Raw genomic sequence first — 56,812 nt, 5'->3', positions numbered from 1 at the left:
ACCTCGGAGGGGCGATCATGCGGATCACGAAACGGACAAATATTGCAGTGCGGCTGTTGATGTATTGTGCAGCCCATGCGGACCGCCTGGTTACCAAATCCGAAATTGCCGCGCGCTGCAATATCTCGGAGAACCATTTGGCGCAGGTGATCAACCAGTTGGCGCAGCTGGGCTATCTGCATACGCAGCGCGGGCGTAACGGGGGCATGTCGCTGGGCAGGCCCGCGGCGGAAATCGGCATTGGCGATGTCTTTCGCGCGGTCGAGGGCACGGTGCCGATGGTTGAGTGTTTTGCCGATGCCGACAATACCTGCCCGCTGGTTTCGGCCTGTCGGCTGCGGATTGCCCTTGCCGATGCGGCGCAGGCCTTCTACCGGTCGCTGGACGGGATCACCCTGGAGGCGCTGGTCTGCGACAATGATGCGCTGTTTGCCCTGTTCCAATCGCCGGTTTCGACCGGCTGCGCGCGCTACGCCAGCTGAGATGCTCTGGCGCCCGCCCGCCGTGGCTGACGTCGTGGCTGGTGTTGTGGCTGCGGCCCCGCAAGCGCGGCCCCAGAGGCCGCGGTGTGGCCTAGTCGCGGGCCCGCAGGATCCGGGCCGGGCGCACCTGAAGGGGCCGCCAGGCAAAGGCCAGCCCGGCCAGCAGCGTGGTCAGGATGCCGCCGCTGATGATCGCCAGCGCATTGCTCCAGATCACCTGATAATCGCTTTCGAACACATAGGTGTTGATGGCCCAGGCCCCGGTCATTCCGGCCGTCAGCGCGACCAGGCCGGCCCCGGCGCCCAGAAACACCGATCTGAGCGCAAAGCTGATCAGGATCTGCCGTCGCGGCGCGCCCAGCGTCTTGAGGACAGCCGCCTCGTAGCGGCGGGCAGGTTCGCCGGCGGCGGCGGTGCCAATCAGCACCATGAAACCGGTCAGCAGCGTTGCCGCGGCACCATAGGCGGTGGCAGATGCGAGCTGTCGCAACAGGTCCGACACCCGGTCCAGCGCATCGCGGACCCGGATCGCGGTGATGTTCGGCATCGCCTTGGCGAGATCGCGCAGGATCTGGGCTTCGGCCTCCTGTTCGGCATAGACCGTGGCGATATAGCTGTGCGGGGCCCCTGCAAGCGCGCTTTCGTTCAGCACCATGACAAAGCCCATGCCCGCCGTGGAAAAATCGACCTCGCGCAGGCTGGTGATGGTGGCGGTAATGTCGCGGCCCAGCACGTTGAGCGTCAGCGTGTCGCCAAGGTTGAGACCCAGCTCCTCGGCCTCTTCGCGGGCAAAGCTGACCTGCGGCGCGCCGGTGTACTCTTCGGGCCACCACGCGCCCGCGACGATCTGGGTGGTGTCTGGCTGTTTGGCGGCATAGGTGATGCCGCGATCGCCCCGGACGACCCAGTGATCGCCTGCCACCTCGGTTGCGGGCTGGCCGTTGATGGTGGTGAGGATGCCGCGCAGCATCGGTGCGCTCTGCACGCGCTCAACCGCCGGGTCCTGCTCCACGCGGGCGAGGAAATCCGGCATCTGATCGCGCTGGATATCAACGAAGAAATAGGAGGGCGCCACATCGGGCAGGTTGCCTTCGATGGCGCGGCGCATATTGCCGTCGACCTGACCAATCGCGGCCAGAACGGTCAGCCCCAGCCCCAGGGCCAGCACGGTCGGCACGGCGCCATCGCGGGAGGTGCCAATCGCCGAAAGCGCCCATCGAAGCGCCGGATATCCACGGGTCAGCGGCGCGGCGCGGCGGGCGATCCAGCCCAGCACCAGCGCGGCCAGCAGCAGCACCGCCAGCGCGCCGATCAGCCCCGCAGCGGTCCAAAGCGTCAGCTCAATCGCGCCGCTGAACAGCGCGGCAGAACCAATCAGCGCCGCCACCGAGACAGCCGTGGCGACGATATAGCGGGGGGCAGGCCAGCGGCTGCGGCTGTCCAGCGCGTCACGAAACAGCGCCGCAGCGCGGATCCGCTCGGCGCGGGCCAGCGGCCAGAGCGCAAAGACAAAGGCCGTCAGCAGCCCGTAAAGCGCCGCTTCGCTCAACGCCGGGACCGAGATGCCAAAGACCGCAGGAAACGGCAGCTGCGCCGCAATCAGCGGCCCCAGCAGCACCGGGGCCAGCCCGCCGATCACGAGGCCAATCGCAACACCAAGCAGCGCCAGCGCCCCGATTTGCAGAAAATAGGTCAGAAAGATCGTCCGGCGGTCCGCGCCCAGCGTGCGCAGGGTGGCGATGGTCGCGGTCTTGCCCGCCAGATAGGCGCGCACGGCGGCTGAGACGCCGATGCCGCCCACAGCCAGCCCGGAGAGGCCAACCAGCACCAGAAACCCGGCCAGCCGCTCGACAAAGGTGGCGATGCCCGGTGCGCCGTTACGGGCGTCGGTCCAGCGCATACCGCTGTTGTCCAGCTCGGCTTCGGCGCGGGATTTCAGCTGCTCCAGATCGGTGCCTTCGGGCAGGGTCAGCCGGTATTTGCTGGAAAACAGCGTGCCGGGCTGCAACAGGCCGGATCGGGCCAGGTCAGCGCTGCGCACGATGGTGCGTGGCCCCAGCGTGAAGCCCGCGCTGGCGGCATCCGGTTCATTCTCCAGCAGTGCGGTCAGAACAAAGCCTTGGGTGCCAAGGGCAAAGCGGTCACCAACAGAGAGGCCCAGCCGATCCGCAAGCACCCGCTGCATCACGCCACCGGGCAGGTCCCCGGCACCATCCAGCGCCTGTGGCAGCGGCAGATCCGGCGAGAGCCGCACCGTGCCAACCAGTGGATAGGCGCTGTCTACCGCCTTCACCTGCGTCAGGGCGCGTTCCTCACCGACAGCTGCCATCGACCGGAAGTCGATCACCTCGGAGCGGCGCAGGGCAGTGGCCTGCATCCAGGCCTGTTCCTCTGGGCTGGCGCGCCGATAGGTAAAGCCCAGTTCGGCATCCCCGCCCAGCAAGACCGCGCCTTCCTCGCTCAGCCCGGTTTCAATCGCCGAGCGCAGCGAGCCGATCCCGGCAATCACCGCCACCCCCAGCGCCAGACAGATCAGGAAAACGCGAAACCCATGCAGCCCGCCGCGCAGCTCCCGCATGGCAAAGCGTGTCGCCAGCGACAAGGTGTTCATTCAGCGGCCTCGCGCGCGGCGGCAAGGTCGAGACGGCCATCGCGCAGCCGGATCACCCGGTCACAGCGCGCCGCCAGTTCCGGCGCATGGGTGACCATGATCAGCGTCGCGCCATAGCGGTCGCGCAGGTCAAACAGCAGGTCCATGATCGCATCGCCGTTGGTGGCGTCCAGATTGCCCGTCGGCTCATCCGCCAGCAGGATCCGCGGGCGGGTCACCAGGGCGCGTGCCAGTGCCACACGCTGTTGTTCCCCACCTGACATCTGCGCCGGGAAGTGACCGGCACGATGGCCGAGCCCCACGGCCTCCAGTTCGGCCTGCGCGCGGTCAAAGGCATCCCTGTGCCCGGCCAGTTCCAGCGGGGTGGCGACATTTTCGAGCGCCGTCATGGTGGGGATCAGGTGAAAGCTCTGGAACACGACACCCATATTGTCGCGGCGAAACCGCGCCAGCGCATCCTCATCCATCGCGGTCAGGTCCTGCCCCAGCGCCGAGACGGTGCCGCCGGTTGCCTGTTCCAGTCCGCCCATCACCATCAGCAGCGAGGATTTGCCCGACCCGGAGGGACCAATCAGGCCCAGCGTCTCGCCGCTTTCGACCGCAAGCGAGATGTCATGCAGGATTTCGACAGGTCCGGTATTGCCAACCAGCGACAAAGACGCATGCTGGAGGTTCAGGATAGGGTCGGACTGGGGGATCGTGCTGGACTGCATGTGACGTCGCGCCTGTTTTGGGATCACTCTCGATATGGAGCCTTTCTACCAATGCGCAAGATAATGGCCGGATTGATTTTTATATTAACTGCCGCAGTTGCGCAGGCCGATCCGGTTCGGGTGGCGGCTTTGGGGGACAGTCTGGTGCAGGGCTACGGGCTGCCGCAGGGGCAGGGCTGGGTGCCGCAGCTACAGCGCTGGCTGGGGGAACAGGGGGCTGAGGTGCGCCTGATCAATGCCGGTGTCTCCGGCGATACCACGGCGGGTGGCGCGGCGCGGATCGACTGGACGCTGGCCGACGGGCCGGATGCGCTGATCGTCGCATTGGGCGGCAATGACCTGCTGCGCGGGATCGCCCCGGCTGAGAGCCGCGCCAATCTCGCCCGTATTCTGGAGGTCGCCAAGGCCAATGCGGTGCCGGTGCTGTTGGTTGGTATCGCGGCGCCGGGCAACTATGGCGCCGACTTCAAGGCAGAATTCGACGCAATCTTCCCCGAGCTGGCGCGCGACTATGGCGCGCTGCTGCATGACGACAGCCTTGCCGGGATCCGCGCGGCAACCGGCAATGATCCGCAGGCGGCGGGGCCGTATCTACAGGAGGACGGCATTCATCCCAACGCAAAAGGCGTGGCGCTGAATGTGGCGGCCATCGGCCCGAAGGTGCTGGATCTGGTGGCCAAGGTGGACCGCTGACGCGGGGCCGCCACGGGATGACCGCAGAGGTGCTGCGGCAGATGACTGGGCACCACAACAAAAGACGGCCCCGAAAGGGGGCCGACAGCTGATCTTCTTCGGGTAGGCGGGTTAGGCCAGCTCGATATTCACCGCAGACTCGCGGCCGTCACGGCCCGGTTGCAGCTCATAGGTCACTTTCTGGTTGTCCGCGAGGCCGGTCAGCCCCGACCGCTCAACGGCGGAAATATGTACGAACACATCGCTGCCACCCGCATCGGGTGCAATGAAACCGTAACCTTTGGTGGTGTTGAACCATTTGACGGTGCCTGTGGCCATCGTCTTCTTCTCCCAGTCTTACTCTAAATCCCTGTCCGCGACATGCGACAGCCCGGCAATGTCATTGCGTATTCATGACCGAGCCTCCTAGGACAGCGATGAGTTCTGCGTAACCTTGCGGGAACGATCTTGTCGCCAATGTCCTCTCGGTGCAAGTGTTATAGCGGGGGGTGCCTGTCAGTTTGGCGCTGCCAGAGGCGCTGTGGATGGCCATCGGCGGGGCTTGGCACCCGGACAGGCAAGCTGGCGCCGATGCGCCGCCAGATCACGCGCTGCCACCTTGGTCTGGTCCTGATCAGAGCACCGTCACCACGGTTCCCAAGGGCACCCGTTCGTAGAGGTCGACGATATGCTCGTTCGTCATGCGGATGCAGCCGTTGGAGACGGAATGGCCGATCGTTTGCGGCTGATTGGTGCCGTGAATACGGAAATAGGTGTCGATGCCGTTCTGAAACAGGTAGAGCGCGCGCGCGCCCAGCGGGTTATCAGTGCCACCGGGCTGGATGTATTTATTATCGACAAAGCGGGCATAGCTGCGCGGATCGCGTTCGATCATCTCGTCCGTCGGGCGCCAGGTTGGCCATTCTTTCTTGGCCTGGATGACGGCGGTGCCGGTGAATTCAAGACCGGCCCGCCCGACGCCAACGCCATAGCGGCGCGCCCGGCGCGGCTCTGTCACGTAATAAAGGTAATAGGATCGCGGCAGCACCAGAATTTGCCCGGGGGCGAATTGCTTCTTGATGCGGACCTCCTGCGGAGTGGGGTCAAAGGCAGTTTCGGCTGACCCGATCTGAGGCCAGAGAGAGGCGGCGGCGGAGCTGGCCAGAAAGGCGCGGCGTGACAACATGCGTGGCTCTTTCGGTTTTGGAACAGATGCCATCAGTCTGCGGTGCGCGAACAATCCGGTCAATAGCGGCGCCCGCACGGCCGCCGTTGCGGGCAGACGGCGCGACGTTGGTGCAACAGCGCGATGCCCTGATGGGCCATAGGACATTGGCAAATCAGGCTTCGTGATATCACGAAGCTGTGATATCCTGTGATCGGATCGCGTTTCTGATCCACCGTCATTTCCGGCGGGTTTCTCGTTTGAGGGCGTCATGTCGGCACGGCTGCGGGGGCAGCTCTGCCGGAGATCTCAGGCCCGGACAGGGGCTATTTCTCGGCTTCTGCGTTTCAGGTCTGCGATCCCGTCCGAAACCGGCCGGTGGCTGTTTACAGCCCGTCTGGCGGTTTGTCGGGGGTATACTGGAGTAACCATTGTGACTGTTTCATTTGGGGGGCGCGCGGCAGTGACCGCGCTGATTATGGCTGTCGGCCTCGCGGCTGCGGATCGGGTTGAGGCTCAGGAAGATGCGGGGTTTCTCGCCACCTCACTGCGTTATTCAGAACGGATGCTGGACCGTCAGGAAGATGTGACCAACAAGGTCGCCATTGCCCTGCGCGCGCGGCAATCGGGGCAGCTCGGGGTCAATCGGATCACCTTTGGCGGGCGCTTCTTAGGCACGGTGATCTATGAGAATACCAATACGCCCGGCAAATTTCCGATCCTGTCGCGGCTGCCGCCGACCCACACCAGCGGCACCACCGATACCTATGGTGTGATCAATGATATCTCGCTGATCGCGACCGCCACCACCCCGCTGCTGACAGCGGTTGTGCAGGGCGAATATACCGAGGTCGAATATCCCGGCCAGAACGACATCCAGCTGCGCAAGGCCTGGCTGGCGGTTGGTGATCTGGACCGGTCGCCCTTTTATCTGGCGGTTGGGCGCAAGACGGTGAATTTCGGCAATTTTGCCAGCTATGCGCCCTTCACCCATACCCATAACAGCCATTACTTCTGGGCCCAGACCAAGGATCCGCTGATCGAGATCGGTTATATCACCGAGCGTACCGAACTGGCGCTGTCGATCATTCGCAACCACCGGGGGAACCGGGTGATCAGCAGCCCGAAGAACGATGATCACTACACCAATTACGCGCTGAACGCCTCCCATCGCATTCCGCTGGCCAATGGTATGGGGCTGAAACTGGGGGCCGGTTTTCTGCGCGGCACGATCTACGACAGCACCATTGCCCATCATCCCCCCGGAAGCGGCATCGACCGGGGCTGGAACGGCGCTTGGGATATTCACGCCACCCTCAGCGCAGAGCGCTTCGACGTCATGGCCGAGTTCACCCAGACCACCGACCGCTGGCCTGCCACCGATCACAAGGTCAGCGCGCTGACGCTGCAGGGGCGCTACCGGGGGGAGGTGCTGGGACGTCCGGCGGTCTATTCACTCTCCGCCAGCCACGGGCGGCAAGGCGCCTCCGGCACCGAATGGGAGTCGATGTCGCAGATCATCCTCGGGATGGAGGTTGCGCTGGCCCCGAATGTCACGCTGGGGGCGGAATACCTGTTCAACGATGGCTTTGTGCCGCTGATCCTGCCCCGGCGCACAGGCGATGCCAGCGTGCGCTCGCATAGCGTCATTCTGGGCGCCAAGCTCACCTTCTAGCGGGTGGGCACCAGCGCGGGCAGGGCTTGTCCTGCCGCCTCTGGCCAGTATATCTGGCCTGAATACAGGCGCCACGCCGCCCCGGCGGTCAGTGATGCGAAGGAGAGATTGCCCCATGGGTGCCAAGACCCTGACCTGCCTCAGCTGTGCCCAGCTGAACCGCGTGCCCGAGGACCGTCTGGCCGCCGGCCCCAAATGCGGCACCTGCGGGGCTGCGCTGATCCCCTCGACGCCCGTCGATGTCGACCCGGCGACCCTGCAAAAGGCCGCCGCGCAGGATGACCTGCCGCTGGTGGTGGATTTCTGGGCGCCCTGGTGTGGTCCTTGCAAGATGATGGCCCCGGATTATGCCAAGGCGGCAAAAACGCTGCAGGGGCAGGTGCGGCTGGTCAAGCTGAACACCCAGACCCATCAGTCCACCGGCGCACGCTATCGGATCAAGGGGATCCCGACACTTGTCCGCTTTGTGCGCGGCAAGGAACAGAAACGGCAGGCAGGCGCCCTGCGCGCAGGCCAGATCGTGAGCTGGGCGAAGGGATGAGCCGGAGGCTCGGCTGATATCGAAACGCGGATAAGGGGGTTTGGCCCTGCGGTTGGCTCAGGTCCTGCGGTCGGCTCAGGCCATGCGGTGGGTTTCATCCCCGTCCGGCGGCATCATCGGGCGCAGACCCGGCGGCAGATGCAGCATTGCAAGCATGGTCACAATGGCGGCGGTTGTGCCAACGGTAGGGTAGAGCAGCAAACTATACCAAAGTGGCAGCGCATAGAGGGTATAGGCGGCGACCGCAGAGAAAATCCCTGCAAAAGTACCGACAATGATCCCGATCCATGCCATGTTTATACCTCTTAGGTTGAGTCGCATTTAATCTACAATTTTTCAGGCAGAGTGCAACTCTCTGTGTTCGAGCAAGATAGCTCAAATTGTCTTTAAATTTGGTTAACATCGGGGGTGGCGCAGGTGATGGGATCTGCTGAATTATGTGTAATGCTGTGATTTCAATTGGAAATATCAGATGGATGCGCGATCTTCGCTGCGCGTGTGGAAGGTGTCAAATTGATGTATCCTGCGAATTTTGCTCTGGGCGTCTGCGCGGGAAGCCGCCGCTTTTCAGGACCAGCGCCACGGTGAGGCCGACGCCAAGCAGGCTGCTGATGCCACTATAGAGCAGAAGAAGCCCCCAGATGGGCAGGTTGTACGCCACATAGTATATCACCGTGACCATCATGGTCACACCGGTACTCGTCAACATCGCCAACCAAGCCATATCACCCTCACTCAACTGAGGGGAAATTGCCCTGAAACAGGCGATGCAATCAATATGTCTTACGGTCAGATGGCGAGTATATTGGTATGTGTTGCAGCTTATTCTGGCATTATGGCCGCGACGGGCTGTTTTGGTGCGCATATCGCACGTATTTGACCCGTGGAGTGGTCGGCTGCGGCGGATATCAGGCCCGCGCGGGTTTCGCCGACAGCCCCTGATGTGCTCCGTGCGCCCGCTTGTCCCCGGCCTTGTCCGCCAGCGCATCGCGGGCGGCCTTTTGCGTCCACAGCAGCAGGATCGCCAGCATCGCCGAGGGCACTCCGAACAGCGGATAGAGCAGCAGGCTCATGCCGAAGGACAGGCCGATCAGCGTATAGCCCAATACGGCCGCATTCAGCCCGCCAATGACGCCTACCAAGATCCCGATTCCTGCCATGCTCTCACCCTTCTGTGGTTCGCCGACGGGCACAGGCCCCGGCAAATCTCAGAATAGGGTTAATTTTGTTCAAATTATGCCGGGGTCATGGCGGCTGTGGGAACGGGTTGGTTCCGACAAAGGGAACACGACGACCTGGAAAGCCGGATGAGAGGGGACGCCGGCCTCTATTAAGAGGACGACGCCGAATAAGCCTTTTGGGAAGGAGTGATTTGAAGACTTCAGGGGGTGAGCTGGTATCGCATCACCCCCTGAAGCTCACTTATCGCACGAACTTCTTGTGCTTCAGACGCTTGGGCTCCAGCGCGTCGGGGCCCAGGCGGCGTTTCTTGTCTTCTTCGTAGTCCTCGAAGTTGCCCTCGAACCACTCCACATGGGCGTCGCCCTCAAAGGCCAGAATATGCGTACAGATCCGGTCGAGGAAGAAACGGTCGTGCGAGATGACCACGGCGCAGCCGGCGAAATCGACCAGTGCGTCTTCCAGCGCGCGCAGGGTTTCGACGTCCAGATCGTTGGTCGGTTCGTCAAGCAGCAGCACGTTGCCGCCCTCTTTCAGCAGCCGCGCCATATGGACCCGGTTGCGCTCGCCGCCCGACAGCAGCGACAGTTTCTTCTGCTGGTCGCCGCCCTTGAAGTTGAACGACGAGCAATAGGCGCGGGAGTTGACCTGCGCGTCGCCCAGCTCGATGATCTCGGCGCCGCCGGAGATGGCTTCCCAGACGGTGTCATTGTCGTTCAGATCGTCGCGTGACTGGTCGACATAGGACAGTTTCACGGTATCGCCATAGCTGACGCTGCCCTCATCGGGCTGTTCCTGTCCGGTCAGCATCCGGAACAGGGTCGATTTACCCGCACCGTTGGGACCGATCACGCCGACGATGCCGCCGGGGGGCAGGTCAAAGGACAGGTTCTCCACCAGCTGCTTGTCGCCGTAATGTTTGGAGATGCCCGAGACCTCGATCACCTTGGACCCCAGACGCGGGCCGTTGGGGATGACGATCTGGGCGCGGGTCAGTTTCTCGCGCTCGGACTGGCTGGCCAGATCGTTATAGGCGTTGATCCGGGCCTTGGATTTGGCCTGACGCGCCTTGGCGCCCTGACGCATCCATTCCAGTTCGCGCTCCAGCGTCTTCTGCTTGGATTTGTCTTCGCGCGCTTCCTGCTCCAGACGTTTGGCCTTCTGTTCCAGCCAGCTGGAATAATTGCCCTCGTAGGGGATGCCGCGGCCCCGGTCCAGCTCGAGGATCCAGCCGGTGATGTCATCCAGGAAATAACGGTCGTGGGTGACGCAGAGGATAGTGCCCTTGTAGTCGATGAGATGCTGTTGCAGCCAGGCGATGGTTTCCGCATCAAGGTGGTTGGTCGGTTCGTCAAGGAGCAGCATGTCGGGGGCTTCAAGCAGCAGCTTGCAGAGGGCCACGCGACGGCGCTCACCACCAGACAGGTTGGCGATTTCGGCATCATCCGGCGGGCAGCGCAGCGCCTCCATCGAGACGTCGATCTGGCTGTCCAGATCCCAGAGGTTCTCGGCGTCGATCTTGTCCTGCAGCTCGGCCATTTCCTCGGCGGTCTCGTCCGAGTAGTTCATCGCCAGCTCATTGTAGCGATCAAGAATGGCCTTTTTCCCGGCGACGCCCAGCATGACGTTTTCACGCACGGTCAGGCTTTCGTCCAGCTTCGGCTCCTGCGGTAGATAGCCAACCTTGGCGCCCTCGGCGGCCCAGGCCTCACCGGTGAAATCGGTATCGAGCCCGGCCATGATCTTCATCAGCGTTGATTTACCGGCGCCGTTGACGCCGACAACACCGATTTTCACACCGGGGAGAAAGGACAGGTGGATGTTTTCAAAGCATTTCTTGCCACCGGGGTAGGTCTTGGAGACCCCCTGCATGTGGTAGACGTATTGATAGGCAGCCATGAGACAGCTCCGTGTAAGGGGGGAATTTGCTGGCTGGTGTGATAGCGGATGGGAAAGGCGGGGGCAATGCGGGATGCAGGGGCGCGGGCGCGGGGCGTGCACGCCTGCCGCCATGATCGCAAAGACTGGCGGGGCGGCTTTCACAGTTTCGCAACCAGAGCCTGCAACAGCTGATTGATCTCTCTTGCAACTATGTGCATCAAGGCAGGCATGATGCACCGCTTGCCCCATATTCCGCCCGGTACCACTGTTGGCCTTCTGGGCGGGTCCTTTGATCCGCCGCATCAGGGGCATCGTGCCATCTCGCTGGCAGCGCTCAAACGCTTTGGGCTGGATCAGCTGGTCTGGCTGGTGTCGCCCGGCAATCCGCTTAAGGCGCACCCGCCAGCGCCGCTTGACCGCCGGATTGCCGCCGCGCGGGCGCTGATGGACCATCCGCGTGTGCAGATCAGCGGGATCGAGGCCGATGTCGGCACCTGCTACACGGCCGAGACGCTGCGCCTGCTGCGGCAGCGCCATCCCGGCGTGCGCTTTGTCTGGTTGATGGGGGCGGATAATCTGGCCGATTTCCACCGCTGGAAAGACTGGCGGCAGATTCTGGACACCGTACCCGTTGGGGTGCTGGCGCGACCGGGTGAGCGGATCTCGGCGCGGCTGTCGCCTGCCGCGCGGCTTTATGCACCGTATCGGCTGAAAGGTGGGCAGAGCCGTCTGCTGGCCCATGCCGAGGCCCCGGCCTGGTGTTTTGTGAACGTGCCGATGGTCAATATCAGCTCTAGCGCGATCCGGGCGCGTGGCGATTGGTCAGCGACGCAGCCGCGCTGAGACCAGACCGGCGCTGATGACCACACACAGACCGGCCCAGGTCAGCACATCAGGCCATTGATCAAAGACCAGCCAGCCGAGCGAGACGGCGGCGATCAGCTGGAAATAGACCAGCGGTGCCAGCCGTGACGCGGGTGCCTGCGCATAGGCAAAGAGCAGCAGCAGATTGCCCAGCATCGAAAACCCCGCACTGCCAAAGGTCAGCGCCGCAGTCGCCAGTCCGGGCGCGGGCAGGGCGGTCAGCCCCAGCGGCAGCGTCAGCAGCGCGCTGATCGACAGCTGGGTCAGGCTCAGCTGCAGCGGCGTGCCAAGATGCGACAGCCAGCGCGAGGTGGTGAGAAATCCGCCATAGAACACCCCCGCCAGAACCGCCCAGATCAGATTGACCGAGCCCCCCAGCCCGGGCCGCACCACCAGCAGCACGCCGCAGAATCCCAGCGCCATCAGCAGGCTGCGCGCCAGCGTCGCAGGTTCGCGCAGCAGCAGGACGGAGAGCACATAGCTAACCATCGGCCCGACAAAAAAGGCGGCAAACACATTTGCCAGCGGTTCGGTCTTCAATGCGATCTGGATCGACAGGATACCGCCGCTCAGCAGCGCCGCGCGCAGCCACAGCCGCCAGTCGGCCAGCAGCGGATAGGCACTGCGCAAGGCAAACGGCGCCACCATCGCTGTGCCGATTGCAAATCGAGACCAGGCCACGAATCCCGGTGTCGCCAGACCGCCCGATGTGAGCAGTTTCCCGCAAAGGTCCCCGGCAGGGATCATTGACATGGCGACAAACATGATCATCACTGCCCGTACCATCGCGTCAGCGGTAGCAGGCGGCTCGGCCAAAGAAAAGCCGCCAGTTTGCGGTCGGGGGGCTGTCGGACTGCGGCATAATAACCTGCCGCATGTTTGCAGAATTGTAGGGGTTTTGAGTAGACTATTGCTGATATGATTTCGCGACGATTTTTTCTGACCTCTGGCCTTGCCTCCGTGGCGGCGCAGACAGCCCTGGCCAATGCGCCGGCTGTTTCTCTGCGCCCGGTGGCACGGGATCCTGCCAGCCTGATCAGCGCCGGCGGCGGGCTGAAGGGGCTCCTGGCGCGCGCGGGCCTCTCTGGGCAGATTGCCTGCGCCGTGGCGGACGTCAAAAGCGGACTGCGGCTTGAGGCTGAGGGCGCCGCGTCGGCCCTGCCGCCGGCCAGCGTCGCCAAGGCGCTGACCGCTCTTTATGCGCTCGATGCGCTGGGGCCGGACCATCGCTTTACCACGCAGATTGTGGCCACCGGCGGGATCAGCGGCGGCGTGGTCGGCGGCGATCTGGTGCTGGTGGGCGGCGGCGACCCGATGCTCAACACCGACAATCTCGCGCGGCTGGCGCAGGCGCTGAAGGCGGCCGGCGTCCGCGAGGTGCGTGGTGCCTTCCGGATCTGGGAGGGGGCGCTGCCGCAGATCGCCTCGATCGACCCGGGTCAGCCCGATCACGTCGGCTACAGCCCGGCCATTTCTGGCCTCGCGCTCAATTACAACCGGGTGCATTTCGAATGGAAACGCGCAGGGCAGGGCTGGGCGGTGACCATGGATGCCCGCACCGAGAAATATCGCCCAGAAGTCTCCGTTGCCACGATGAAGATCGCGCAGCGCAGCCTGCCGGTATACAGCTATTCCGAACGCAACGACACCGATCACTGGACCGTCGCCAGCCAGGCTCTGGGCAAAGGCGGCGCGCGCTGGCTGCCGGTGCGTCATCCGGGCGCCTATGCCGCCGATGTGTTCCGCACCATGGCGCGCGCCAACGGGATCAAGCTGGGCGCGCCGAAACCGGCCAACGCGCCGCCCTCGGGGCAGGTGGTGGCCCATCACAACAGCCCACCGCTTGATCTGATGCTGAAGGCGACGCTGAAATATTCCAACAATCTGATGGCCGAGATGATCGGCCTGGCGGCAACGCAGGCGCGTGGTGGCCGGCCGCGCGCGCTGAAGGATTCGGCGGCGGCGATGAACAGCTGGGCTGCGGCAACCTATGGCATGACCAATACCCGGCTGGTGGATCATTCCGGTCTGGGCGAGGCATCGCGGATCACACCGGATGACATGGTCAGCGCGCTGGTGGCCTCCTATCGGGACGGGCGGCTGAAACCGCTGCTCAAATCCTTCCCGATGCGCGACAGCAAGGGGCGCGTGCTGAAAGCGCATCCGATCAAGGTCACCGCCAAGACCGGTACGCTCAATTTCGTATCGGGTCTGGGCGGCTTCATGACCGCGACCGACGGCACCGTGCTGGCCTTTGCCATATTCAGCGCCGACCAGCAGGCCCGCGCACGCATACCCCGCGCCGAACGCGAGCGCCCCAAAGGCGCGCAAAGCTGGAATCGCCGCGCCAAAAAGCTGCAACAGAGCCTGATCGAACGCTGGGGCCGCGTCTACGGCAGCTGAGCCGTGGAGATGCAAATGGGGCGTGGGCGTATCAGGCGTGGCCCGTTACCTGGTTTGCGGCTCTGCCACGGCTCCGGCCGATCAGCTTTAACCGCCGGTCAAGTCCTGTGCGAGCATCAGCGCGTTGCCGTCGGGGTCGTAGAAGGTCGCGGTTTTGACCATGCCTTCGACCACATCCGTTTCGCCATCAAATTTGACGTTGGCCTGTTCCAGTTTCTGCCGGGCCGACTCCAGATCAGCGCAGCCAAAGACAGGGACGCAGTTTCCCGGCGCGGGCTTCGTGTGCTCGCCAAGGCCGATTGCGACTCCGGGCGTGTTGGTTTGAACCTCGGACCAGCCTGCCTCGTCAGCATGATAGAGCAACTCAAAGCCCAACATGGTTTCGTACCATTTGGCGCTGGCGTGGCGATCCTTGACCGACATTGCGATGGTGATGGTTTGATCTACTGAAACGAGTGACATGGGCTTTCCTTATGATCTAAAATATACTAACTATACTTTATGGACATAATGACGCTTGTCAACATCACATCCAGGGCCTGGGCAATGCCCATTCTGTCGAGCCTCAGTTCCGGTATCGCCGGGCGGCAGGCGCCGTTGCTGGCTGCGACCGGTGCCAGCCGGACCGCCTTTGCGCAAAGTATGGATCATTTGATTGACCTTGGCCTGATTGAGCGCAATCCGGGCTACGGTCATCCGCTACGCCCCGAATTTCGGCTCACTCAATCAGGCGCGGCAGCCGCAGCCATCGCCTGCAAGATCCACGATGTCGCGTGCGAGGACGACCGGCCCCTGCTGCGCCGGTCATGGACATTGCCGGTACTGACAACGCTTCACAGACCAAGTCATTTCAGCGACATCAAGCGAAACCTGCCGACAGTAACGGATCGGGCCCTGTCGCAGTCATTGAAATCAATGGAAGCAAAAAGCTGGGTGTGCCGCAGCGTGGATGGTGCGGCCCGCCCGCCCCGGTCTATCTATCACGCGGTGAACACCGGTGGTCTGATAAGCCAGGTCATGGCCCCAGAATTCACCGGCATCTAGACAACAGGCGATTTAGCGACATTTGGCTGAGATCGGGGAAGCCCCCCGCCTCGCGGCCCCTTGAGTGCGTGAGTGTTCGCGGCCGTTCTCTGGCCCCGGCAGCGGATCTTCTGTGGCGTTCGCGCCCGGTGCTGCCGTGGTGCCTGCCTCAGACCATATGGCGGGCGCGGGCGCCGCGCTCGATGGCGGCGGCGTGCAGCCGGTCGATGTTCAGCTCATAGCGGATTTCTTCCAGCAGCCGCAGCTCCGACTCGGCAAGGCTGCCATCGGCCGCGGCCACATCGCAGGCCAGTGCATAGGCGGTCTCAAACAGCCGCTCGGGCAGATCCTCGCGGATCAGGCCGAACAGCGCATCCAGCCCGTCCTCCTGCTCAAAAAGGTCAAACACCGTCTGCGAGGTGCGGTTCATCCGGTCGATGTCGTAATCGGCAAAGACCGGCAGCATGTTGACGGCGGATTGGATTTTCACCAGCTCGGCGGTGCGGATATTCTCATCCGAGGCCGAGACCGCCACCATCAGCGCAACGAGGCAATCCTGCGGGGTAAAGGGGTGGGCGGTCTGGGTGTTCATTGTGGGATTCCAGTAAATTGGCACGGGTTCGTGAACAAGAATAGGCATCCCCCCCGGCCCAATCAACGGGTCAATGCGTCACCGGGTGAAATCCGCTGCCGCCTCCCGCTCTTCACCGGTGCGGCGAGGGGCGCGCAGCAGGCAGGGCGGGGCGAGGGGCCAGCAGAATGCAGGCCGCTGCGGGATCGCCCGCCGGGACCGCGCAAATCGCGCGACATTGGGGCCGTTTGGGCGCTGTTGGGGCGCTATTCTGGTGCTGAAACACTGCGGTTTCTTGACACGTATCGCCGCTCACCATAGGTGAGGCCGACCGGGTGCATGGGGCGCCCGGCAGTGGTGAGCCGCCCGCAGTCACCGGCGCCCGAGACAGCGCCGCAGACGGGGGGCTAGCAGTCCGACCGGAGCCACCTCCGGTTGCCGATGGAGAACATGATGTCTGATCTGCGCGAAGAAGCTCTGAAGAGCAAAGCCTGGCCGTTTGAAGAAGCCCGCCGGGTTCTCAAACGTTATGCCAAGGGCGCGCCGGAAAAGGGCTATGTCCTGTTCGAAACCGGCTATGGCCCCTCCGGCCTGCCGCATATCGGCACCTTTGGCGAGGTGGCCCGCACCACGATGATCAAGAAAGCCTTCGAGGTGATCTCGGATATTCCGACGAAGCTGATCTGCTTTTCGGATGATCTCGACGGGATGCGCAAGATCCCCGGCAACGTGCCAAATGCCGACAGCCTGCAGGACCACCTGCAAAAGCCGCTGACCTCGGTGCCGGATCCATTTGGCGAATACGAGAGCTTTGGCCATCATAACAACGCCATGCTGCGCCGGTTCCTTGATACCTTCGGCTTCGAGTACGAGTTCTATTCTGCCACCGAATTCTACGGCTCCGGTCAGTTCGACGAGATCCTGAAGCGCGCCGTCGACAAATACGACGACATCATGGCGATCATGCTGAAGTCCCTGCGCGAAGAGCGCCGTCAGACCTATTCGATCTTCCTGCCGATCCACCCGGACACCGGCCGCGTGCTCTATGTGCCGATGAAGAAGGTCTGCGCCGAGACCTATACCATCACCTTTGATGACGAGGACGGCAAGGAATGGACCCTGCCGGTGACCGGCGGCAACGTGAAACTTCAGTGGAAGCCCGACTTCGGCGCCCGCTGGGCGGCACTTGGCGTTGATTTCGAGATGTACGGCAAGGATCACTCCACCAATACGCCGATTTATGATGGCATCTGCCGGGTGCTGGGCGTCCCGGCGCCGGAGCATTTCACCTATGAGCTGTTCCTCGATGCCAACGGTCAGAAGATCTCCAAGACCTCGGGCAACGGGATTTCCATTGATGAATGGCTGACCTATGCCTCGACCGAGAGCCTGGCCTATTTCATGTATCTGAAGCCCAAGACGGCGAAGCGGATGCACTTCGATGTGATCCCCAAGGCGGTGGACGAATACCACCAGCAGCTGCGCGCCTATCACACCCAGGATTTGAAGGGACAGCTGAACAACCCGGTCTGGCACATCCACGCAGGCGATGTGCCGCAGTCGGATATGGTGGTGCCATTCTCGATGCTGTTGAACCTTGCTTCGGCCTCCAGCGCCGAGGACAAGGCAACCATGTGGGGCTTCATCAACAAATACGCCCCCGACGCGACGCCAGAGAGCAATCCGACCATGGATCAGGCGGCGGGCTTTGCGGTGGCCTATTTCAACGATTTCGTGAAACCGGCAAAGACCTATCGCCTGCCCACCGATCAGGAGCGTGCGGCGCTTCAGGATCTGGCGGATGCGCTGAAATCGCCCGAAGCCGCGCTGGCCGCGATTGCCAAGAAGAACGAAATCGCAGGCAGCACCGACCCGCTGCCCGAGGCCGATTTCGCGGATGAGGAATTCCTGCAATCCGTTGTCTTTGCCATCGGCAAGATCCACGGGTTCGAGCCGCTGCGCGCCTGGTTCTCGGCCATCTACGAGGTGCTGCTGGGCGCCACGCAGGGGCCGCGTTTCGGCGGGTTCATCGCCCTTTACGGGGTCGAGGACACCATCACGCTGATTGATCAGGCGCTGGCGGGTGAGCTGGTCTGACCCCGCAGCCATATGTCAACGGAAGGGCGCCTGTAACGGGCGCCCTTTTTGTTTCGCGCAGGGCGCAGCGGCGCGGCAAAACAGGCAGCGGTGATTGACCGCGCCCGCGCCGGGGCTAGCTGACAGGGGCATCAGAGGAGATCTGCCATGCGCAAGTTTTTGTTGATGAGTGTTTCTGTCGCCCTGTTGTCGCTGCCGGTTCCGGGTGCCGCCGAGGGGCGCGATAGCGCGATAACCGGCGTGATTGCAGATCAGATCGCCGCCTTTCTCAGGCGTGATTCCGAGGCCGCCTTTGCCCATGCGTCGCCGATGATTCAGGGGCTGTTCGGCAATTCCGAGCGTTTTGCACAGATGGTGCAGTCGGGCTACCCGATGGTCTGGCAACCGGATGAGGTGCGCTATCTGGGGCTGCGCACCGTGGCCGGTGGCCTGTGGCAGCGGGTGATGATCACCGATCCAGAGGGGCGGGTACATCTTCTGGATTATCAGATGGTTGAGACCCCGGCCGGCTGGAAGATCAACGCCGTTCAGCTGCTGACGGAGGATGCGCCCGCGACCTGATCCATCGCCTGATTCTCCCCCCGGTGCATACCCTGCGAACGCCCCTCTGAGGGCGCGTTAAACCCCGTCCTTTACAACCCTTTCCCTGAGTGAACCGGGCTGCGGCCTGATCAGCCGGAAACGGCGGTATTAGAAAGGGTGACTGATGAACATAGCGATCACTGACGGCGTAGAGCTGATGCCCCCGGCCTTTGCCGAGGGGCTCAACAACTGGTCCAGCGGCAATGGCACACCGGGGTCGGACACCTATCAGGGCGCAGCCAATGCGGCCTTTGTCGCGGCAGACGCCGATTTTGGCGGCTGTCTGGAACTGCAAAAGACCGCTTCGGTGCAGAAACTGCGCAATATGACCCGCACCATGCTGACGCCGGGCTGCTATTTGCAGGTCACCGCGCGGGTAAAGGCGGTCAGCGGTGCCCTGCCAACCGTTCGCATCGCGGCCTGGGCCGGGCAGTCGGGCGGCGGTCATCTGGGCGGCGTGGTCGAGACCGGGGCGGGCACCAGCCTGTCGACCTACGGAAAAGTGGTTGAGGTATCGGCCATTATCGGCACCGGCAGCCGCAATGGCGTCGATATGGCCTGGGGGCTTGAGGGGCGCTTTGCCCATGTGGGGCTGGATCTGATCGGGCCAAATGGCGGCGTGGTGCGGGTCGATGATATCGAGGTACGCGATGTCACCGGAGTCTTCCTGCGCAATATGATCAGCCTGGTGGATGTGACCGACTATGGCGCAATCGGTGATGGCAGCACCGACAATACCTCCGCCTTTGAGGCGGCTGATGCCGCGGCCGCCGGCCGTCGTGTGCTGGTCCCTGCGGGGGAATTCTACCTCGGCAGCACCGTGTCGATGAACCATGAGGTCCAGTTTGAAGGCACCGTCCGCATGCCCACCAGCCGGATGCTGCTGCTGACCCGCAATTTCGATTTCCCCAGCTATGCCGCGGCTTTCGGGGATGAGGAACTGGGCTTCAAGAAGGCGTTTCAGGCGCTGTTGAACAATGCCGATCATGAATCGCTGGATCTGTGCGGGCGCAAGGTCACCCTGCGCGGACCCGTCGATATGCAGGCGGCGGTCCCCAACAAGACCAGCTACGCGACCCGCCGGGTGATCCGCAACGGCCAGCTGGAGGCTGCCGCCAATGCCGCCTGGGACACCGATACCATCACCGCTCAGGCAACCTATAGCACCAGCGCATCCCGCAAGCTGACAAATGTCGCCAATATCGCCAATATTCCCGTTGGCGCGCTTGTCGAAGGCAGCGGCGTCGGGCGCGAAATCTACGTCCGGGACAAGAACGTGGGCGCGGGCGAACTGACCCTGACCGCGCCGCTTTATGATGCGGTGGGCACCCAGCAATACACCTTTCGCGACTTCAAATACATGTTGGATTTCAGCGGCTTCAGCGCGCTCAGTAAATTCGGCATGACCGAGGTCGAGATTCAGTGCGACGGGCGCTGTAGCGGCATTCGTCTGGCCCCGGCCGGCACCGTGTTCAGCCTGGACCACTGCTTTATCTCGCGGCCACGAAACCGCGGCATCACCTCCATCGGATCCGGCTGTCAGGGTATCCTGATCGACAATTGCCAGTTCCTGTCCGATGAAGAGCCGCTGAATGTCGGCGCCCGGCAATCCATCGCGCTGAACGTCAACGCCAATGATGCCAAGCTGCGCAACAATCGCGCCACCAAGTTCCGCCATTTCGCATTGCTGGGTGGCCAGAACCAGACGGTGACCGGCAACCACTTCTTTCAGGGCGATACCGTTGCCGATGGCAGCCGCACCGCCGGTCTAATCCTGACCAGCACCAATTGCGCCTCGACCGTGTCGGACAATTACATCGACAATTGTTTTGTCGAATGGACCAATGAACGCGATGCCCGCCCCGATTTCACCAGCGGCTTCTCCTTCAGCGCCCTGTCGATCACCGACAATGTGTTCCTGTCCGGCGATGTCGCCCCCTGGTTCAGCTACATCGTGGTAAAGCCTTATGGCAGCGGCCATTTTCTGAACGGGATGACCGTGTCGGGGAATAAATTTCGCTCCATCAACGGCACCATCGACCGGGCAGAGCGGGTCGATACCAGCTTCTCCGACCTCGATTTCAGCCGCACCAGGGATATCTTCTACGAGGGCAACACCTATCACAACGTCTCAACCGCGGTGGCCAACCCGCTCAGGATTGAACATGTGCAGGGCAGCGCGGCCACGACCTGGACCGTCGACACCCAGGATGCGCTGCCATTTCGCGGTCAGGCACGGGGCATCGACAGCGTCGTCGCCATTGGCCCGGTAGAGCTCGGCGGCGGCGCCGATCGCCATGCCATGCCCTATGCCAAGCTGCGCGTCGGCAGCCGTCGCGATCAGGTCCAGCTGGTCTGGCCGGAGGCGGTGCGCGGCACGGTGCAGGTAACGGTGCGTGTGGACAGGTGATCCGCAGCGCTGGGGGTCAGAACCGGTGCCAGATCGCCAGTTTGATCCCCAGCGCGCGTGTTTCGGCGCGCTTGTGCTGGAGACCGATCACCAGCTCCGGCGCGCTCTTTCCGAACCGCTTTGCCAGTGGCAGCCGCAGGCTGGGGGTGATGGAAAAGGACAGCGGCGCGCCCGCTGTCCTGCTGGTTTCCACCTGCAGCAGCGGCGCCAGCTTGCCGGGGCGGTTCAGCCCCAGCGTGGCATCCAGTTTCCAGGTCTGCTGCCGCCCCTTGCTGCGCCATTCATGACCCAGATCCAGAGCGATCCAACCCGATAGCGGCCTGCCTTTCAGCGCGATGTCGAAGCCGCGCCCATAGGACAGGGTGATCCGCTGCATCGGCGCCCAGACCCCGCTGCTCTGATTGGCCCCCAGCGCCAGCTCCACCGCGGTGTTCGCCTGTCCCAGACGGGGCAGGGGGTGGCGCAGAAACAGCAGCGCATGGGCGGAGCTGCCGCGGCTGACATTCAGATCGGCGCCGAGCGTCCAGCGCGGATGCAGGCCAAATTCCCCGTAAAATCCGATCTCTGCCGGCAGGCGCTGCCCCTCGCTCAGCCCTTTCAGCGCGGCAAGGTCGCGGCGCAGCGTCAGGCTGGTCGCGCTGAACCCCTGACCCTCCTGCTGCAACCACGCCCCGGCGGAAACCGAGGCCAGCGGCATCAGGCAGAGGGCAAGGACAGCCAGTAAGCGTAGGAACCCGTGCAGCATAAAAACACTTTAAAGTTGATTTTATTTTTGACCACTCTTTTTATGCGTCTGTTGGACAAGGATCGGCGATCCTGCCGGGGCGGGCAAAAACCTCTGCCGGATTTCCTCAAACCGGCGTAGGCTGGAGATGGACAACGGAGGAAGCCATGCCGACGATAGCGACCAATACCGAAACCCAAACCGTGATCACCACCTTTGAGATGACGCCGGGCACCTGTCAGGATCTGCTGGATGCTCTTACCGAAGCCTATGCGGAGTTCATTTCGCATCAGCCGGGCTTTATCTCTGCCGGGCTGCATGTGAATGACGCCCAGACGCGGATCGCCAATTATTCGCAGTGGCGGCGGCGGGAGGATTTTATGGCCATGCTGCGCAGCACCGAGATGCGCAACCGCAATCGCAAGATCAACGAGCTTTGTCGCAGTTTTGAACCGGTGATGTATGAGGTTGCCGCAACCTTTTGATCTCTGGTGCGTTTCCCTGTTGTACGCGGCTGATCTCGATCAAGGCAGGCCGGTGGGCGCGGCCTCATGATGGGGGTGCCGCAGACAGAGGAGACCGCAAATGTATCATAATATTCTTGTCCCGATTTCGTTTGATCCCGACCGCGATGTGAGCGCCCCGCTAAAGCTGGCGGGGCTGCTGGCCACACCAGAGGCCCGGATCACCCTTCTGCATGTGGTCGAACAGGTGCCGGCCTATGCGATTTCCTATATGCCGGTCGATTATCTGGAGGGCACCCGCAAGGCGCTTCAGGCTGAGCTGGACGGCCTGGCCCAGACATTGCCCAACGCGACCGGGCTGCTGATTGATGGCCATTCCGGTCGTTCGATTCTGGACTGGGCCGAACAGAACGCACCCGACCTGATCATCATCGCCTCGCACCGGCCGGGGATGCAGGACCTGCTGCTGGGATCGACCGCCACGCAGGTGGTGCGCCACGCGGCCTGTGCGGTGCATGTCGTGCGCTGAGACTTGCGGTTTTTTGACGCGAGGCCAGCAATTCGTCGCCGACAGGCTTGTCCCGCGCGGCAGCCGACCCCACTTGGATTGCAATCAGGTTTAGCGAGGAGAAAACGATGCAATGTCCAATTGACGGCGCCCAGCTGGTAATGACCGACCGGGCCGGTGTGGAAATCGACTATTGTCCGCAATGCCGGGGTGTCTGGCTTGATCGCGGTGAATTGGATAAAATCATCGAACGGTCCAGCCAGCCAGCGCCGCAGCCGCAGCCCCGGCAGCAGGACAGTTATCGCCCTGAAAAACGCGATTCAGACCGGCATTATTCGGAAAAACGCTACAAGAAAAAACGGGGTGGCTTTCTTGAGGACCTGTTTGATTTCTGATCTGAAAAATGCAGAAAACCACCTTTTGTAAATAAGGGCGGTTTGTTCATAGCTGTCTGGTGAGATGCGCGGGCAGCCTGCCGCACCACTTAGTGTAGATAAAAATATGCCCCGGCGCCATGATCTGGCTGCCGGGGCATTATCTAACGCCCTGTTAGATATGAGCTTTGCTGCCGCGTGGGCCTGCGATCAGCCATGCGATCAGGCCGATCACCGGCAGGACCAGGATAACAAGGGTCCAGATCACCTTGGCTGCGGTCGATGCGCCGGATGTCAGGACCTGGTAGATCGCGTAGAGGTCAGCGATAAGAATAAGCAGACCAAGAAGACTGTAACCCATTTTCTCTCTCCATCAATTTTGTTCTGTCTGCTCAACCTTTCAGACGCCAAAAAGGTTCCGCTAAAATTTTTGGGAACCTTTTTGTGAGGTGGATTGTTTGCTTCTCGAACCATCACTGAGATGTATCGCAATCTGAAAGGAACCACGCTATGAAAACCGCTACCGGAATTATTATGGGTATTGTTGCTGTAATCGCCATTGCGGTCGGCATCTACATGGTCGACGTCGACCAGACCGAAGAGGCAAGCCTGCCTGACGTGGATGTCAGCGTCGAAGGTGGCAACCTGCCGAAATTTGATGCCGAAGTCGGTTCCGTCTCCATCACCGAGGAAACCGCCACCGTAAAGGTTCCCGACGTTGATGTGACCATGGAAGAAGCCGAAATCTCGGTGCCCGGTCTGAAAGTGACCCCGCCGGAAGACGCTGCTGACGAAGTTGCCGCCGAATCCAACTAATGCCAGTCCGCCTGTGACCCGGCATTCACTGCCCCCCGCATTTGCGGGGGGTATTTTCGTTTTGGACCCCTATCCGATCGCCGGTGCTGCGGACCGGGCCGAGGCCGCGCCGCAACGGTGGGCGCCTATGAAAATTTCTTCTGCGATTTGCCGCGATAGGCCCGTGTCCCGGCCTTGCCCGCAGTGGACCGGCCCCGTGATTTGACCGCCGCCTCCGACGCGGCTTCGACGGCGGACTGCCGCGCCAGCGGATCGTCGGAAATCGCCAGATCCACCGCTTCCAGCCGTTTGACCTCGTCGCGCAGCCGGGCTGCCTCCTCGAACTCCAGGTTCTCCGCCGCCTTGCGCATCTGTTCGCGCAGCCCGGCCAGATGGGCCTCCAGATTGGCGCCGTGCATCGGTTTGTCGAGGGTTGCGGTCACGCGGTTCATATCCACATCGCCCGCATAAAGACCGGCCAGCACATCCTCGACGTTCTTTTTCACCGTCGCGGGCGTGATGCCATGTTCAAGGTTATAGGCGATCTGCTTGTCACGGCGGCGGTTGGTCTCACCAAGCGCGCGCTCCATCGAGCCGGTGATCCGATCGGCATACATGATGACGCGGCCCTCGGCGTTCCGCGCGGCGCGGCCAATGGTCTGGATCAGCGAGGTCTCCGAGCGCAGGAAACCCTCCTTGTCGGCATCGAGAATCGCGACCAATCCGCATTCGGGAATATCCAGCCCTTCGCGCAACAGGTTGATGCCAATGAGCACGTCAAAAGCGCCAAGCCGCAGATCGCGCAGGATTTCGATCCGCTCCAGCGTGTCGATGTCGGAGTGCATGTAGCGCACCTTGATGCCCTGTTCGTGCAGGTATTCGGTCAGGTCCTCGGCCATGCGTTTGGTCAGCGTGGTCACAAGGGTGCGGAACCCATCGGCGGTGACACGGCGCACCTCGTCCAGCAGATCATCCACCTGCATCGAGACCGGGCGGATCTCCACCTGCGGATCCAGAAGGCCGGTAGGGCGGATCACCTGCTCGGCAAAGACGCCGCCGGACTGTTCGATTTCCCAGGCCGAGGGCGTGGCGGAAACAAACACCGACTGCGGACGCATCGCGTCCCATTCCTCGAATTTGAGGGGACGGTTGTCCATGCAGGATGGCAGGCGGAAACCATGTTCCGCGAGGGTGAATTTGCGCCTATGGTCGCCTTTGTACATGCCGCCGATCTGCGGCACGGAGACATGGGATTCATCCGCAAAAACAATGGCATTGTCGGGAATGAATTCAAACAGGGTCGGCGGCGGCTCGCCCGGTGCGCGGCCCGTCAGATAGCGCGAATAATTCTCGATCCCGTTGCAATGGCCGGTGGCCTCCAGCATTTCAATGTCAAAATTGGTGCGCTGTTCCAGCCGCTGCGCCTCCAGCAGCTTGCCCTCACCAACCAGCTGGTCGAGCCGCATTTTCAGCTCTTCCTTGATCGAGATCACCGCCTGTTTCAGCGTTGGTTTCGGCGTCACGTAATGCGAATTCGCATAGACCCGGATCTGGTCGAAGCTGCCGGTCTTTTCCCCGGTGAGCGGGTCGAACTCGGTGATGCCTTCCAGCTCCTCGCCAAAGAAGGACAGCCGCCAGGCGCGATCCTCAAGGTGGGCCGGGAAAATCTCCAGCGAATCGCCGCGCACCCGGAAGGAGCCGCGCTGAAACGCCTGATCGTTGCGCTTGTACTGCTGGGCAACCAGATCGGCCATCACCTGCCGCTGGTCATATTCGTCGCCGACCTTCAGGTCCTGCGTCATCGCCGAATAGGTCTCGACCGAACCGATGCCGTAGATGCAGGAGACCGACGCGATGATGATCACATCGTCCCGTTCCAGCAGCGCACGGGTCGCTGAGTGGCGCATCCGGTCGATCTGTTCGTTGATCTGGCTTTCCTTCTCGATATAGGTGTCAGAGCGCGCGACATAGGCCTCCGGCTGGTAATAGTCGTAGAAGGAGACGAAGTATTCGACCGAGTTTTCGGGAAAGAAGCCTTTGAATTCGCCGTATAATTGCGCCGCCAGCGTCTTGTTTGGGGCAAGAATAATGGCCGGGCGCTGGGTCTCCTCGATCACCTTCGCCATGGTAAAGGTCTTGCCGGTGCCGGTGGCGCCCAGCAGCACCTGATTGCGCTCGCCCTCCAGCACACCTTCGGAGAGTTCCTTGATGGCGGTGGGCTGGTCGCCCGCCGGATCGAACTCGGTGTGCATGACAAATTTCCGCCCGCCTTCCAGCTTGGGACGCTGCTGCGGCGCGCGGTCGGCCATCATGGGCATGGATTTGTCGGAATGGGCGTATGGCATATGGCTCTCTCCTGCTAGGGGCAGAGATTGGTCTGTTTTTGTTCTTATTCAAGGGGCTTTTTCCACCCCGCGCCCGACGATGGCTTCGCAGCGGCGCAAAATGCCGGTCGCTGAGGGCGGAAATCCCGGTTTTTCCTGCCAAACCCGTGCAATCTGCGGCATTTGCCACCTTGCCCGTGATCAGGGTTCAGCGCATATAGGGGGCAGAGATCTGAGAGGAGATATCCCATGCGAGCGCGGATTTATCGGCCAGCCAAGAATGCCATGACCTCCGGTATGGCCAAGACCCGCAAATGGGTCCTGGATTTCGTGCCCTCCAGCGCGCGGGAAGTGGATCCGCTGATGGGCTGGACCTCCTCACATGACACCCAAAGCCAGGTCCGCCTGCGGTTCGACACCAAGGAAGCGGCGCTGGAATACGCCGAGGCCAATGGCATCGACGCCATCGTGACCGAACCAAAGACCCGCAAGGCCAACATCCGGGCGGGCGGCTACGGCGAAAACTTCGCCACCAACCGCCGCGCCCCCTGGACGCACTAGGGTCAGGATGCATTGATTTCCGCTGCAACGCGTGATTCACGGTTCCGAAAACGGAGCGGTGATATGTCTGATCTTTTCTGGCTGACCGATGCCCAGATGGCGCGCCTTAAACCCTTCTTTCCGAAGTCGCATGGTAAGCCTCGGGTTGATGACAAGCGGGTTTGAGCGGGATTATCTTCATCAACCGCAATGGGTTAAGGGGGCGCGATGCCCCTGCAGCCTATGGCCCGCACAAGACTCTCTACAGCCGCTGGAAGCGCTGGAGCGAGAAAGGCTCTTCGCGCGGATGATGGCGGGCCAGGCCGCCGGGCACAGCGAAGAACAGACCGTGATGATTGACGCTACCTATCTCAAAGCCCACCGCACAGCGACCAGCATGGCAGCGAATTAAGGAGGGTCAGGAATTGATCCAGTGGATCAATTCCCCGACGAACGGGGGCGTGGGCGCCTGATCGGCCGAACCAAGGGCGGCATGGATACCAAACTGCATGCCATCTGTGACAGCCACGGGCGACCGCTCAGCCTGTTCGTCACCGCTGGGCAGGTCAGCGACTACATCGGTGCGCGGGCGTTGCTCCGCGCCCTGCCGAACGTCAAATGGCTGCTCGGGGACCGCGGCTATGACGCTGACTGGTTCCGAGAAGCGTTGTAAGACAAAGGGATACGCGCAGGCATCCCCGGCCGAAAGCAACGAAAGACCCCGGTCAAACATGACAAGCGCCGATACAAACGACGCAACCGCATCGAGATCATGTTCGGCAGGCTCTAGCACTGGAGGCGCGTCGCAACACGCTATGACCGCTGTCCCAAGGTATTCCGCTCGGCCATCGCCTTCGCAGCACTCGTCATTTCTTAGCTATGGGGCGTGAGCCAGTTTTTTATCGCGGTTGGGTGATGGTTACTTGAAAGATGCAATAACGGAAGGTAGCCGTGGCAAAAGCTTATGCATAATGGTTGAGCGGATATGAATAAATTCTCCCGAGAACTTACTTATCGTGTCGTAAGCAGTGATGATGATATCCCCGCGATCGCTAGGATCGCGCAAGAGGCGCATGAAGAGAGCCGCTACCGGGACATTCCTTTCAGCGAGGATAAAGTGCGAAAGCTGGTACAGCGGGCTTTGGTGGATGGGGCGCCGCAGATCGTACTGCTAGCCCTGAAAGGGGAAGTACCTGACGGGTTGGCGTCTTTTGTACCGTTAGGGAATTTCATATCGGAACAGATGTCCGAATTGCGTCCATCAACACCATCGCGGTGTCGCGCCGTGTCCGCAGCTCCCTCGGCGGAGGCCGTATCGCACTTGCGCTGATTCAAGGTCTCCATCGCTGGGCCAAAGCCCAGAACGCACGCGAAGTATCGCTGCATATAACGTCCGGTGTTGATCTGCCACGGGCGCATAAGCTGGCGGTAAGATTGGGGTATGAATTGACCGGGGGGAGTTATGCGCGTTTTGTTTGAATTTTCTTTGGCGCTGAGGGTTTGTTACTACTCATTTTTAGGAGATCTCGGGTGAAAAAGCTGTATAGTTTTTGCATCTCAAAAATTGATGACGGAAACGTTATAGTCGGCGCCGGCCTTATACACTTAATATCATCTCTGGTAATCTTAATGTTGATGGTGGTGGAGTCAATTATTGCGGGGTATGTTTCGGTAAATAATGATGTGGCGAGGATTGTAATTGCGATATGTGTCATACCTATATCTCCGTATTTACTAGGTTCCACTTTTATAATAGCTGAACAAATGTGGGTGTTTTTTGGAGTATATCAAATTTTTGGCGTCGAGGGTCGGCCTGTTAGGCGGTTAGTTAGGGGAAAATTCCTTAGGTGAAGTTGAGGTCGTTTTTCTAATATAATTAGTTCTTGAGGAAATTATGAATATTGGCATGCAGAAATTGATGTATTTAAAATTTAGATTGGCGAGAGATGCCCTGTGAAAAGTGAAAAATTCAAACCTTTTCTGAGTCTTTATTTGATTTGTGTTGTTTTGAAATTTTGGTTACCGGATAGGGACATGCTTGTTGGATTGAGGTTGGGTGTGAATAGCATGCTTCTGGGTGGTCCAGTGTATTTACTTTATCTCATTCTGCACGAGGGTGAAAAGTAGAAAAAGCAGGGTCACTTTGCCTTCATTTAATAGGCATTGATTTGAGGTTGTCACGGCTTTGTTGCACAAATCATCTGAGGGACCAACTGCTCATGCCCGTCAGCTATCACTCTGGATTCAAACAGTGAATCCCTCAGATGATTTGTGCAACAAAACCCTTCCAGCGACAAAGGCGACAGTTCGGCCCTGCCCGAACTTCTGAGCCAGTGCCGCCAGAGGAACAGATCTGCACCGTGACCGCCTTCTCGTGCATGTAGACATGCACTGCCGGGCAAGGGATGGCGCCTACGACACGCGCCGCTGCCATACGGCCATCCTGGATCGAGGCGCCGCCGCCGTCATCCCTATCCGCAAGAACGAGCGTCTTTGGAAGGAAGACTGTCCGGCCGCAACGGCCCGCAACGGGATCCTGCGCGCCACCCGGCACCTCGGGCGGGCCATCTGGAAGCGATGGACCGGCTATCATGCCCGAAGTCGGATCGAGGCAAAGATGCGATGTCTGAAATCCTTCGGCGTACGCATCGCCTCACGAGACTTCGACCGACAGGTCGCTGGACACCAAATCCGGATCGCGGTTCTAAACCGCTACACCGCCCTTGGCATACCTGTCACAGAGCCCGTAGGGTAAGTCCGTCCGGGGAAAGGGGAAGCGCCCCCTTCACACGATTTGTGCAACAGAGCCTATCCGGCGGCCCAAATCAGCCCCCTCCCAATGGCAGCGGAGGCCTGCGGCCCGGTTACCGGCGTTCTGGCTCGGTTGTCGCCCGGTCGTGGCGCGGCAGGGCTGGGGCGGGGCCATGCTGTGGGCGTCAGGTGTGCTACCTATGATTGATTCGATCAGCGGAACGGCGGTCACCTGTCAATTCGCCGTTCTGCGCGGTTCTGCGGCCCTTGCAACTGTCCGCACAACTTCGCTCATGTCCCGACGTCAATGGGCCAGCTTTTGCCGAAACCAAGGAGTGCCGAAAAACTCACCAGAAATAGTGAGTTGAACGATCATTCAATTCGGAAACGATCAGGGCACGAAACCAATATATCTATAATCTCCGAGGTCAGCCGATGGCGGCCCGGGCGCTCCGACATGCCTGCGGAGGGCTACGGGTGAATTTTGCCCATCAGATCTGACTACTCGGGGTTGAACGATTGGGTTGAATGACAGGGAGGCCAACATGCCAACATCAACCGAGACCAGCACAGACTGGTGGACCAATGATCAAACGCCGGAGAACCCCTTTGGCAAAAGCGAGGATTACGAGGGGTTTCTCGATTATCTGGGCGCGCTGGGACGCAGCCTGACGCCGGAAATCGCCGCTGAACCGCTGGTGATCAACCTGACCGGGCTGAATGATCACCCCAGCTACAAAGAGGCGGCCATCGGCGCGCTGGAGATGTGGTCCGCAGTCACGCCGTTGCAATTTGAGATCGTCGATGACGCCCCCTTTGATGCCGATGTGCACTGGATGGAGGTTGTCAGCCCGGAAATCGGCGAACAAAGCGACGGCAGCGCCTTTTCCAGCGACCGCTATGTCAGCGTCGGCCAGCGTTTTCACGATACCGAGCCGAATATCACCGACCTTGGCGGCTATGTCTTTGATACCTTCGTGCATGAGTTCGGCCATGAATTCGGCCTGAACCACCCCGGTCTGTATAACTACAGCGGCCCCGGCGGCGTGCAGATCAACTATCTGAACAATGCGACCTGGACCTATGACCGTCAGCAATACAGCGTCATGTCCTATTTCGATGGTATCGACGTGGGCGAGGATACGCGCTGGTCAGCGGTGACCCCGCTAATGGGTGATATCGAGGCGATCATTCGCCGCTATTTCTCCACCGTCGATGATGAGGGCGTGCGGACCTATCAGATCATCAACCTCAATACCGATGACAATACCTATGGCTTCAACAGCAGCGAATACGGCTACCTGCTGACCGAGGACGGGCCGCAGCACGATATCGGTTTTGTGATCCATGACACCGGCGGCGATGACACCATCGACTTCTCCGGCTCCACCGCCAGCACCATTCTGGACCTGCGTGCCGGTGAGTTTTCCAGCGTCAACGGGCACAACAACAATGTGTCGATCTTTGCCGGGCACAACGCGGATCAGACTGAATACTACATCGAGACAGGGATCGGCAGCAGCTACGACGATATCCTGATCGGCAATGACGGCGACAATGTTCTGGACGGGCGCGCGGGCAATGACCGCATGGCCGGCAATGGCGGAGATGACGTCTATTTCGTTGATTCCATTGATGATATCGTTCGCGAGGAAGAAAACGGCGGCAATGACACCGTGATCGTGGTGGCCGATGGGCTGGATCTGGGCGACATCGCCAATGTGGAGACCATCATCTACGCGGGCGGCACGCCGGGAACACCGGGCAGCGACGCGCCGGATGCGCCGAACGAAGGGCCAACCGATGCGCTGGACAGTCTGATCATCGGGGATGACAGCAATGAGACGCTGGATGGCGGTGCCGGTGGCAACACCATCTTTGGCCTTGGTGGCGATGATCTGATCATTGGCGGGCGCGATACGCTGGCCAGCCGCGACATCAACAACACCATTGATATTGCTGACCTTGAGGATCAGACCGAAACCGACGATGGCAATGACGCGCTTTATGGCGGCGATGGCAATGATACTATCAACGGCGGAGCGGGCGACGACCTGCTGGACGGCGGCGATGGCAACGACCTGCTGCGCGGTCAGGCGGGGGCCGATGTGTTCCGCGGCGGGGCAGGGATCGACACCGTTGATTTCAGCCAGGAAAGCCCGTTCCAGCTGCTGGTCAACCTGGAAACCAATGTGGCCAGCGGGGGCACCGCTTCGGGCGATACCTTCTACAGCATTGAAAACCTGATCGGCTCGGATGACCGGATCGACCGGTTTATCGGCACCTCCGACAACAACCATTTCTGGGGTCAGGGCGGCGGCGACGTCTTCAATGGCGGCGGCGGTGACGACACGCTGGATGGCGGCAACGACGGTGACATGCTCTATGGTGAGGACGGCGACGACGTTCTGATCGGCGGCAGCGGTCAGGATTATCTCGACGGCGGCGCGGGCGTGGATACCGTGGTCTATACCACCAGCTCGGTCGGGGTGACTGTCGATCTGGAAAACGGCACAGCCCGTGGCGGCGACGCTGACGGACCGGTGCAGATCGTCGGACGCGGCACCACGATCCGTCATGACATCATCGTGGATGTGGAAAACGCGGTTGGCTCGCTCCATGACGATCACCTGATCGGCTCGGATGGCGAAAACACCCTGAGCGGCGGTGCCGGCGACGATGTTCTGACCGGCGGTGGCGGGGCGGACCTGCTTGATGGCGGCGCGGGCAGCGATACGGCCGACTACGCCAATGCGACCCGTGGCGTGAAGCTGAACATGGCCAATGGCAAGACCGCGGGCGACACCTATGTTTCCATCGAGAATATCTCCGGCTCCGGTTTCAATGACCGGATCAAGGGCGACGGCTCCGACAATGTGCTGACCGGGCAGGGGGGCAATGACACCCTGAAAGGCGGCAACGGGGATGACACCCTGCTGGGGGATTTTGCCGATGCCGCGGATGCGATACCGCAGCCCGGTCTTGGCACCGGCTACGCTACGCTGGGTCCGGATGCGACCAATAACTCGATCGAAACCGCCTTTGATATCTCGGATAACTTCTCGCTGACCGAGGACCCGGATATCTTTGACTCGACCAGCGTGCTGCACACAACAGTGAATGCCACCGGCAACGGGGCGGGTGGTTACTACCGCATTGATCTGGCGGCGGGCACCGTGCTGACCATCGACATCGACGGGATTGCCGATCCCAATGTTCACGACAGCTGGGTTCGGCTGCTGGACAGCGAGGGCAATATCGTCACCCAGAACGATGATGGCGGCGGCGATCCCGGCTCCACCAGCAACCGCGACTCCAGCACTGTCTTTGTGGTCGAGGAAACCGGTACCTACTACATCCTTGAGGGCAGCTGGTCGCCGGATACCGCCGATGGCTGGTCCGAGAGCGTGCCTGAAGGCTCCACCTATGAGTTGAATGTCTCGGTCGAATTCCCACCGGCACCGGCGCAGCCGGGCGAGGCGGGCGAGGATGTGCTCAGGGGCGGACGTGGCAACGACATGCTGGATGGCGGTCTGATGGCGGATACGCTCTTTGGTGGTCAGGGAGACGATTACTTCCGCTTCTCGACCGAGCTGGGTGCGGACAATATCGACGAGATCCGCGACTTCGATGTGGCCAGTGACACCATCCTGCTGGACAGCGCGATCTTCACCGAAGTGGGCGCAGAGGGTGTGCTGGACTTTGGCGCCTTCCACAGCAGCGCTTCGGGTACCGCGCTCGATGCGGCGGACCGGATTGTCTACAACACCTCCAGCGGTGCGCTGACCTATGACGCGGACGGTCGGGGTGGTGACGATGCGATCCAGTTCGCCCAGTTGCAGTCCGGGCTACAGCTGACAGCAGATGATTTTGTGATCATCTGATCTGATACGAACAGGCACAGGGGGCCGATTGCGCCCCCTGTGTCGGCTATGTTTCGGGAGAGGAAACACCATGCCCCGCTATCTTGCCCCGCAGTCTATCAGACAGTCCCAACCTCGGTCCCATATCCAGCCGCTGCACCGGCGTCAGCTGATCCTTGGGCTGGCTGCAACCGCGCTGGTGGTCACCGCTGATCGCGGCCGGGCACAGCCGGGAGCGGTGCAGGGGATTGTCACCTTTGCCGGCGAGGGCAAGATCCCGAAGGGGCGGATCACCGTCTTTCTGTCGGATCCGTCGCAGGCAGATGCGCCCGATGACACTGCGGCGCGGGTCGATCTCATCAGCGATGGCGCCAGCCGGCAGATCGCATTCAGCCTGCCGCAGACAGAGCTGCCGCAGAACCATACCGCCCGGCGGCTTGTCGCGCGGCTGGAACGGGAAGATGGTTGGCTGATCGCCCGTGGCAGCGCCAAGCTCGCCGCAGGCCAGCGGCCCGAGGTCACGCTCAACACGGTGATGTACTGACCGCATGCCGAACCTGCGATAAGTCCAAGCCTGCGAAGGATGTTTTCCTACCGCTATCTGCGGTCTCATGGTATCAGACCGATGTGCTGCCCGGCAGCAGCGCAGAGCCACAGAAGACGCAAGGAGCGCGAGGATGTTCAACGCAGATCGTGTCACAGAGGTTGCCCAGTCCAGCGTGGTCGAAACGCTGGATCTGTCCATGTTCAGCGAGGCCGATATTCTGAACACCGTGCTTCAGCGGTCCGAGGTGCTCTTTGATCTGGACCGTCCCGGCCGACCGATCCGGCGCTGGTCCAAGGGCAAGCCGGAGGAGTTGCAGGACGAAGTGGCGCGCCGCGGCGATCTGCTGCTGAAACGCGCGATTTCCGTGCTCTATCTTGAGTATCTGGCGCTGAAGCCCACGCTGGAGACACTTGCGCCGAAACATGTCGCGGATATCGGATGTGGCTATGGTTTCATTGATCTGTTTCTGGCGCGGGAGTTTGCCTGCGCGATCACCCTGATCGACCTGGAAGACAATGAGGCGACCCATTTCGGCTTCGACGCCGAAGGGGCCGCCTATAGCAGTCTCAGCACCGCGCGGGCGTTTCTGACCGCCAATGGCGTGGCGGATGTGACGACGGTGAATCCGGGCCGCGAGGATCCGAACCGGATCGGAGATGTCGATCTGGCGCTGTCGCTGCTCAGCTGCGGTTTTCACTATCCGGTCAGCACCTATGAGACCTTCTGGAAGAACAGCGTCAAACCCGATGGGGCGATCATCCTCGACCTGCGCGATGCCGAGGCCGCCCCCCAGCGCGCGCTGCTGGGCCAGATCGGCGCGCTGCATGATCTGTGGAGCGGCGAGAAATGGACCCGCATTCAGGTCCGCAAACCCGCCGCCTAGCCGACCTGCCACTGGGTGTATCAAGCCAATGATCTGCGGGTGTTTTTCGCCCCTGTAATTTGCCAGCACGATGCGCTATCCGGGGGAAGAGCCTGGCGCGGCGCCGGGGGCGTGATGATGCGCGCATGGCGACGCCGCCTTTGATACCGATGGGTGGCCTTGCGGGTGCCCGACGCCTGTTAGCCCTTGCGGAGCGCCTTTGATGACCATCACCCATCTTGTGACCCATTCCGGCGGGTTTCATGCCGATGAACTGCTGTCCTCGGTCATTCTGACGCGGCTGTTTCCCGATGCCACGCTGCTGCGCTCGCGGGAGGAGGCCTGGATCACGCCGCAGGCGGGGCGGATCATCTATGACGTGGGCCGGGCCTATGATGCCGAGGCGCAGGTTTTCGATCATCACCAGCGCCCCAATCCGCTGCGCGACGATGGGCAGCCCTATAGCTCCTTTGGGCTGATCTGGCGGCATTATGGCCGCGATTACCTGCGCAGTCTGGCGGTGCCGGAGGTGGATATCGAGGTGATCCACCACAGTTTTGACCAGGGGTTCGTGCTGCCGGTGGATCTGCTGGACAATGGCGCGATTGAACCTTCGGTTGCGGGGCCGCTGGCGGGAATGACGCTGCCGGTGCTGCTGGAGACGCTGAAGCCGGCGTTTGACGACAGCCGCGAGGGCGCGGATGATCAGGCGTTTCTGGCAGCACTGCCGGTGGCGCGCGCCTTTGTCGAGGCGGCGGTCCGGGGGAGGGCGGCGAAACGGCGCGCCGAGGTTATGGTGCTGAGCGCGATCGAGGCCGCAGGTGCGGCGCGGGTGCTGGAGCTGCCGATGGGAATGCCCTTTCGCGCGGCGGTCGAGGCGGCCGGGGCTGACCATCTCTTGTTCGTGGTCCATCCGCGCAGCAGCGACTGGACGCTGACCACCATCCGCAAGAGCGGCGACAGCTTTGAAAGCCGCGCCGATCTGCCTGCGGCCTGGGCCGGGCTGACCGATGCCGCGCTTGAGGCGGCCTGCGGGGTCAAGGGGGCCAAATTCTGCCACAACGCCCGGTTCATCGCGGTGGCCGACACCCGCGCGGCGATCCTTGAGATGGCGGAGCTTGCGGTGGCTGAGGCACAGCGGCCTGCGGCGTAAACCTTGGGTGCGAGGTGGCGCGGCATGGTCCGTGTCTGGGGCAGCCCGGTTGTCAGCTCGTGCTGTGGAAAAGGTCAGCGTCCCTGTCTAATTGTTTCGCGCGCGAAACATTCGGACAGGCAGGCTGATACTTTTTCTGGGCGTTGCTGAGCGTGCGGGCGCGGATATCTGGTAAGACCGCAACGGATATTTCTGTGAGGTTAACAGACTGGGCGAACAGATTAGGCGAACAGATTAGGCGAACAGGCGCCGACACCGACACTGGCGCCGGCCTGCGGGCGCATCGGTGGCGCGGTGATCCTGCGACGGGGTGCGGACAGGGTTTCACGCCTGCACAAGGGCGCGCTTGGACGGTCGCGCCGTTACTTCGAAAAATCCATCGGCAGGCTGAATGTCATCTGGCTAAGCGTCAGCTGCCGGGGGGCGGCGGGGAAATTTGCGGCGCGGGCGACGGCCTGAAGCGCGGCCTGATCCAGCGCGGCATTGCCGGAGGATCTGGCGATCCGGTGGCTGATCAGCTGACCGCTGCGGGCAACGGTGAGACGCACCACCACCCGCCCGTTGCCGCGCGCGCCTGACGGGTAGCGTTTGCGCCGTTCGATACGGGCGCGGATCTTGGCCCCCCAGATCGCCTGAAGCTTGGCCTGTCGACCGGCCTCTGCGGTGGCGGCTGCGGAGCTGCCCGCCTGACCCGCCTCGGCGCCGCCGCCCGATCCGGCAGCGCGCTGGGCATCGCGCCCCGATGATCTCTGCTCGGCTTTGCGGGCGTTTTGCGGTTGCGGCTCCGGCTTGGCGCGTGGTTTTGCGCGGGGGCGCAGATCGGGATCGGGCTGTGGTCGCGGCACGGTCTGCGGTGGCGCTAGCGGCGGCGGTGGTGCGCTGTCGACGTCGAGCCTGTCAGCGGGGGGCGGAGGGCTGATCGCGAGCTGCCGTGCGGCGCTGGGCGCCTGCGCCAGGTCGAACTGCGGTATCACGGGGGCCGAAGGGGCGGTCTGTGGCGGGGTCAGATCGGTGTCGATCCGGGGCTGGGTCTGCGGCGGGCGCTCCCAGGTTTCGACCATCTCGACCACGGTGGCGCTGGCGGCCTGAACCGAGACCAGAGCATCGCCGCCCGCGCCGCTGGACTGGGCGCCGGATCTGGGGGCGCTGGCAAACAGGGCAACGTGAATCACCGTGGCGATCCCGGCAAAGACGGTGAGTTCGGCGGCGCGTTTCATTGTGGGCGCACCACCAGTTCGGCGCGGCTGAGCCCGGCGGCGGCCAGCTGGCGCAGGATCCGCGCCAGTTCGGTTGCGGGCAACCGGGCATCGGCGCGCAGCTGAATGGTTTTGCCGCTGGCGTCGGCAAGTCGGCTGAGCGCGGCGGTGCCTTCGTGGCCGTCGAAGTTCAGCCGCCCGGTAGCGTCGATAAAAAGCACGGCATCGGATGTTGGCTCACCCTCCAGCGCGGCGGCGGGCGGGGTCACCTCGAACGGGTCAGGCTGGGCGAGCCGCGAGGTCATGAGGAAGAAGATCAGCAGCAGAAATACGACGTTGATCATCGGCACGATGGATTCCGCGCGCATCCGGCGGGGGGGATCGGTCAGGTCCACAGGGTCTCCTCAGTCCACCAGCACAAAATTGCTGAACCCGGCCTGCCGCAGCAGGGTGGTCACATCGGTGATCCGCTGCACATCGGCCTGATCGCGCCCGCGCAGCACCAGCATGTCACCGGGGCTGTCCATCAGCAGGGCGAGCGCCGCTGGCAGGTTGCTCTCGGCCACCGGCTGGCCGTTGAGATCGAGATTGTCGGCACCGATGCCGATCAGCCGGGGCGGGCCGTTGTAGCTGCCGCCCTGACCCGCAAGCGGCAGGTCGAGCACCACATCGGTGCCAAAGCGGGAGGCCAGCATGAAAAACACCAAGAGCAGGAACACCACGTCGATCATCGGCGTCAGGCTGGGTTTGCGTCGGGGGCGCTGAGCTTGGGTGAGGTGCATCGGCTTACTCGGCGGCCAGTTTCAGCGATGGCGGCTGGTGGGCGACAAAGATGCGGGTGGCGCTGTCCTCAAGGTCGCGGCGAATGCGGCTGATCACGGCTTCGAACCAGGTGAGGGCGGCGGAGGCGGGAATGGCCACACCCATGCCGGCCGCAGTGGTCAGGAGCGCCTCCCAGATGCCGCCGGCCAGCAAGGCGGGATCGGCCTTGGACCCGGCGGCCTGCAAGGCCTGAAAGGCCGCGATCATGCCCAGAACCGTACCCAGAAGGCCAAGCAGCGGGGCGATGGTGGCGATCAGCTCCAGCGCGCCAAGGCCAGAGCCGGCGGAGGCCAGATGCAGCTTGGCGACGCGGGCGGTTTCTTCGCGGGCGCGGTCTTCAGGCAGGGTGTGGACGGAGGCCAGCGCGGTTGCGACCACTTTGGAGCGGATGCCGCGACGGCCCCGGACGATATCGCGGGCGATGTCCGGTTCGCCGCGTTCAAAGGCGGCGACAGCGCGGCCGGCCTTGCCTCGGGACCAGGCGCCGATCAGCGCGAGCCGCCAGATCTTCCACAGGATCAGCGTCAGCGTGATCACCGAAAGAGCGGCAATCACCCAGATCGAGGGGCCGCCATCACGCAGGAGCGCCATGGCCTGCGCGGTGGCATCGCTGGCGGTCTGCGCAAGGCGCTGCTGTTGCGCCGGGGCGGCGGCATCCGCGGTCTGCGGCGCATCCGGTTGCGGTGCCGGTGCTGCTGCTGGGGCTTGCGCGGCGGAGCCTGTGGTCGCGGGGATCTGCGGCATCACCGATGCCGGGGCATCGGCTGCGACCTGCGGCACCGGCGGGGCGGGAGGGGTTGGCGACACCGGCGCCTCCTGCGCGGCGACGAAGGCGGGGATCAGCAACAGCGCGGCAAGGGCCGCTGGTCTGCGGGTGGTCATGATGGGCTCCAATTGGCGACGATATAGCTTTGTCCGGGGGCGGCGCGCACCGTGGCTAGGAACGATGCCGGGGGGCTGGCTATGGTTTGCAGGGGGAACAACGGGTTAGCGGTCATGATTGGCCTCTCCCATTCAGGGATCACATGCGGGCTGGGCGGCAATCCGGTCAGGCTCCAGCGCGCCATGCCGCTATGACCGGACGGCGGAGAGATCGCTGCCATATCCTTTGCGCAGCGCATAAGGGCGGCGACCCGGCGCAAGGCTCGCCGGATCAGGATCCGCTGCGGGCAGCGGCGGGCGCTGTCATTTGAGGGTGGGGGATTGCCCTGTGTCATATGTCTCTCCAGCCATCGGCACAGGGTGCCGCCGTTTTGATCGGTGTCGTGATCGAGAATGGCTGGAGCCCTGCACCGCTGAGGTGCAGAGTCTTGCTGGATGGCGCATCATCCGCTGCGCCCGGGGTCAGTTATTTAACCCTAGTTCTTTTGTCAAGTTAGGCGCAAAGGCTGCCGCAACGGCGTCTGTCGCCAGAGCGCCCCGGCAACCTTCTGGCAAACTTCTGGCAAGCTCCCGGTCTGCGCGCCGGAAACGCCGCCGCTATCGGGCAGATCCTGATGGACGGAATGCTGGCGATCCCTGAAGGACTCGAACCCTCAACCTGCTGATTAGAAGTCAGCTGCTCTATCCAGTTGAGCTAAGGGACCGCTTGCGCCAGTTATGACAGGACGCGGGGAAGGGTCAAGCCGCGGCGCGCAGGTCAAGGCGCATAAACAGCGACCAGGGGTCCTTGCTGTAGTCGCCAAAGGGTGGGCATTCGACAAAGCCGTAGCTTTCATAGAGCCGTTTGGCTGGGGTGAAATCCTCGGTCGAGCCGGTTTCGAGATAGACAGCAGAGGCCCCGTCGGATCGGGCGCGGTCCAGCAGGAACTCCAGCATCTGGCGTCCGGCGCCGCTGCCGCGGGCCTCGGCGAGGGTGTGCATGGATTTCAGTTCGCAGCCGCCATCGGGCAGGGACTTCAGGGCGCCCATGGCGATGGCCCGCCCGTCGCGGCGGAGCAGGAAGAAGGCGACATCGGCGGCATCAAGGCCGCTGCCATCCAGTGCGTGGCAGCTTTCTGCGGGGGATTGCGCGGCCATCTGTGCCAGATGGCGTTTGATCAGCGCCTGTGCCTCGGGCTCGGCGGCGCTGGCGCGGGTGATGGCAATATCGGTCGTCATCGGCTGGATCCTTGGGTCGCATATCCCCGGTCGCTGGGCAGGGCGGGGTCTGTTCCGGGGGTTGTGTCTGTATCCGTTTCTGTGTCGCAGAGTTGCGAAAACCACGTGGCGGCGCAAGCGGTTCTGCCGCACCCACCGGCGCAGCCAGAGGACCGGATGATGTGTTGCTCAATATTTCGGCAACTGGCGTGTCTGGCGGGGCGGCGGTCACAGGTGGCCGCCGCCATAGCCCTCAGCCCGCGCCCATTTCAGAGCTAAGGAAGGCATCGGCGCTGGCGACCTCTTCCAGGCGACGGCCACGGATCCACCAGAAGCGATTGCCGACGGCCCTGAGAAAGCTGCGGTCATGGCTCACCAGCAGACAGGCGGCATCCTGGCCGATCAGCTCTGCTTCGAGGGCTTCCTGACCTTCGATGTCGAGATGATTGGTGGGTTCGTCCAGCAGATAGAAATTGGGGTTGCGAAGCCGCAGGAGCAGCATTGCCAGCCGTGCCTTCTGCCCGCCTGACAGGGCTTTCACCGCCGTGTCCTGCAAGGCGAATTTGATGCCTGCCCCCGCCAGAAGGTTGCGCGCGGGCTGATCGCCGATGTCGGAGGCCGCCGTCACCAGCGCCAGCGGCGTGTCATTATCGGCCAGCTGGCTGAGGTGCTGGTCCGAATAGGCCGGAACGACAGAGGACGCACATCTGATGTGCTCCGCCCCGCCGGTCAGTGCCTGCTGGATCATCCTGACCAGCTGCGTCTTGCCGGTGCCATTTGCGCCCAGCAGGACAATGCGGTCCCCGGGGGTGATCCATTTCTGGCCGGTACTGTATAGCCGTTGCCCGTCCGGCGTCTGAACGGTCAGATCATCCAATGTAATCAGGGCCTTGGCATGGGTGCCGCTGTTGGTCAGCCTGATGTCGCCGGCCGAATGCTCGCGGTGGGCCGGTTTGGCGGCGGCCTCCAGCCGGTCGGCGCGTTCGGCCAGCTGCTTGGTCTTGGTCAGCAAGAGATCGGAGCCGGAGTTGATCCCGACATTCTTCAGCTTTGCGGCCTGCTGGCGCAGCTGCTGGGCTTTTTTCAGATCATTGGCATGGCGTCGCGCATCGGCGGCGTCGACCTCATCCAATGCGGCGCGGGCGGCGGAGAATGGCAGCTGGAACACCCGCGAGCCTTCGGCGCGCAGGAACAGCGTGCGGTTGGTCGTGGCATCCAGAAAGGCGCGGTCGTGGGAGGTGATCACCATCGGCAGATCGCGCGGCCGCTCTGACAGCCAGTTTTCGAGAAATGCTATTCGGTTGAGATCCAGATGGTTGGTCGGCTCATCCAGTAGCAGCAGGTCCGGCGTGGTGATCCAGGCGGCCGCCAGCATCGCGGCGCGCTGCCAGCCCCCGCTGAGCGCGCCAAGCGGCTGGTGCTGAAACTCATAAGGCACCTGAAGGTCGTCCAGAACCACATCGACGCGCCAGCTTTCATAGTCGGCCTGCTCGCCCGGCAGGGCGGCAAGCACCCAGTCATAGAGCGTGACGGCAAGCGCTTCGGCAGGCAGGCTCTGTTTCACGTGGCCAATCCGCAGGCCACGGGCGCGGGTGATCTCGCCGGTTGTCGGCGTCAGCTCATCGGCGAGACAGGCAAGCAGGGTCGATTTGCCCCGCCCGTTGGCGGCGATGAGACCGAGCCGGTCGGGTTTCGAAAGGGTCAGGGAGAGGTCGCGGAACAGCGGGTCGCCAAGGGTGACGCCCAACGCATTGAGATTGATGACAGACATGGAAAACTCGGGTCAAAGAGATTTGGCCGCAAAAGCGGCAATCGGCGGACCAGTGACGAGATTTTCCTCTGGCCAGCCCTGCAAACGGATTTACAGGGCCAGACGGGGACCGTGCTGAAGTCGGCGGATGATACGCATGTTCAGCTGCTGTCCTCCCGTTGTGCGATGTGAGTTTCAGATCAGGCTAAGAAACTTTTGCACCCTTGGCAAGGGGGGCGGGGCATGGCCTGCCGACATTCGGTGCGCGATAGGCTGTGAGCTTTACCAATTCTTAGATCCGGGTGGTGAATAGTCGCAATCAGTTGCATTTGCCTCAAATAGGGAAAACTAAAAATTGCTTAAAACACAAACGTCTAGACCCGCCTCCATGCCCTTTCTTGCGGGGCGCGCGGAGGCCGGGCATCTGGTGGAGCTTGCCAAATCCACCCCCCTTGGTGATGGCGGTATGCGCAGCGCGCAGCTGTTGTCGGAAGCGCTGCGGCTGGATCCTCATCACCATGAGGCGCAGGTGTTGCAGGAGCGGCTGCACCAGACGTTTGTGCCACGCTGGCATTTTCCGATGCTGGCGGATCGGGCGCGCAACCGTGCCTATGCCGAGGCCATCGCGATGAAGGTCAGACCGGGGGATATCGTGCTGGATATCGGCTGCGGTGCCGGTCTGACGGCGATGCTGGCGGCGCGGGCCGGGGCGAAACATGTCTATACCTGTGAGCAGCAGCCGCTGATTGCGGAGGCGGCGACGCGGGTGATTGCCGACAATGGTCTGAGCGACCGCATCACCGTCATTTCCAAATGGTCGCATGAGATTATCCTCGGTGTCGACATGCCGGAGCAGGCCGATGTGGTGATTTCGGAGATTGTCGATACCGTTCTATTGGGGGAGGGCGCGCTGGATACGCTGTCACATGCGATGTCGGCGCTGGCCAAGCCGGGCGCCCGCGCGGTTCCCGAAACCGGCAGGCTGGTCGCGCAACCGGTTGAAAGTGCGCCGCTTCTGGAGCAGTGGCGGCCGCAGATGGCAGAGGGATTCGATCTGGGCGCCTTTCACCATCTGGCGCGGGTTGCGCAGATCACGCCGAGTGATTTCAGATCCTGTGGGCTGCGACCGCTGGGCGCCGGTACAGAACTGTTTGCGTTCGATTTTACGCGCCCGGATGTCAGGCCGGGGCGGACCACCGAGACGCTGATCTGTAGCCATCCGGGTATCGTCCATGCGGTTTTTGTCAGCTTTGAGATGGAGTTGGCGCCGGGGATTCAGCTGACCAATGATCTTGGTTCCGAGGGGCATTGGGGGCGGACGGCCTTTTTGCTGGATCGGCCACGGTCGGTCTCTCCGGGCGATCATCTGCAGCTGACGGCGCAGCATGATGCGGCGGCGCTGAGCCTCGCGGTTCACGACATGGAGGCGAGCGCGGATCACGCGCGGGTCTGGCTACAGCCGGGCTGGCGCGCGGGTTATGAACACGGGGCGGGTGAGGCGGCCGCGCTGCCGCAGGGCTACCCGGTCTGGGCGCCGGTGCAGACCGCCGCCCCTGCGGCACCAGCCCCTGCACTTGGCTAGCAGGCAGGGCCCGCCGGGGCCGCATCCATCCTGAAGGGTCGCCAGCCACCAAGGCTGGCGACCGCACAGGATCTGCTGCGGCGGTATCAGCGCGGTGGCCTCGCTGTTTCGCGGCCGATTTGAGATTCCCTGTATTGTCGTCGATTTCGCGCCCCGCTCGGCTCCGGTCTGGCTGCGGTGATATCAGCTGCCAGAGCCTCAGGTCTGCCAGAGCCTTGGACCTGCCAGAGCCTTGGACCTGACAGAGAACTGAGCGGCGATGGTGCTTCCCGGATACTCGCGACAGGGTTCTGTCATCCGGGGCAGGGGACGCGCGGGGGAAGGGACTGGGCCATGTATAAGGGGGGCAAGCAGATATGAAAAAGGCGCGCCGGATCTGGCGCGCCTTTTCGCTATTGGGTGTGGCCGGGGGAGATCAGAAATCTTCCCAGCCGACGGCGGCCTTTGTCGGGCTGGCATCGAAAAAGTCATCATCGCCATGCGCCGATGGGGCCGGGTTGTGCTCAGCCGCGGGTTTCGGCGCGGCGGCTGGCCGGGCCGGGGCCGGGGCTGGTGCGCTGGGCGCCACGGAGACAACGTTATTGTCCGTTTTGCGGGTCTTGAACACCGAGACCTGGCGGGCCAGCTCATTGGCATCATTGCGCAGGATCTGGCTGGCGGCGGTTGATTCCTCAACCATGGCGGCATTGTGCTGGGTCACCTGATCGAGCTGTGTCACGCCGGTATTGATTTCGCCCAGCGTGGTCGATTGCTCCTGCGCGCCGGTTGCAATGCCGCTGACATGGCCCGAGATGGTGGCGACGCGTTCGATGATCTGTTTCAGCTCCTCGCCCGCGCGGCCAACCAGATCGACACCTTCGCCGACGTGGCCGGTGCTTTCGCTGATCAGCGCCTTGATCTCTTGCGCGGCATCCGAGGAGCGCTGGGCCAGGGCGCGCACTTCGGAGGCGACAACCGCAAAACCACGGCCGGCTTCGCCTGCACGGGCGGCCTCGACCCCTGCGTTCAGCGCCAGCAGATTGGTCTGGAAGGAGATATCGTCGATGACCGAGATGATCTGGGAGATCTTCTCCGATGATTGCTCGATCTTGGACATGGCGTCGACGGCGCGGGTGACGACCTGGCCGCTGTTGACGGCGGTCTCCTTGGCCTCCGATACGATGCCCTCCACTTCGCGGGCGCCATCGGCTGCGGATTTCACGCTGACGGTGAGCTGCTCCATGGCGGCGGCGGTCTCCTCAAGCGTGGCCGCCTGGCTCTCGGTGCGCTGGGAGAGATCGCTGGAGGATTGGCTGATCTCTTCGGCGCTGGCACGGATGCGCGATGAGTTGTCGATCACCGCGTCGATAATGCCGACCATCTTGTCGACGGTCTTGTTGAAGTTCTGGCGCAGGCTTTCGTAATCGGCGGAGAATTCATCGTCGATGGTCTGCGACAGATCCCCCTCCGAGAGCGCGTGCAGCCCGTCATTCAGGCGATCCACCACAACCCGTTGCGCCGCCTGGTCGGCACGGCGCTGATCTTCCACGGTTCTGGCGGCGGACAGCTGCGATTTCAGCGCCTCGATATGGCGGGCGATCAGGCCGATTTCGTCGCCCCGTGCCTGATGTTCGGTGTCGTGATCATAATCGCCCTCGGCCAAGCGGTTGATTGCGGTGGCAACATCGCCCAGCGGGCGCGACATCATGGAGCGCAGGGCAAACATCGACAAGCCCAGCATCACCACAAAGGCGCCACCGGCGAGAATGAAGGAGAGCAGCTGGTTCGGCGCCACCTCGGCAAAGGCGACATCCGGGCTCCAGACCATCCCGACCGCGCCGACAACCACCGTCCCCTCGGCACCGGCGGTGGCGGGTGCGGCGACGAGATAGCCGTTTTCGCTATACTCCATCTGATTGTTTTCCATCGCTTTTTGGGCGACGAGGGTCAGTTCGGCAATTTCAGCCTCGGTTGCGGTGCCGGTGGAGGCAACCGTCTTGCCCTTGCCATTGATGGCGATCCCGTGGCTGGACCGACCGTTCGACAGCTCGATCAGGGATTGCAGGTCGCTTTCAAGACGTTCGGTATCACCAAAGCGGATTGCACCGCCGCTGCGCGCGGCCACGGTTACGGTCACGCCTTCGGCCAGTGTCTGTACGCCACTATCCACAGCTTCACCGAGGATTTTCTGGTTTTCCCAAGTCAGAAACAGGGTCACCACGAGGGTGGACGCCGCGATGAGAAGGCTGCATTTGGCAAAGACAGACAGCCTGTTCATGACGGAACGCGCAGGATTTCGGAATTTCATTTCAGCACCTTTCAATTGCCATTGCGCGGAACGGACGCGCTGGCGGAATTTGTGTCGGATTCAGTACCGACAGCCCCCTGGACACAGCCGCAAGCTTCGGCTGCGTCGTTTCGCGAATTGGTTGACCGGAACGGGCAAACCGAGAGAACCATGCCCGATTGGGGGCGGTGACATGGTGAACATACTGTGGCGTCGGACCAAAGATTGGCGGACGCCGGTCATCAGCAGGCGCGCAATTGCGCTGCCCCAATCTTGATACCGAGCTGAAAGAGCAGGTCTGGTTGCCTGCGGGTGCCGCAACAGCGGGCGTACCGCGACATGAGTCTTCGGCTGATATGGGCGCTGGCAGTTGGCCCCTGTCGAAATCTCCGGTCGCCACGCAACGATCAGGCGTGCGGCAGCGCAACCGGTGATGGTCACCATCACGGCCAATGCCTGCGCGACAACCAACATGAGGTCCGCCCGTCGTTCCAAGCTCTGCTCCTTCTCACAACATGTGCCTGTGCACATCGTCGGCGGGTAGCATAGCCCTGAGGACTTACCGGTGAATTAATAGGCACATCCGCAATGAGCGCAGGCTGAGGCGGGCGAATTTCAGGCGCGATCGGTGGGCAGGCGGGCCCGCGCCCGCTGCGCAAAGTGATGATTAAGCTGCCATTTTATTGCGAACAGGCGGGTGGCCTGCCGGGTGGGCTGCGCCCCCGCATGAGTCTGGCCTGTGGGCGCGTTTTCACGGAAATAATATGATTCAGGGCGCCTTTGGCGTGAAATTTTATCTATATTCTTAAAAATAATGCGTAACTAAAGTTTATCTTGCTTTTTAAATTCCGCTGATTCTCCAACCCCTTGGATAAATTCGCCGAGTTTGGCCCCATTTTCTGCTGCACGGACGGGTTGAAACCTAACGCCAGATACTTACTAAGGAGCGTGGTGACGGGTTTGGGGAACGAATGCGCGTGAAACACCTTGACAGCAGGTTTCGCCGCCACCGGAGGCTTATTTATGCCGCTGAACCAAGGAGACTATTTGTTGGATATCTATTCCGGATCACCCAAGACTGAGACCGCGAATGCGGTGGATCAGACTTTTGATAATGGTGCCGAAGATGATCTGAGCGATTTCGAGTTTGCACTGATGAGAACATTCGAGGGGTTTGCGCGTTGGCAATCCGAATGTCTTGGGCTTGTGTCGGATCTGTCCGCCTCGGGTCCCGAAATCACTCTGATGAACGTTATCCGCATGAACGACAGGCCCAAGACGATCAAGGAGCTTGCGCGGGTCACCAATCGGGATGACATTCCGAATATCCAGTATTCACTGCGCAAGCTGGCTTCGGCCGGGTTGATCCGCAAGACCGGATCGGGGCGTGGCGGGGTGACCTATTCCGCAACGGAGGAGGGGCTGGGGATCACCGCAGCCTATGATGTGCAGCGTCGCAACCTGTTGCTGCAGGCGCTGTCGCAGGTGCCGGGCGTTGAAAACCGTATCGGTGAGGCAACGCGGGTGCTGAATATTCTGACCGGGATCTATGATGGCATCGCCCGGTCGGCGACGGCACAGCGGCAGGCCTGAGGCCTGCTCTGATCGGGGGCGGTAGCGGGGCGCATGAGTGCGGCCTCCATCGCCCCCTAATATATATGGTGCAGGCTGCCCAGCCTGCTGGCCTGCGCCAAAACTGCCGCTCTCGTGCTGGCAACCGATGGCGCGACCCGCTGTGAATGGTGTATGACCGACAGCGGCGCCCCGGCAGTAGCAAGGAAAACGAGCGGTGATCGAACTCAAGGATCTCAGGTTGCTGAGCGCTTTGGCGCGTCACCGCCATTTTGCCAAGGCCGCGCAGGACTGCGGCATGTCGCAGCCGGCGTTTTCAATGCGGATCCGCAATCTGGAAGAGCGCCTGGGCGTGTCCATCGTGCGCCGGGGCAATCGGTTTCAGGGGCTGACGGAAGAGGGTCTGATGATCGTGCGCCGGGCCCGCTCGATCCTGGATGAGGCCAAGGCGCTGGAGCAGGAGGTGGCCGCCGCACGTGGCGAGGTCACCGGCACGCTGGTGCTGGGGGTGGTGCCCACCGCAACAGCCTATGCCGCGCAGATGGTGGACCGGCTGCATCTCACCCACCCACGGGTTCTGGCCCGGATCGAGGTGCTGAGCTCGCTGGTGATCCAGCAGCGCCTGTTTGACGGGACAATTGATGCAGGCGTCACCTATCACGACAGCCTGGGTCCCGATCAGGTGACCATCCAGCCGCTATATGAGGAGACTTATGTTCTGGTCGCCCCCGAGGCGATGGTGGTGGATCGTGGACATGGCGCGGACAGTATTTCCTGGGCCGAGGCAGCAGAGCTGCCGCTCAGCCTGCTGGAGCCGCAGATGCAGAATCGCCGGATTCTGGACCGGATCTTCGCCGATCAGGGGCTGCGGCCGCAGGTGCGTTCGGATTCCAGCGGGTTCATGTCGGCGATTGTGATGGCGCGGGCGGGCTCGGTTGCCACGATCCTACCGGAAGCCCTGATGGATGCGCTGGGGCCGCTGTCCGGCGCCAGGGTGCTGCGGCTGGTCGATCCGACGCCGAGCAGGCCTATTTGTATGGTCACATTGGACCGCCAGCCCGAACTGACGACGGTGAAGGCGATGAAGGGCGTGGTTGACGATTTCAAGCAATAAGCGTTCGTTATCGTACCTTTGAATTTTCCGATTTGACGATAGGCTTCTTCAATGGAATGCCGCCTTATCTGGCATCGCGAAGTGGAGGTCATCGTGGCACCTTTGGACAATAGCAAGGGCGTTTGGAAATCTGGCAAAGGCAAGGGGCGCAAAACGCCCAAGGGCCGACAGCTGGATGATCAGGCGCATAGCGAGGTTCTGGACCTGCTTGGCGATCGGCCCCGCAACCGGGATCTCCTGATCGAGTTCCTGCATCTCATTCAGGACAAATACGGCTGCCTCAGCGCGGCGCATATCCGGGCGCTGGCCGAGGAGATGCGCACCGGTCAGGCGGAGATCTATGAGGTCGCCACTTTCTACGCCCATTTCGATGTGGTGAAGGAAGGCGAGACCCCGCCGCCGGCGCTGACCATCCGGGTGTGTGACTCGCTCTCCTGCGAGCTGGCCGGGGCAGAAGCGCTGAAGAAGGCGCTGGAAGATGGGCTGGATGCCTCTCAGGTCCGCGTGCTGCGCGCACCCTGCATGGGCCGCTGCGATACGGCGCCGGTGCTGGAAATCGGCCACAACCACATCGACCACGCTACGGTTGAGAAGGTGGAAGCGGCGATTGCGGCAGATGATACCCATGCACACGTGCCCGAGTATGAAACCTTTGCCGCTTATGAGGCGGATGGCGGCTATGCCACGCTGAAAGACCTGCGCGCAAATGGCGACTGGGAAGCGGTTCAGGCCAAGGTCAAAGAAGCCGGTCTGCGCGGTCTGGGCGGCGCTGGCTTCCCGTCCGGAACCAAATGGGGCTTTGTGCGCGCCAACGAAGGCCCGCGTTACCTTGCCGTGAACGGCGACGAGGGTGAACCGGGCACCTTCAAGGATCGCTACTACCTTGAGCGCACGCCGCATGTCTTCCTTGAGGGGATGCTGATTGCCGCCTGGGCGGTCGAAGCCGAGAAAGCCTTTATCTATATGCGCGACGAATATCCGGCGGTGCTGGAAATTCTGCGCCGGGAGATCAAGGCGCTGGAAGACGCTGGCATCGTCGAAGAAGGCTACATCGACCTGCGCCGCGGGGCAGGGGCCTATATCTGCGGCGAAGAAAGCGCGATGATTGAATCGATCGAAGGCAAGCGCGGCGAGCCGCGCCACCGTCCGCCGTTTGTGGCGCAGGTGGGTGTCTTTGGTCGTCCGACCCTCGTGCACAACGTGGAAACCCTCTACTGGGTCGCCAAGATCAACCGCGAAGGCCCGGAATGCCTGAACTCAATTGAGAAGAACGGCCGCAAGGGGCTGCGCAGCTATTCGGTCTCGGGCCGGGTGAAGAATCCGGGCGTGCATCTGCTGCCTGCCGGTTCCACCATCACCGACATCATCGAGGCCTGCGGCGGTATGCTGGATGGCCACGCCTTCAAGGCCTATCAGCCGGGCGGCCCCTCCTCGGGCCTGCTGCCTGCGTCGATGAATGATATCCCGCTCGATTTCGACACGTTGCAGCCGCATGGCACCTTCATCGGGTCCGCCGCCGTGGTGGTGCTGTCCGATCAGGACTCGGCCCGTGACGCGGCGCTGAACATGCTGCGCTTTTTCGAAGACGAAAGCTGCGGCCAGTGCACCCCCTGCCGGGTGGGCTGTGAGAAAGCCGTCAAGCTGATGAGCGAGAAGAAATGGGATCAGGGCCTCTTGGAAGAGCTGAGCACCGCAATGGTCGATGCTTCGATCTGCGGTCTGGGTCAGGCCGCACCCAACCCGATCCGCCTGACCATGAAACATTTTCCGGATGAGGTCTGAGATGTACGGCGCTATTGAGATCCTCCACCCGGCGGGCACCGCCGGGCAGCGCCCGACCCGCCCCCATGGGCGGGCGCTTCACGCCCACCCCGGGACGGGCGCTGCCCTCCGCGTGACACTTCAGATGGATGAGGTCTGAGCCATGAGCGATAAAGTCACTTTCACACTCGATGGCGAGCAGGTCACGGCAGAGAAGGGCCTGACCATTTGGGAAGTCGCCAACGGCCGCGGGCTGAAGATCCCGCATCTGTGCCACAAGCCGCAGCCCGGCTACCGCCCGGACGGCAACTGCCGTGCCTGCATGGTCGAGATCGAGGGCGAGCGCACGCTGGCCGCCTCCTGTATCCGCGAACCTGCCGAGGGCATGGTGGTCACCACCAACAACGCGCGCGCTGAAAACGCCCGCAAGATGGTGATGGAACTGCTGATCGCGGACCAGCCGAAGCAGGAAGAGGCGCGCGATAAGTCCTCGCATCTGTGGGATATGGCGGAGCTGAACGGGGTTTCAGAGTCGCGTTTCCCCAAGCTGGAAAAGAACCGAATCCCGCTGCTGGATGACAGCCATGTGGCGATGAAGGTCAATCTGGACGCCTGTATTTCCTGTAACCTCTGTGTGCGGGCCTGCCGCGAGGTGCAGGTCAACGACGTGATCGGCATGGCCGGCCGCGGACATGACGCCTACCCGGTGTTCGATCTGGCGGATCCGATGGGGCAGTCCTCCTGCGTGGCCTGCGGTGAATGCGTGCAGGCGTGCCCGACCGGCGCGCTGATGCCCGCGACCGTGATGGATGACCAGCAGGTCGGCGACAGCAAGGATTATGATACCGAGACCGAAAGCGTCTGCCCGTTCTGCGGTGTCGGCTGCAAGGTCTCGCTCAAGGTCAAGGACGGCAAGGTCAAATATGTCGATGGCATCAATGGCCCCGCAAACGAAGGCCGCCTGTGCGTCAAGGGCCGCTTTGGTTTTGACTACATCCACCACCCGCACCGCCTGACCAAGCCGCTGATCCGCCGCGACGACGCGCCGGCCAAGGGCCTGAACGTCGATCCCGGCAATCTCTCGACCCATTTCCGCGAAGCCTCCTGGGAAGAGGCGATGGATCTGGCCGCCAAGAGCCTGATGCGCCTGCGCGATGAGAACCCGAAATCGGTTGCGGGCTTCGGCTCGGCGAAATGCACCAATGAAGAGGCGTACCTCTTCCAGAAGTTCATCCGTCAGGGCTTCAAGCACAACAACGTCGACCACTGCACCCGTCTGTGCCACGCGTCCTCCGTTGCGGCGCTGATCGAAAACGTGGGCTCCGGTGCTGTGACCGCGACCTTCAACGAGATTGAGAACGCCGACGTGGCCATTGTGATCGGCTCCAACCCGATCGAGAACCACCCGGTGGCGGCGACCTACTTCAAGCAGTTCACCAAGCGCGGCGGCAAGCTGATCGTGATGGATCCGCGCGGCGTTGGCCTGCGCCGGTTTGCGACCGAAATGGTGCAGTTCCGCCCCGGCGCGGACGTGTCGATGCTGAACGCGATCATGAATGTGATCGTCGAGGAAGAGCTCTACGACAGTCAGTACATCCACCGCTGGACCGAGAACTGGGAGGCCGAGAAAGAGCATCTGAAGCAGTTCACGCCCGAGAAAATGTCGGAGATCTGCGGCATCAGCCCCGATCAGCTGCGCCGTGTTGCCCGGATCTTTGCCGGTGGGAATGCGGGTCTGATTTTCTGGGGTATGGGGATTTCCCAGCACATCCACGGGACAGATAACTCGCGCTGCCTGATCTCATTGGCGCTGATGACTGGCAACGTGGGCAAACCGGGCGCAGGTCTGCACCCGCTGCGCGGCCAGAACAACGTGCAGGGCGCGTCTGATGCGGGCCTGATCCCGATGTTCCTGCCGGACTATCAGACCGTGACGTCGGATGATGTCCGCAAGAGCTTCACCGATGTCTGGGGCGGCGGCGACTTCTCGAACGAGAAGGGCCTGACCGTGACCGAGATCGTGGACCAGGCCTATGCTGGCAACATCAAGGGCATGTACATCCAGGGCGAAAACCCGGCGATGTCCGACCCGGATGCGGATCACGCGCGTGACGCCTTTGCCAAGCTGGAGCTGATGATCGTTCAGGACATTTTCCTGACCGAGACGGCAAACTATGCCGACATCATCCTGCCGGCCTCGGCGCTCTATGAGAAGAACGGCACCGTGTCGAACACCAACCGCCAGGTGCAGCGTGTGCGCCCCGCCGTTCCGCCTCCGGGCGAGGCGCGCGAGGACTGGCAGGTGACTGTTGAGCTTGCGCAGCGCATCGGCCTGCCGTGGGACTACAAGGATGTCAGCGAAGTCTTTGCCGAGATGAAGCTGAACATGAAGTCACTCAACAACATCACCTGGGAGCGGCTGGAAACCGAGACCATCACCTATCCGTCGCTGCATGAGACCGACCCCGGTCAGGCGATTGTGTTCGGCGACGGCTTCCCGCGCCCCGAGGGCCGCGCCCGCTTTACCCCGGCATCGGTGATCCCGCCGGATGAGGCGCCGGATGCGGAGTACCCGATGATCATGACCACCGGCCGCCAGCTGGAGCATTGGCATACCGGGTCGATGACCCGTCGTTCCAAGGTGCTGGATGCGGTGGAGCCGGAGGCGAACTGCTCGCTCAACCCGCGCACGCTGAAGCTGATGGGCGTCGAGCCGGGCGAGATGGTCCGCCTCACGACCCGCCGCGGTTCGATCGAGATCATGGCGCGCGCCGACCGGGCCATTGCCGAGGATATGGTGTTTGTGCCGTTCGCCTATGTGGAGGCGGCTGCCAATATCCTGACCAACCCGGCGCTGGACCCCTATGGCAAAATCCCCGAGTTCAAGTTCTCGGCGGTGAAGGTCGAAAAGATCGAAGGACAGATCGCAGCCGAGTGATCCGGCAGGTCGTCTGGCGAAGATCAAAGCGGGCGCGGAACCTAAGGGTTCCGCGCCCGTTGTCTTCGGTGGCGCCGCGCTGGCGCCCGGCGCGGGCGTGGCCCGTTGCAGCGTTGGAAACAAAGACGAACCGTGTCGGGCGCATGAGATACAGCCGGGCGCGACCTGCGCCGGGCCCAATGGGCGCGGCGCCTGACCCAACGGGAGGTGGGGGCTCCGCCGCCAGCCGACGGGCGGGAGCGTTTGTGAGAGAGGAGTAGCGGTCAGGCCAAAAGCGTGATCGCGCTCCTGCCGGCGGCTTGTCGCAGCGCGTGGACGTCCTGCAGCTCGGGGTCGTTGATCCAGCCCTTGGCGGCCTCTGGACTGGAAAACTGGAGGATCACCCCGATGCCGGTGGCATCGCGCGTGCCTTCGATCACGGTCTGCTGCGGGGTTGAGACCAGCACTTTGGCGCCGTGTTTCTGCAAGGCGGCGCCTGCTTTTTCACGATATGCCGCCATAGTCTCGGGGTCGTGCAGGAGGAGGTTTACGTAGACATAGGCCATCTGTTGTCCTTTCACTGTTGATGGCGTCTTGATGCCGGGAAGCGTGCCGCGAGAAAACACATGCAATCGTGTGCCGCCCATGCGAAAACGCATGTATGCAGATCAACTGGGATGACATGCGGACCATTCTGGCGCTGGTGCGGGCCGGATCCCTGGCCGGGGCCGCGCAGGCGCTGTCCGTCAGCTACACCACCGTGGCGCGCCGTGTGCAGCGGGCCGAGGACATGCTGGGGCGGCCGCTGTTCGAGCGTCGGCCCGAAGGCTATCTGGCCACCGCCGAGGCGGAAGAGCTGGCCGCGGCAGCGCGGCGGATGGAGCAGGCCGAGCAATCGGCCCTGCGCAACCTGTCGGGCCGCGATCAGAGCCTTTCGGGTGAGCTGGTGCTGACGGCGCCACAGCTGCTGATCCAGAGCCATCTCGCGCCATTTCTGGCGCAGTTCTGCGCGGACCACCCGGAGGTCGAGCTGACGGTTCGCGCGACCAATGATGTGCTGGACCTGACCCGGCGCGAGGCGGATCTGGCGATCCGGATCAGCCGGACGCCGGGCGACAGCCTGGTGGGGCTGCATCTGGCCGATCAGAAAACCGCCTGCGTCGCGCGGCGGGATCTGGTGGCGCGGGCTTTGGCGGATCCCGCTGCGCCCTTGGACTGGGTGATCTACAGCGGCTATGACGCGCCGCCAAAGGCCGCGCTGCACCATTATCCGAACCATCGGATCCGGGCGCGGTTTGACGATATGACTTCGCTGATCGCGGCGGCAAAGGCGGGGCTGGGCGCGGTCAGGATGCCGATCTATCTGGCGCGCAGTGATCCGGATCTGGAGCCGCTGCCGGGGGTTGCGCCGCAGGATTACGCGCCGATCTGGGTGCTGAGCCATCCGGACCTGCTGACCTCTGCCAAGGTGCGCGCGTTCAAGACCGCGCTAAAAGGCTTCTTCCGCAGCCGTGCCGGGGAGTTCACCGCCTTTTAGCGCAGGCGCCGGGTGGCGGCTCTCACTCTCGGTCACGAGACCCGCCGGTCACCCCTGACCGGTCACCATCGGCGCTACCGTGTCGTGCGGGGCTCTTGACAGGGTCGGAAATTGACCTGACACATATGTCCAGAGCTGTGATCTTGTCGGCGGATCCCGCGCGCCCTCGCTTTGGTGGTCCGCGCCATTTGCAGGAGCCTGTCATGTCCAACGATCCCTTGTTGCAGCCCTATCAGCTGAAACATCTGACACTGCGCAATCGGATCATGACCACCAGTCATGAACCGGCCTATCCCGAGGACGGCATGCCAAAGGAGCGCTATGCGGCCTATCACGCCGAACGGGCCAAGGCGGGCGTGGCATTGGCGATGACGGCAGGCTCCGCGGCGGTATCCCGTGACAGCCCGCCGGTGTTTAACAATATCCTCGCCTATAAGGATGAGGTGGTGCCCTGGATCCGCAACCTGACCGACCAGCTGCATGAGCATGGTTGCGCGGCGATGATCCAGCTGACCCATCTGGGACGCCGCACCGGTTGGGACAAGGGCGACTGGCTGCCCTCGATCAGCTCGTCGCGCCACCGCGAACCTGCACACCGCGCCTTTCCGAAGCTGGCGGAGGATTGGGACATCACCCGCGTCATCGCCGATTTCGCCGATGCTGCGGAGCGGATGCAGGCCGGGGGCATGGATGGGATCGAGTTGCAGGTCTATGGCCATCTTCTGGATCAGTTCTGGTCGCCGCTGACCAATGATCTGGACGGGCCATATGGCGGCCAGACGCTCGACAGTCGGATGGCGCTGCCGATGGCGGTGCTGGGGGCGGTCCGTGAGCGGGTGGGGGATGAGTTCATCGTTGGTCTGCGGTATACGGCGGATGAGGCGGCGGCAGGCGGCATCTCGCCCGACGAGGGGCTGGAGATGTCCAGACGCTTGGCCGCCAGCGGCATGGTGGATTTCCTGAATGTGATCCGGGGCCGCATCCATACGGATCCGGCAATGACCGATGTGATCCCGGTGCAGGGGATGCCGTCTGCGCCGCATCTGGATTTTGCCGGTGCGGTCCGGCAGGCGACGGGCCTGCCCACCTTTCATGCCGCCCGCATCCCCGATGTGGCCACCGCCCGCCATGCGATTGCCGGGGGGCTTCTTGATATGGTGGGGATGACCCGCGCCCATATGGCCGATCCCCATATCGTGCAGAAGATCAGGGAGGGGCGCGAGGAGGACATCCGCCCCTGTGTTGGCGCGACCTATTGTCTGGACAGGATCTATCAGGCGGGAGAGGCGCTGTGCATTCACAACGCCGCAACCGGGCGTGAGCTGACGATGCCACATGTGATCACCCGCGCCGCAGAGCCCAAACAGGTGGTGATTGTCGGCGCTGGCCCCGGCGGGCTGGAGGCCGCGCGCGTTGCCGCAGAGCGCGGCCATGCGGTCACCGTATTTGAGGCAGCCTCCGATCCCGGCGGTCAAATTCGCCTGACCGCACAGAACCCGCGCCGCCGCGAGATGATGGGCATCATCGACTGGCGCATGGCGCAATGTGCCGCACGGGATGTGCAGTTTCGATTCAACACCTGGGCCGAGGCGCAGGATGTGATCGGGCTTGCGCCGGATGTGGTGATCGTGGCCACCGGTGGCCTGCCGAATATGCAGCTGTTCGAGGCGGGCGAGGAGGCGGCGCATGTTGTCTCGGCCTGGGATATCATTTCGGGGGATGTTAAGCCGGGCGGCTCGGTGCTGATATATGACGAAAGCGGCGATCACCCCGCGCTTCAGGCGGCCGAGGTTGCGGCCCAGGCGGGCGCCACGGTTGAGGTGATGACCCCGGACCGGGTCTTTGCCCCCAATGTGATGGCGATGAACCTTGTCCCTTATATGCGCAGCCTGCAGGACCGGGATGTGACCTTCACCGTGGCGCGGCGCCTGCTGGAGGTCCGCAAGGAAGGCAACCGGCTTCTGGCGGTGCTGGGGACGGATTACAGCGGCCATCGCTCCAGCAAGCTCTATGATCAGGTTGTGCTCAACTACGGCACGCTGCCGCTGGACGATCTCTATTTCGACCTGAAGCCGCATAGTCTGAATGGCGGGCAGGTCGATTACGACGCCCTGATCGCCGGGAGGCCGCAGCCGCACGGGCGCGCGGCCAAAGCAGCGGGGCAGGGGGGCTTTCAGCTGTTTCGGATCGGCGATGCGGTTTCGGCCCGCAACACCCATGCGGCGATCTATGACGCCCTGCGCCTGATGAAGGATATCTGACCGTCTGAGGTTGACGGTGTTAGGTGTGATTCACGGGTTTTGGGTGTTCTGGGGTGTGGATATGTTTGGTGAGTCTGTGGGTAAGTGGCTTATGGGGGTTTCTGTGGATGTGGTCTGGCGGTTTTCTGCGGGATTTCGGGTCAGGTCTGCTGACTTTGTTTCCATGTAAGCCATTGTAAAT

The 56,812-nt window shown here is 62.4% G+C and carries 50 protein-coding genes, 1 tRNA gene and 2 pseudogenes; 29 read left to right on the top strand and 24 right to left on the bottom strand.

Annotated elements, in window-relative coordinates; genetic code table 11:
* Positions 1-17: 17 nt before the first annotated feature.
* Positions 18-482, top strand: coding sequence for an RrF2 family transcriptional regulator (locus VWZ85_RS06405; protein WP_416537449.1), 465 nt, complete (start codon positions 18-20; stop codon positions 480-482).
* Positions 483-573: 91 nt separating this feature from the next.
* Here the strand turns inward: VWZ85_RS06405 and VWZ85_RS06400 are convergent, their stop codons facing one another.
* On the bottom strand, positions 574-3,093 hold the full coding sequence (locus VWZ85_RS06400) for an ABC transporter permease (RefSeq protein WP_416587458.1): 2,520 nt from the start codon (positions 3,091-3,093) through the stop codon (positions 574-576).
* Entirely contained in the window at positions 3,090-3,806 is a 717-nt protein-coding gene (locus VWZ85_RS06395) for an ABC transporter ATP-binding protein (protein WP_340547300.1), read from the bottom strand. Before VWZ85_RS06395 ends, VWZ85_RS06400 begins: the two co-directional genes overlap by 4 nt.
* Before the next feature lie 51 nt (positions 3,807-3,857).
* Here VWZ85_RS06395 and VWZ85_RS06390 point away from each other — a divergent pair, with 51 nt between their 5' ends.
* Positions 3,858-4,499 (top strand): arylesterase, encoded by a 642-nt coding sequence (locus VWZ85_RS06390; protein WP_416587457.1) that lies wholly within the window; start codon positions 3,858-3,860, stop codon positions 4,497-4,499.
* A 111-nt stretch (positions 4,500-4,610) separates the two neighbouring features.
* Here VWZ85_RS06390 and VWZ85_RS06385 read toward each other — a convergent pair whose 3' ends face one another.
* Positions 4,611-4,817, bottom strand: coding sequence for a cold-shock protein (locus tag VWZ85_RS06385; RefSeq protein WP_014875536.1), 207 nt, complete (start codon positions 4,815-4,817; stop codon positions 4,611-4,613).
* 295 nt (positions 4,818-5,112) lie between these two features.
* Complete coding sequence (locus VWZ85_RS06380; protein ID WP_340547298.1) at positions 5,113-5,664, bottom strand: L,D-transpeptidase; 552 nt, start codon at positions 5,662-5,664, stop codon at positions 5,113-5,115.
* 412 nt (positions 5,665-6,076) lie between these two features.
* On the opposite strand from VWZ85_RS06380, the gene VWZ85_RS06375 reads away from it, so the two are divergent.
* Together VWZ85_RS06375 and trxC are read left to right on the top strand one after the other, a co-directional pair.
* Entirely contained in the window at positions 6,077-7,318 is a 1,242-nt protein-coding gene (locus VWZ85_RS06375) for a hypothetical protein (protein WP_416536701.1), read from the top strand.
* Positions 7,319-7,433: 115 nt separating this feature from the next.
* Positions 7,434-7,859, top strand: a complete 426-nt coding sequence (gene trxC / locus VWZ85_RS06370; protein ID WP_340547296.1) for a thioredoxin TrxC — start codon at positions 7,434-7,436, stop codon at positions 7,857-7,859.
* 75 nt (positions 7,860-7,934) lie between these two features.
* On the opposite strand, the gene VWZ85_RS06365 is transcribed toward trxC, so the two are convergent.
* The 4 genes from VWZ85_RS06365 to ettA form a co-directional block, all read right to left on the bottom strand.
* Positions 7,935-8,153, bottom strand: a complete 219-nt coding sequence (locus tag VWZ85_RS06365) for a hypothetical protein (RefSeq protein WP_340547295.1) — start codon at positions 8,151-8,153, stop codon at positions 7,935-7,937.
* A gap of 214 nt (positions 8,154-8,367) precedes the next feature.
* The gene (locus VWZ85_RS06360; protein ID WP_416537445.1) at positions 8,368-8,568 is read right to left on the bottom strand and encodes a hypothetical protein; all 201 of its coding nucleotides are present in this window, start codon (positions 8,566-8,568) and stop codon (positions 8,368-8,370) included.
* 199 nt (positions 8,569-8,767) lie between these two features.
* Positions 8,768-9,019, bottom strand: a complete 252-nt coding sequence (locus tag VWZ85_RS06355) for a hypothetical protein (RefSeq protein WP_416536704.1) — start codon at positions 9,017-9,019, stop codon at positions 8,768-8,770.
* A gap of 262 nt (positions 9,020-9,281) precedes the next feature.
* Positions 9,282-10,937 carry an energy-dependent translational throttle protein EttA gene (ettA, locus tag VWZ85_RS06350; RefSeq protein ID WP_340547292.1) on the bottom strand — a complete coding sequence of 552 codons (1,656 nt, stop codon included), beginning with the start codon at positions 10,935-10,937 and terminating at the stop codon, positions 9,282-9,284.
* A 210-nt stretch (positions 10,938-11,147) separates the two neighbouring features.
* On the opposite strand from ettA, the gene VWZ85_RS06345 reads away from it, so the two are divergent.
* On the top strand, positions 11,148-11,762 hold the full coding sequence (locus VWZ85_RS06345; protein ID WP_416536705.1) for a nicotinate-nucleotide adenylyltransferase: 615 nt from the start codon (positions 11,148-11,150) through the stop codon (positions 11,760-11,762).
* Here VWZ85_RS06345 and VWZ85_RS06340 read toward each other — a convergent pair.
* A complete protein-coding gene (locus VWZ85_RS06340) occupies positions 11,742-12,548 on the bottom strand; it encodes a DMT family transporter (protein ID WP_416536719.1) in 807 nt (268 codons plus the stop codon). The two genes, VWZ85_RS06345 and VWZ85_RS06340, sit on opposite strands and share 21 nt — an antisense overlap.
* Positions 12,549-12,701: 153 nt before the next feature.
* Between VWZ85_RS06340 and dacB the strand changes: the two genes are divergently transcribed.
* On the top strand, positions 12,702-14,186 hold the full coding sequence (gene dacB, locus VWZ85_RS06335) for a D-alanyl-D-alanine carboxypeptidase/D-alanyl-D-alanine-endopeptidase (protein ID WP_416587455.1): 1,485 nt from the start codon (positions 12,702-12,704) through the stop codon (positions 14,184-14,186).
* An 87-nt stretch (positions 14,187-14,273) separates the two neighbouring features.
* On the opposite strand, the gene VWZ85_RS06330 is transcribed toward dacB, so the two are convergent.
* A complete protein-coding gene (locus VWZ85_RS06330) occupies positions 14,274-14,648 on the bottom strand; it encodes a VOC family protein (RefSeq protein WP_416536707.1) in 375 nt (124 codons plus the stop codon).
* A 39-nt stretch (positions 14,649-14,687) separates the two neighbouring features.
* Between VWZ85_RS06330 and VWZ85_RS06325 the strand changes: the two genes are divergently transcribed.
* Positions 14,688-15,230, top strand: a complete 543-nt coding sequence (locus VWZ85_RS06325; RefSeq protein WP_416587454.1) for a winged helix-turn-helix transcriptional regulator — start codon at positions 14,688-14,690, stop codon at positions 15,228-15,230.
* 148 nt (positions 15,231-15,378) lie between these two features.
* On the opposite strand, the gene VWZ85_RS06320 is transcribed toward VWZ85_RS06325, so the two are convergent.
* Positions 15,379-15,801 carry a tellurite resistance TerB family protein gene (locus VWZ85_RS06320; protein ID WP_416536709.1) on the bottom strand — a complete coding sequence of 141 codons (423 nt, stop codon included), beginning with the start codon at positions 15,799-15,801 and terminating at the stop codon, positions 15,379-15,381.
* A gap of 432 nt (positions 15,802-16,233) precedes the next feature.
* On the opposite strand from VWZ85_RS06320, the gene VWZ85_RS06315 reads away from it, so the two are divergent.
* The 3 genes from VWZ85_RS06315 to VWZ85_RS06305 all read left to right on the top strand — a co-directional run bounded on the left by VWZ85_RS06315 (position 16,234) and on the right by VWZ85_RS06305 (position 20,869).
* Positions 16,234-17,877 (top strand): lysine--tRNA ligase, encoded by a 1,644-nt coding sequence (locus VWZ85_RS06315; RefSeq protein WP_416536710.1) that lies wholly within the window; start codon positions 16,234-16,236, stop codon positions 17,875-17,877.
* A gap of 147 nt (positions 17,878-18,024) precedes the next feature.
* Positions 18,025-18,438: a DUF4864 domain-containing protein gene (locus VWZ85_RS06310; protein ID WP_416536711.1), complete on the top strand. Its 414-nt coding sequence runs from the start codon at positions 18,025-18,027 to the stop codon at positions 18,436-18,438.
* A 145-nt stretch (positions 18,439-18,583) separates the two neighbouring features.
* The gene (locus VWZ85_RS06305; protein ID WP_416587452.1) at positions 18,584-20,869 is read left to right on the top strand and encodes a glycosyl hydrolase family 28-related protein; all 2,286 of its coding nucleotides are present in this window, start codon (positions 18,584-18,586) and stop codon (positions 20,867-20,869) included.
* Positions 20,870-20,885: 16 nt separating this feature from the next.
* Here the strand turns inward: VWZ85_RS06305 and VWZ85_RS06300 are convergent, their stop codons facing one another.
* Positions 20,886-21,614 carry a hypothetical protein gene (locus VWZ85_RS06300; RefSeq protein ID WP_340547284.1) on the bottom strand — a complete coding sequence of 243 codons (729 nt, stop codon included), beginning with the start codon at positions 21,612-21,614 and terminating at the stop codon, positions 20,886-20,888.
* A gap of 146 nt (positions 21,615-21,760) precedes the next feature.
* Here VWZ85_RS06300 and VWZ85_RS06295 point away from each other — a divergent pair, with 146 nt between their 5' ends.
* The 3 genes from VWZ85_RS06295 to VWZ85_RS06285 all read left to right on the top strand — a co-directional run bounded on the left by VWZ85_RS06295 (position 21,761) and on the right by VWZ85_RS06285 (position 22,960).
* Positions 21,761-22,078, top strand: coding sequence for an antibiotic biosynthesis monooxygenase family protein (locus VWZ85_RS06295; RefSeq protein WP_061049879.1), 318 nt, complete (start codon positions 21,761-21,763; stop codon positions 22,076-22,078).
* A 100-nt stretch (positions 22,079-22,178) separates the two neighbouring features.
* On the top strand, positions 22,179-22,586 hold the full coding sequence (locus VWZ85_RS06290) for a universal stress protein (RefSeq protein WP_260098957.1): 408 nt from the start codon (positions 22,179-22,181) through the stop codon (positions 22,584-22,586).
* Between the two features lie 107 nt (positions 22,587-22,693).
* Positions 22,694-22,960, top strand: coding sequence for a zf-TFIIB domain-containing protein (locus tag VWZ85_RS06285; protein WP_340547283.1), 267 nt, complete (start codon positions 22,694-22,696; stop codon positions 22,958-22,960).
* 154 nt (positions 22,961-23,114) lie between these two features.
* Here VWZ85_RS06285 and VWZ85_RS06280 read toward each other — a convergent pair whose 3' ends face one another.
* The gene (locus VWZ85_RS06280) at positions 23,115-23,300 is read right to left on the bottom strand and encodes a PLD nuclease N-terminal domain-containing protein (protein ID WP_340547282.1); all 186 of its coding nucleotides are present in this window, start codon (positions 23,298-23,300) and stop codon (positions 23,115-23,117) included.
* Positions 23,301-23,449: 149 nt separating this feature from the next.
* On the opposite strand from VWZ85_RS06280, the gene VWZ85_RS06275 reads away from it, so the two are divergent.
* Entirely contained in the window at positions 23,450-23,755 is a 306-nt protein-coding gene (locus VWZ85_RS06275) for a hypothetical protein (protein ID WP_340547281.1), read from the top strand.
* A gap of 125 nt (positions 23,756-23,880) precedes the next feature.
* Here VWZ85_RS06275 and uvrB read toward each other — a convergent pair whose 3' ends face one another.
* On the bottom strand, positions 23,881-26,079 hold the full coding sequence (gene uvrB / locus VWZ85_RS06270; protein WP_340547280.1) for an excinuclease ABC subunit UvrB: 2,199 nt from the start codon (positions 26,077-26,079) through the stop codon (positions 23,881-23,883).
* 228 nt (positions 26,080-26,307) lie between these two features.
* On the opposite strand from uvrB, the gene VWZ85_RS06265 reads away from it, so the two are divergent.
* The 7 genes and pseudogenes from VWZ85_RS06265 to VWZ85_RS06235 all read left to right on the top strand — a co-directional run bounded on the left by VWZ85_RS06265 (position 26,308) and on the right by VWZ85_RS06235 (position 35,774).
* Complete coding sequence (locus VWZ85_RS06265; protein ID WP_416536713.1) at positions 26,308-26,619, top strand: ETC complex I subunit; 312 nt, start codon at positions 26,308-26,310, stop codon at positions 26,617-26,619.
* 63 nt (positions 26,620-26,682) lie between these two features.
* Positions 26,683-27,475: pseudogene (locus tag VWZ85_RS06260) on the top strand (IS5 family transposase).
* A 1,409-nt stretch (positions 27,476-28,884) separates the two neighbouring features.
* Positions 28,885-29,353: pseudogene (locus VWZ85_RS06255) on the top strand (transposase); the annotation flags it as partial.
* A gap of 541 nt (positions 29,354-29,894) precedes the next feature.
* Positions 29,895-33,233, top strand: coding sequence for a M10 family metallopeptidase C-terminal domain-containing protein (locus tag VWZ85_RS06250; RefSeq protein WP_416587449.1), 3,339 nt, complete (start codon positions 29,895-29,897; stop codon positions 33,231-33,233).
* 70 nt (positions 33,234-33,303) lie between these two features.
* Positions 33,304-33,756: a hypothetical protein gene (locus VWZ85_RS06245; RefSeq protein ID WP_340547275.1), complete on the top strand. Its 453-nt coding sequence runs from the start codon at positions 33,304-33,306 to the stop codon at positions 33,754-33,756.
* A 133-nt stretch (positions 33,757-33,889) separates the two neighbouring features.
* Positions 33,890-34,642 carry a hypothetical protein gene (locus tag VWZ85_RS06240; protein ID WP_416535151.1) on the top strand — a complete coding sequence of 251 codons (753 nt, stop codon included), beginning with the start codon at positions 33,890-33,892 and terminating at the stop codon, positions 34,640-34,642.
* A 202-nt stretch (positions 34,643-34,844) separates the two neighbouring features.
* A complete protein-coding gene (locus VWZ85_RS06235; RefSeq protein WP_416587448.1) occupies positions 34,845-35,774 on the top strand; it encodes an MYG1 family protein in 930 nt (309 codons plus the stop codon).
* A gap of 362 nt (positions 35,775-36,136) precedes the next feature.
* Here VWZ85_RS06235 and VWZ85_RS06230 read toward each other — a convergent pair whose 3' ends face one another.
* The 8 genes from VWZ85_RS06230 to VWZ85_RS06195 all read right to left on the bottom strand — a co-directional run bounded on the left by VWZ85_RS06230 (position 36,137) and on the right by VWZ85_RS06195 (position 41,642).
* A complete protein-coding gene (locus tag VWZ85_RS06230; protein ID WP_416587446.1) occupies positions 36,137-36,991 on the bottom strand; it encodes a TonB family protein in 855 nt (284 codons plus the stop codon).
* Complete coding sequence (locus tag VWZ85_RS06225; protein ID WP_416539932.1) at positions 36,988-37,365, bottom strand: ExbD/TolR family protein; 378 nt, start codon at positions 37,363-37,365, stop codon at positions 36,988-36,990. The genes VWZ85_RS06230 and VWZ85_RS06225 overlap by 4 nt, the downstream gene beginning before the upstream one ends.
* Positions 37,366-37,374: 9 nt before the next feature.
* A complete protein-coding gene (locus tag VWZ85_RS06220) occupies positions 37,375-37,752 on the bottom strand; it encodes an ExbD/TolR family protein (RefSeq protein WP_416587445.1) in 378 nt (125 codons plus the stop codon).
* Positions 37,753-37,756: 4 nt separating this feature from the next.
* Positions 37,757-38,674 (bottom strand): MotA/TolQ/ExbB proton channel family protein, encoded by a 918-nt coding sequence (locus VWZ85_RS06215; RefSeq protein WP_416587444.1) that lies wholly within the window; start codon positions 38,672-38,674, stop codon positions 37,757-37,759.
* On the bottom strand, positions 38,671-39,009 hold the full coding sequence (locus VWZ85_RS06210; RefSeq protein ID WP_416595440.1) for a hypothetical protein: 339 nt from the start codon (positions 39,007-39,009) through the stop codon (positions 38,671-38,673). Before VWZ85_RS06210 ends, VWZ85_RS06215 begins: the two co-directional genes overlap by 4 nt.
* Before the next feature lie 292 nt (positions 39,010-39,301).
* Positions 39,302-39,378: transfer RNA gene (locus tag VWZ85_RS06205), tRNA-Arg, on the bottom strand.
* A gap of 34 nt (positions 39,379-39,412) precedes the next feature.
* Positions 39,413-39,892 carry a GNAT family N-acetyltransferase gene (locus VWZ85_RS06200; RefSeq protein ID WP_416587443.1) on the bottom strand — a complete coding sequence of 160 codons (480 nt, stop codon included), beginning with the start codon at positions 39,890-39,892 and terminating at the stop codon, positions 39,413-39,415.
* Positions 39,893-40,124: 232 nt separating this feature from the next.
* Positions 40,125-41,642 (bottom strand): ABC-F family ATP-binding cassette domain-containing protein, encoded by a 1,518-nt coding sequence (locus VWZ85_RS06195; RefSeq protein ID WP_416587441.1) that lies wholly within the window; start codon positions 41,640-41,642, stop codon positions 40,125-40,127.
* A 367-nt stretch (positions 41,643-42,009) separates the two neighbouring features.
* On the opposite strand from VWZ85_RS06195, the gene VWZ85_RS06190 reads away from it, so the two are divergent.
* Positions 42,010-43,203 carry a 50S ribosomal protein L11 methyltransferase gene (locus VWZ85_RS06190; protein ID WP_416539186.1) on the top strand — a complete coding sequence of 398 codons (1,194 nt, stop codon included), beginning with the start codon at positions 42,010-42,012 and terminating at the stop codon, positions 43,201-43,203.
* A 415-nt stretch (positions 43,204-43,618) separates the two neighbouring features.
* Here the strand turns inward: VWZ85_RS06190 and VWZ85_RS06185 are convergent, their stop codons facing one another.
* The gene (locus VWZ85_RS06185; protein WP_416537602.1) at positions 43,619-45,490 is read right to left on the bottom strand and encodes a methyl-accepting chemotaxis protein; all 1,872 of its coding nucleotides are present in this window, start codon (positions 45,488-45,490) and stop codon (positions 43,619-43,621) included.
* Positions 45,491-46,519: 1,029 nt separating this feature from the next.
* Between VWZ85_RS06185 and VWZ85_RS06180 the strand changes: the two genes are divergently transcribed.
* The 5 genes from VWZ85_RS06180 (at position 46,520) to fdhF (ending at position 52,854) form a co-directional block, all read left to right on the top strand.
* On the top strand, positions 46,520-47,062 hold the full coding sequence (locus VWZ85_RS06180) for a winged helix DNA-binding protein (protein ID WP_340547264.1): 543 nt from the start codon (positions 46,520-46,522) through the stop codon (positions 47,060-47,062).
* Between the two features lie 196 nt (positions 47,063-47,258).
* Positions 47,259-48,155 (top strand): LysR family transcriptional regulator, encoded by an 897-nt coding sequence (locus VWZ85_RS06175; protein WP_340547263.1) that lies wholly within the window; start codon positions 47,259-47,261, stop codon positions 48,153-48,155.
* Positions 48,156-48,206: 51 nt separating this feature from the next.
* Positions 48,207-49,937, top strand: a complete 1,731-nt coding sequence (locus VWZ85_RS06170; protein WP_416587439.1) for an NAD(P)H-dependent oxidoreductase subunit E — start codon at positions 48,207-48,209, stop codon at positions 49,935-49,937.
* A gap of 1 nt (position 49,938) precedes the next feature.
* On the top strand, positions 49,939-50,076 hold the full coding sequence (locus tag VWZ85_RS06165) for a hypothetical protein (protein ID WP_416595438.1): 138 nt from the start codon (positions 49,939-49,941) through the stop codon (positions 50,074-50,076).
* Between the two features lie 3 nt (positions 50,077-50,079).
* The gene (gene fdhF / locus VWZ85_RS06160; RefSeq protein WP_416587438.1) at positions 50,080-52,854 is read left to right on the top strand and encodes a formate dehydrogenase subunit alpha; all 2,775 of its coding nucleotides are present in this window, start codon (positions 50,080-50,082) and stop codon (positions 52,852-52,854) included.
* A 263-nt stretch (positions 52,855-53,117) separates the two neighbouring features.
* Here the strand turns inward: fdhF and VWZ85_RS06155 are convergent, their stop codons facing one another.
* Positions 53,118-53,492, bottom strand: a complete 375-nt coding sequence (locus tag VWZ85_RS06155) for a DUF1330 domain-containing protein (protein WP_416587436.1) — start codon at positions 53,490-53,492, stop codon at positions 53,118-53,120.
* 2 nt (positions 53,493-53,494) lie between these two features.
* Between VWZ85_RS06155 and VWZ85_RS06150 the strand changes: the two genes are divergently transcribed.
* Together VWZ85_RS06150 and VWZ85_RS06145 are read left to right on the top strand one after the other, a co-directional pair.
* A complete protein-coding gene (locus tag VWZ85_RS06150; RefSeq protein ID WP_416587434.1) occupies positions 53,495-54,370 on the top strand; it encodes a LysR family transcriptional regulator in 876 nt (291 codons plus the stop codon).
* A gap of 203 nt (positions 54,371-54,573) precedes the next feature.
* Positions 54,574-56,631 carry an FAD-dependent oxidoreductase gene (locus tag VWZ85_RS06145; protein WP_416587433.1) on the top strand — a complete coding sequence of 686 codons (2,058 nt, stop codon included), beginning with the start codon at positions 54,574-54,576 and terminating at the stop codon, positions 56,629-56,631.
* Positions 56,632-56,812 lie beyond the last annotated feature (181 nt).

The organism is Phaeobacter sp. JH20_29 (assembly GCF_048056175.1).
GTDB lineage: Bacteria > Pseudomonadota > Alphaproteobacteria > Rhodobacterales > Rhodobacteraceae > Phaeobacter > Phaeobacter bryozoorum.
This window is presented reverse-complemented; position numbering and strand designations above follow the sequence as displayed.

Coding starts and splice junctions, on each gene's coding strand:
- VWZ85_RS06210 (WP_416595440.1), bottom strand. CDS start 39,009: ATGACACAGGGCAATCCCCCACCCTCAAATGACAGCGCCCGCCGCTGC.
- uvrB (WP_340547280.1), bottom strand. CDS start 26,079: ATGCCATACGCCCATTCCGACAAATCCATGCCCATGATGGCCGACCGC.
- VWZ85_RS06170 (WP_416587439.1), top strand. CDS start 48,207: ATGGAATGCCGCCTTATCTGGCATCGCGAAGTGGAGGTCATCGTGGCA.
- VWZ85_RS06385 (WP_014875536.1), bottom strand. CDS start 4,817: ATGGCCACAGGCACCGTCAAATGGTTCAACACCACCAAAGGTTACGGT.
- VWZ85_RS06285 (WP_340547283.1), top strand. CDS start 22,694: ATGCAATGTCCAATTGACGGCGCCCAGCTGGTAATGACCGACCGGGCC.
- VWZ85_RS06220 (WP_416587445.1), bottom strand. CDS start 37,752: ATGCACCTCACCCAAGCTCAGCGCCCCCGACGCAAACCCAGCCTGACG.
- VWZ85_RS06280 (WP_340547282.1), bottom strand. CDS start 23,300: ATGGGTTACAGTCTTCTTGGTCTGCTTATTCTTATCGCTGACCTCTAC.
- VWZ85_RS06310 (WP_416536711.1), top strand. CDS start 18,025: ATGCGCAAGTTTTTGTTGATGAGTGTTTCTGTCGCCCTGTTGTCGCTG.
- VWZ85_RS06295 (WP_061049879.1), top strand. CDS start 21,761: ATGCCGACGATAGCGACCAATACCGAAACCCAAACCGTGATCACCACC.
- VWZ85_RS06380 (WP_340547298.1), bottom strand. CDS start 5,664: ATGTTGTCACGCCGCGCCTTTCTGGCCAGCTCCGCCGCCGCCTCTCTC.
- VWZ85_RS06365 (WP_340547295.1), bottom strand. CDS start 8,153: ATGGCATGGATCGGGATCATTGTCGGTACTTTTGCAGGGATTTTCTCT.
- VWZ85_RS06290 (WP_260098957.1), top strand. CDS start 22,179: ATGTATCATAATATTCTTGTCCCGATTTCGTTTGATCCCGACCGCGAT.
- VWZ85_RS06235 (WP_416587448.1), top strand. CDS start 34,845: ATGACCATCACCCATCTTGTGACCCATTCCGGCGGGTTTCATGCCGAT.
- VWZ85_RS06320 (WP_416536709.1), bottom strand. CDS start 15,801: ATGAACACCCAGACCGCCCACCCCTTTACCCCGCAGGATTGCCTCGTT.
- VWZ85_RS06155 (WP_416587436.1), bottom strand. CDS start 53,492: ATGCGTTTTCGCATGGGCGGCACACGATTGCATGTGTTTTCTCGCGGC.
- VWZ85_RS06315 (WP_416536710.1), top strand. CDS start 16,234: ATGTCTGATCTGCGCGAAGAAGCTCTGAAGAGCAAAGCCTGGCCGTTT.
- VWZ85_RS06345 (WP_416536705.1), top strand. CDS start 11,148: ATGATGCACCGCTTGCCCCATATTCCGCCCGGTACCACTGTTGGCCTT.
- VWZ85_RS06200 (WP_416587443.1), bottom strand. CDS start 39,892: ATGACGACCGATATTGCCATCACCCGCGCCAGCGCCGCCGAGCCCGAG.
- VWZ85_RS06340 (WP_416536719.1), bottom strand. CDS start 12,548: ATGTTTGTCGCCATGTCAATGATCCCTGCCGGGGACCTTTGCGGGAAA.
- VWZ85_RS06165 (WP_416595438.1), top strand. CDS start 49,939: ATGTACGGCGCTATTGAGATCCTCCACCCGGCGGGCACCGCCGGGCAG.
- VWZ85_RS06245 (WP_340547275.1), top strand. CDS start 33,304: ATGCCCCGCTATCTTGCCCCGCAGTCTATCAGACAGTCCCAACCTCGG.
- VWZ85_RS06215 (WP_416587444.1), bottom strand. CDS start 38,674: ATGACCACCCGCAGACCAGCGGCCCTTGCCGCGCTGTTGCTGATCCCC.
- VWZ85_RS06265 (WP_416536713.1), top strand. CDS start 26,308: ATGCGAGCGCGGATTTATCGGCCAGCCAAGAATGCCATGACCTCCGGT.
- dacB (WP_416587455.1), top strand. CDS start 12,702: ATGATTTCGCGACGATTTTTTCTGACCTCTGGCCTTGCCTCCGTGGCG.
- VWZ85_RS06355 (WP_416536704.1), bottom strand. CDS start 9,019: ATGGCAGGAATCGGGATCTTGGTAGGCGTCATTGGCGGGCTGAATGCG.
- VWZ85_RS06250 (WP_416587449.1), top strand. CDS start 29,895: ATGCCAACATCAACCGAGACCAGCACAGACTGGTGGACCAATGATCAA.
- VWZ85_RS06230 (WP_416587446.1), bottom strand. CDS start 36,991: ATGAAACGCGCCGCCGAACTCACCGTCTTTGCCGGGATCGCCACGGTG.
- VWZ85_RS06325 (WP_416587454.1), top strand. CDS start 14,688: ATGGACATAATGACGCTTGTCAACATCACATCCAGGGCCTGGGCAATG.
- VWZ85_RS06150 (WP_416587434.1), top strand. CDS start 53,495: ATGCAGATCAACTGGGATGACATGCGGACCATTCTGGCGCTGGTGCGG.
- ettA (WP_340547292.1), bottom strand. CDS start 10,937: ATGGCTGCCTATCAATACGTCTACCACATGCAGGGGGTCTCCAAGACC.
- VWZ85_RS06275 (WP_340547281.1), top strand. CDS start 23,450: ATGAAAACCGCTACCGGAATTATTATGGGTATTGTTGCTGTAATCGCC.
- VWZ85_RS06185 (WP_416537602.1), bottom strand. CDS start 45,490: ATGAAATTCCGAAATCCTGCGCGTTCCGTCATGAACAGGCTGTCTGTC.
- trxC (WP_340547296.1), top strand. CDS start 7,434: ATGGGTGCCAAGACCCTGACCTGCCTCAGCTGTGCCCAGCTGAACCGC.
- fdhF (WP_416587438.1), top strand. CDS start 50,080: ATGAGCGATAAAGTCACTTTCACACTCGATGGCGAGCAGGTCACGGCA.
- VWZ85_RS06300 (WP_340547284.1), bottom strand. CDS start 21,614: ATGCTGCACGGGTTCCTACGCTTACTGGCTGTCCTTGCCCTCTGCCTG.
- VWZ85_RS06390 (WP_416587457.1), top strand. CDS start 3,858: ATGCGCAAGATAATGGCCGGATTGATTTTTATATTAACTGCCGCAGTT.
- VWZ85_RS06190 (WP_416539186.1), top strand. CDS start 42,010: ATGCCCTTTCTTGCGGGGCGCGCGGAGGCCGGGCATCTGGTGGAGCTT.
- VWZ85_RS06240 (WP_416535151.1), top strand. CDS start 33,890: ATGTTCAACGCAGATCGTGTCACAGAGGTTGCCCAGTCCAGCGTGGTC.
- VWZ85_RS06305 (WP_416587452.1), top strand. CDS start 18,584: ATGAACATAGCGATCACTGACGGCGTAGAGCTGATGCCCCCGGCCTTT.
- VWZ85_RS06195 (WP_416587441.1), bottom strand. CDS start 41,642: ATGTCTGTCATCAATCTCAATGCGTTGGGCGTCACCCTTGGCGACCCG.
- VWZ85_RS06330 (WP_416536707.1), bottom strand. CDS start 14,648: ATGTCACTCGTTTCAGTAGATCAAACCATCACCATCGCAATGTCGGTC.
- VWZ85_RS06395 (WP_340547300.1), bottom strand. CDS start 3,806: ATGCAGTCCAGCACGATCCCCCAGTCCGACCCTATCCTGAACCTCCAG.
- VWZ85_RS06405 (WP_416537449.1), top strand. CDS start 18: ATGCGGATCACGAAACGGACAAATATTGCAGTGCGGCTGTTGATGTAT.
- VWZ85_RS06400 (WP_416587458.1), bottom strand. CDS start 3,093: ATGAACACCTTGTCGCTGGCGACACGCTTTGCCATGCGGGAGCTGCGC.
- VWZ85_RS06145 (WP_416587433.1), top strand. CDS start 54,574: ATGTCCAACGATCCCTTGTTGCAGCCCTATCAGCTGAAACATCTGACA.
- VWZ85_RS06360 (WP_416537445.1), bottom strand. CDS start 8,568: ATGTTGACGAGTACCGGTGTGACCATGATGGTCACGGTGATATACTAT.